The organism is Advenella sp. EE-W14 (assembly GCF_012923605.1).
GTDB lineage: Bacteria > Pseudomonadota > Gammaproteobacteria > Burkholderiales > Burkholderiaceae_B > Advenella > Advenella alkanexedens.
This window is the reverse complement of sequence record NZ_JAAVNG010000008.1, coordinates 1-57,671: the sequence shown is the minus strand read 5'-3', so window position 1 is coordinate 57,671 and position 57,671 is coordinate 1. Positions and strand designations below refer to the sequence as shown.

Sequence of the window (57,671 nt, the reverse complement as noted above, 5' to 3'; positions counted from 1 at the left end):
TGCGATATAGGTTAAGTCCTTGATAGGATCGTAACGGGTTTGCTGCAAATAAGGCTGACGGAAAATACCCACCGGTGACAGGGCAAGACGATATCCGTCGGGCTTGGTGGTCACCATTTCATTGGCACCCATAGAACCTGCCGCCCCCGATTTGTTTTCAATAACGATGGTTTGTTTAAGCTGACGGGAAAGGCTGTCCGCCATTGCCCTGGCAATGAGGTCTGTCGTCCCGCCAGGCGCATAGGGAACAATAATGGTAATGGGTTTGGATGGATAGTTTTCTTGCGCAAAAGCCGGTGCTCCCAGCAAAAGGCCGGCCATTATCGCGGGCAACGTTACTCTCTTAATGCTTTGAAAACTGAACGTCATGTCTCACTTCCTTATTTTGTCATTTATGCCAATTAAAAATGATGACCTGTCATTTCCTTCATAAAAATGGCAAGCCATCCGCAGAAACATTCCATATTTAACTAAGGAGTTTCCACTATGCGGTTAATAATAATTGGATTTATTAGGACAATGCATCTATCATTAACCCTTAGAAATAAAATCATGTTCTACTATGCAGAATTAACACAGGAGGCTTTTTACAATGAAAAAACTGGTATTGGCAACGTTGGCTGCGGTAAGTCCGCTCATGTTTTCACAAAGTGCCATGGCACAGGATAAATGGCCATCCAAGCCCATTACGGTGATTGTGCCCTATACCCCCGGTGGTTCCACCGATACTGTCTCGCGGGTGGTTATGCAAAAACTGTCCGACCGTCTGGGACAAACCATTGTGGTTGAAAACAAACCCGGCGCCAACAGCACGATTGGCACCGCACAGGTTGCCCGGGCCAAACCCGATGGCTATACATTCGTAACGGTCTTGGCCGCTTACTCCGCGAATCCGCATTTGTATAAGCTGAATTACTCCAATGAAGATTTCACACCGGTTTCACATATTGCCGATTTGCCGCTGTTCTTGTTTACCAGCAAGAAGCTGCCGGTTAATTCACTGCAAGAGCTGGTTGAGTATGGCAAGAAAAATCCATTGAATTACGCCTCTAGCGGAATTGGTTCAAGTGCGCATTTAACAGGTGCGCATTTTGCGAAAATTGCGGGTCTTGAGATGAATCATATCCCGTATAAAGGCAGCGCCCCTATTCTGGCTGATTTGTTAAGCGGTCAGGTTTCCATGGTATTTGACCCCATCCTGGTACCCATGCCTTATGTGAAAGAAGGCAAGCTGAATGTGCTGGGTGTAACCTCTGCAGAAAAGTATGAAGGTGAAGAATCGGTGCCCACGCTGGATGAGTCAGGGTTCAAGGACTTCAAGATGAACTCATGGGTAGCCCTGATGGCCCCGGCCGGTACATCACCAGAGATTGTGGAACGTGTTTCAAAAGAAATCGCCGAGGTGGTTAAAGATCCTGAGGTGATTGAAAAGTTCAAGAATGCGGGTTTCGTGCCGGTTGGCAGCACACCGGCTGAATTGGGTGAGTTGATCAAACGCGATTCCGAGTTGTATGGCAATATCGTGAAGGAATCAAATATCAAGGTGCAATAAAACTTAATATTTTATTACGTGCACCACCAGCTCCCACGCAGGAGCATGGGAGCGAGTTGCATCTGAGGTTACTTTACTCTTGCCCGCTACTCGTTACTCGTTCCCATGCTCTGCGTGGGAACGCCCCCGCCCCCCCGTCAAACTTCACACAGCCTGCGGGCGCCCTCTTCCAACGTTTCATCATCCTTGGAAAACGTTAACCGTATCACTGCCTGATCGGTCCCATCCGAATAAAATGCCGACAACGGCAGTGTGGCCACGCCATGGTCAACAATAAGTTTCCTGACCATATCCACATCCGACAAATCACTAAAATGCCCAAAACCGGCCAGCATGAAATAGCCGCCCTTGCTGGGTAACAGCTCAAACCGGGATGACTTCAGGCCATGCGCCAGTAAATCCCTTTTTTCCTGGTAAATGGTTGATAATGTCATGTAATGATTGGGTTGCTCCATAATCGCAGCCAGCGCATACTGCATGGGTGTATCCGCCGGGAACATGACATATTGCTGGACCTGGCGGATTTCCCGGGTAAGAATGGCAGGTGCCACGCAATAGGCCACATGCCAGCCGCTTACCTTAAACACCTTGCTAAACGAAGTCACCACAATAGAACGGGCCGCCAGATCCGGATAAGCGGACATGGAACGATGCTCATCGCCATCAAAAACCAGGTGCTCATACACTTCATCGGACAGGATAATAACAGGACTGTCTTTCACCAAATCCCGCAACGCCTGAACATCAGCCTCAGACAATACCGAGGCCGTAGGGTTATGGGGCGAGTTGATAATAATCATGCGGGTTCTGGCATTGATCCTGGCCCTTACCTGATTCCAGTCTGGCGTAAAATGCGGTGCTTCCAGCCTGATGGCCACCGGTGTTGCCCCCTGTAAACTAATCATGGCCGCATAGCTGTCAACGGAGGGTTCAAAATAAATCACCTCATCACCCGCATGCACCACTGCCGCGATACTGGCGAACACCGCCTCTTTGGCACTGGGCATCACCGTCACTTCCGTGTCGGGATGGTAGCTATGGGTATAAAGAAATGATATCTTGTCGGCAATTTTTTCACGCAAGGCCATTAACCCCGCCCAGGGAGCCTGCTGGCTGCCTTCGGCCTGCATCGCTTCATGGGCATTCTCGATGAGCTCCTGGGAGAATGGGAAATCGGGGGTACCATGCGCCAGGTTGATGGCATCATATTGCGTTAATAAATCATCAGTAACACTAAAAATACCGCTACCGCTAGAGGAAAACTTGGATTTTATCTGCATAATGACATCCTGGCGTTAAAGGTGGCTGATTACTTCGCCACCCAGTTGGCATTGAAATACTTTTCTGACAGTTTGCCTATAGTCCCGTCATTTTTCAACTCCTGAATGGCGGCATCAAGATGTTGCCTAAGTTCGGTATCTTTTTTTCGCAAGCCAAAAGCAATACCTTCGCCAAAAATCCCGGCATCATGCAAAATGGGCTCAACCAGCTCATACCCTTCACCCTCAGGGCGATTCAGAAAACTGTCCAGGGCGCTGGGACTGTTTTGCACGGCACCTTGAATACGGCCATTGGCCAAATCCTGGTAAATTTGATCTTGCGAGGCATAAGAAACAATCTTCACCCCCTGTTTGCCCCAATGCTTGCGCACAAAGGCTTCCTGCGAAGAGCCCTGCAATACCCCAATCGACAAACCCTGAAGGCTCTCAACAGTGGGCTGCAGGCCAGACCCTTTTTTAACCAGCAACTGGCTGGGCACGATATATACCGGCTGGGTAAAATCAATCACTTTCTGACGGGCCGCCGTGATATCCATGGCTGAATTGATAAAGTCAAACTTGCGTGCATTCAGGGCGGGAATCAGGCCATCAAAACTGGTTTCCACCCATTCGCATTTGACGTTCATTTTGGCACAAACGGCCTCACCCAATTCAATATCAAAGCCCACCAAGGTGCCATCGGGCGCTTTGCTTTCGAAAGGTGGGTACAAGGCTTCCACACCGATTTCAAGAGTTTCATTGGCTTGTGCCACGCCCGTCAGGGAAGCCAGGGCCAGCATGCCCGCCATAACCAGAGTTTTTTATTTTCATTGGATTTTCCTGCAAAAAAACCTCTGTTTTCACAGAGGTTGATCGTTTTATAACCTGTGTTAATACAAGTCTGCGCCGCCTGCCAAGGCAAGCAAACACACACCTGAAACACTCGCGAATAACAACAAGGCTACACGCAATTATTGGATTGTTCAACCGGTTTATGGAAGGCAAGTCCATCTTGCTGCGATGAGCTATTTAATGCAGGTAACTGAATGATAACCGCATAAAAACTTGTTGCAGGCACTATTTTCTGCTTCATTGATCCGAAACAAAAAGTTATATATAAAAATATTATATTATTTTATATAATATTTAGCTGTAAAGCATTCTGCCTCTTTCAACAGAAAGGAATATCTGCCATGAACCAAAAAACCATTCAAACTGATGTCGCCATTATTGGCGCGGGCACGGCTGGCCTTTATGCGCTTAGGGAAGTGCGTCGCGCCAATAAACAATTTGTGCTTATCGACAAAGGCCCTTTGGGCACCACCTGCGCACGGGTGGGCTGCATGCCATCAAAACTGGCCTTGCATGAAGGTGCCATACAAAAACTGCAACAAAACACTGAAAACAAAACCAACACTTTTAACGCAGACAAACTGAAAAAAACCTGGGCACAACTGCAAGAACAAAGGGATTTTTTTGCCAACCGGGCCAGCAATATGGCCATTTCAGCCGCCCAAGAGCATCTTTTAACCGGCACTGCCCGCTTTCTTGACCCGACCACCCTGGAAGTCAGCCACAACGGCCAAACCACCCTGGTGCATGCCAAAAAAGTCATTATTGCCAACGGCTCACGCCCCGCCGTGCCTGGCTGGCTTGATCCGGTTCTGGAATATACCGTCAGCACCGATGAACTGTTTGAGCTTAAAGAACTGCCTTCCAGCATTGGCATTTTAGGCCTGGGTGCCATCGGCATGGAAATGGGCCTGGCCCTGTCCCGTCTGGGCATCAAGGTGGTGGGGGCTGATTTGTCACCGGCCATTGCGGGCATTACCGACCCGCACATCAATGAACAGGCCATTGCCCGTTTCAGCCAGGAAATGGAACTGTGGCTTGGCCAGCCAACCGCGGTCAGCCTGGCTGAAAACGGGGTGATTTTGCAATCGGGCAACCACCAGGCCAGGGTAGACCTGTTACTGGCGGCACTGGGCCGACGCCCCAACCTGGATTCCCTGAATCTGCAAGCAGCCGGGTTCCCGCTGAATGAAAAAGGCATCCCCGCCTTCAACCCGCATACCATGCAGGTCACAGGCCTGCCCGTATTTCTGGCCGGTGACTGCACCGGCAGCAAAACCTTAATGCATGAAGCCAGCGCCGAAGGCAGTATTGCCGGTTTCAATGCCGTGCAAGACAGTCCCGTCTGCTTCAAACGCATGGTGTCAGTGGGCATTGCCTTTTCAGACCCGGATGTTTTCAGTGTGGGTGAAACGATTGGCAACCTTACAGAACGCAACATTATTATCGGCAAGGCACAGGGCACCGGCAATGGCCGGGCCCGGGTTTTGCATGAAGAAAACAGCCTGTTGCATATTTATGCCGATGCCGAAAGCGGCACCTTACTGGGCGCTGCCGGCATGACTGCCCGTGGCGAACATTTGGCACACTTGCTGGCATGGGCCATTCAACGCAAAGAAACCGCAGCCTCATTGCTGCAAATGCCTTTTTATCATCCTGTCCTTGAGGAAATGGTCCAGTCTGCGCTGCAGGATATTGTCCGCCAAATGCCTGCGCAATCACCCTATCCCTTTGGCCTGTCTGTCTTGAATTGTCATTAACCCGAGATATTTTAAACATGAATCACTCCATTTCCGGCACCCTTCCCGCTCAACAAAACAGTCGCCTTGCCTATTTTCCGGTTGCCCTGTTCTCTTCCGTCATGGGTATGGCCGGCTTGGCCATTGCCTGGCTGAAAGCCGCACAGGCCTTTGGTCTGCCGCTTGACCCCGGTATTGGCATCCGCTGGCTGGTCACCCTGCTGTATGCATTTCTGCTTATTGTTTACACCAGCAAGCTGTTTCGCTTTCCCGAAGAAGTGAAAAAAGAATGGTGTCACCCCGTAAAAATCAATTTCATGGCTGCCATCACCATTGGCTTGCTGCTGGTTTCCATTTCATGGCTATCGGTACCCGGCGTTTCAAAATGGATGTGGGCAGTGGCCACCCTTGGGCACTTTCTGCTTACCATTGCCGTGATTAACAGCTGGCTGAACAAAAGCCATTACCAAATCACCCATGCCAACCCGGCCTGGTTCATTCCGGTAGTGGGCAACATCCTGATCCCCATTGCCGGCGTGCACCATGCCCCGATGGACATTAGCTGGTTCTTTTTCAGTATTGGCCTGGTGTTCTGGATAGTGTTAATGACAATTGTTTTTTATCGTATCTTTTTTCATGAACCACTACCGGCCAAATTAACGCCCACCCTGTTCATTCTGATTGCACCGCCATCAGTGGCCTTTATTTCCTACCTGGCCCTTAATAACCACCAGTTGGATGGCTTTGCCAGAGTATTGTATTTCTTTGCCCTATTCCTTACCTTGCTGTTGGCCAGCAATGCCCTGCGGTTTTTCAGGCTGCCGTTTGCCCTTTCAGCCTGGGCTTATTCTTTCCCACTGGCCGCCATTACCATTGCCACCTTTGAAATGGCCCACCTTAACCCAGGCATTTTCTACCCCATACTGGCGGGTATATTGCTGCTGGTATTGAACGTGATTATTTTGCTGCTGGCTTACCGTACCCTGCTTGCCGTTAAAAACAGGCAAATCTGCCAGCCCGAACCCTAAGCAATGTTTCAATTAGCGGGTATTCACTCCCACGCGGGAGCGAGCACACGATCTTGACGGACTAAACGGGGATCTTCAAGGTGGTTTTTTACTCGTTCCCACGCTCCCGCGTGGTAACGCACTTACCGCTTAAAACGCATAGCTGACCTTGACACTGGCGCCCACACCCTGGCGTTTGCCTGCGTAGCCATTGGCTTTCAAAGACAGTGACAGGTTATTCGTTCCTACGCTCCCGCGTGGTAACGGAAAAGTCTACAGGCAAAAAAAACAGGCTCCCACGCGGGAGCGTGGGAGCCTGTAGTCTATCTATTTATTCGGTCTCACGCGCTGCGTGGGAACGAGCTGGCGAGTGGCGCGAGAGTGCGCAACCCGCAAACTAAAATCAGTTTTTGGTTTGGTCAACCAGTTTGTTGGCAGCAATCCAGGGCATCATGGCGCGCAGTTGTGCACCAACCTGCTCGATAGGATGCTCGGCATTCAGACGGCGGCGTGAACGCAGTGTAGGTGCGCCTGCCTGGTTTTCCAGGATGAAGCTTTTTGCGTATTCACCGGTCTGAATGTCTTTCAGGGTTTCGCGCATGGCTTGCTTGGTTTCTTCAGTCACAACACGTGGGCCGGTGACATATTCACCGTATTCAGCGTTGTTGGAGATAGAGTAGTTCATGTTGGCAATACCACCTTCGTAGATCAGGTCCACGATCAGTTTCAATTCATGCAAACATTCGAAGTAAGCCATTTCAGGTGCATAACCGGCTTCAACCAGGGTTTCAAAACCCGCTTTGATCAGCTCGACAGCACCGCCGCACAGAACGGCCTGCTCACCGAACAGGTCGGTTTCGGTTTCTTCACGGAAGTTGGTTTCGATGATACCGGCACGGCCGCTACCAATGGCTGAAGCGTAAGACAGGGCGATGTCGCGAGCGGCACCGGAGTTGTCCTGATGAACGGCAACCAGCGCAGGAACACCACCACCTTGTGAGTAAGTACCACGTACAGTGTGACCAGGTGCTTTCGGTGCAATCATGATCACGTCTACGTCGGCACGAGGTACAACCTGGCCGTAGTGAACGTTGAAGCCATGAGCGAATGCCAGTGCTGCACCGGGTTTCAGGTTGTCAGCGATCTGGCTGTTATAGACTTCAGCAATGTTTTCATCGGGCAGAAGAATCATAACCAGGTCGGCAGACTTAACGGCTTCAGCCACTTCAGCCACTTTCAGGCCAGCATTAACCGCTTTGTTCCAGCTTGCGCCACTTTTACGCAGACCAACAGTCACGTTAACACCTGACTCGTGCAGGTTCAATGCGTGCGCATGGCCTTGAGAACCATAACCGATAATGGCCACGTTTTTGCCTTTGATTAAAGACAGGTCACAATCTTTGTCGTAAAAAACTTTCATTTAAAGCCCCAAAATATATTTTTATAAATCAAAAAAATGGTTTGAACTGCATCAGTGGAATCATACCTGATTTCTCAACAATTACAGCTTCAAAATCCTTTCACCGCGCCCGATACCGGACACGCCTGTGCGAACGGTCTCAAGAATGGAACTGCGATCCATGGCATCAATGAATGCCTGGGTTTTTTCCTGAGTACCGGTGAGTTCTATCGTGTAGGACTTATCGGTTACATCAACGATATGTCCACGGAAGATATCCGCCATGCGTTTGACTTCTTCGCGTTCCTTGCCCACGGCACGAACCTTGATCAGCATGAGTTCACGCTCTATGTGGGCACCTTCGGTAAGGTCCACCACCTTGACCACATCCACCAGACGGTTCAAATGCTTGGTGATTTGTTCAATCACATCGTCAGAACCGGTCGTCATGATGGTCAGGCGAGACAAGGTGGCATCTTCGGTTGGTGCTACCGTTAAGGTCTCGATATTATAGCCCCGCGCGGAAAACAGCCCCACAACCCGGGACAGTGCACCGGGTTCGTTTTCTAGCAAGATGGAAATTACGTGTTTCATGTTGGCTCCTTACAGATCTTCTGAACCCAGCAGCATTTCGGTAAGACCCTTGCCCGCCTTGACCATAGGCCAGACGTTTTCAGCAGGATCGGTAATGAAATCAATAAAGACCAGACGATCTTTATATTTACCGTATGCTTCTTTCAGTGCAGGTTCCACATCTGCAGGTTTATCGATACGCATGCCAACATGACCGTAACTTTCCACCAGCTTGACAAAATCGGGCAGCGACTCCATATAGGATTCGGAATAACGGCCACCGTAATCAAGTTCCTGCCATTGACGCACCATGCCCAGATAACGGTTGTTAAGACATAATACTTTAGGCGTGAAATGATACTGCTTGCAGGTACCCAGTTCCTGGATGTTCATCTGAATGGAACCATCACCCGTGATAACCGCAATTTGCGCATCGGGATTGGCCATTTGCACACCCATGGCGTAAGGCAGACCCACGCCCATGGTACCCAAGCCGCCAGAATTCACCCAGCGGCGTGGCTCGTTGAAACGGTAATACTGGGCCGCCCACATTTGATGCTGGCCAACGTCTGAAGTAACAAACGCATTGCCACCGGTAACCTCCCAGAGTTTCTCAACCACAAACTGGGGCCGGATAAGCTCGTTGGAAGGCTCATACTTGAGGCACTGCCTATCTTGCCAGACCTTGATCTGTTCCCACCAGGCCTTCAGGCTTTTTTCATTCTTCTTGCGAACGTCACCCGCTTCACGCACCAGTTCGTTCAGGTCAAGCAGCACGTCTTTCACATTACCCACAATGGGGATATCTACCTTGACCCGTTTGGAAATGGAAGAAGGATCGACGTCGATATGAATGATTTTGCGGTTTACCTGGGCAAAATGCCTGGGATTGCCAATGACCCGGTCATCGAACCGCGCGCCAATGGCAATGAGCACATCACAGTTCTGCATGGCCATATTGGCTTCATACGTACCGTGCATGCCAGGCATGCCAAGATATTGGTCTGAGTCGGCATTAAGCGACCCCAGGCCCATTAAGGTATTGGTGCACGGCGCACCGGTTAACTGAACCAGTTCACGCAATTCAGGCGCTGCATTGGACAGCACCACGCCACCACCCGTATAAATCATGGGACGGCTTGCATTGAGCAGCAGCTGGGCCGCTTTCTTGATTTGCCCGTGATGCCCCTTGACGACCGGTGCGTAAGAACGCATTTTCACTTCGCCCTTGGGGGGTGAGTACTTGCAGGTATCCATGGAAACGTCTTTGGGGATATCCACCAGCACCGGACCGGGACGACCTGTTTTGGCAATGTAGAAAGCCTTGCGCATGGTATCGGCAAGATCCTTGACATCGCGAACCAGGAAGTTGTGTTTGACACAGGGGCGAGTAATACCCACCGTATCGCATTCCTGGAAGGCGTCTTCACCAATGGCTTTGGTACTGACCTGGCCACTGATGATCACCATGGGGATGGAGTCCATATACGCTGTCGCGATACCGGTAACCGCGTTGGTCAGGCCGGGACCGCTGGTAACCAGACAGACACCCACTTTTTGCGAGGTACGTGAATAGGCATCGGCCGCATGAACGGCAGCCTGTTCGTGACGAACCAGGATATGCTGAAAATCTTTTTGTTTATAGATTGCGTCGTAGATGTAGAGCACCGCGCCACCTGGATAACCGAAAATGTGTTGAACACCTTCTTCGGCAAGGCAACGCACGACGATATCGGCGCCATTGAGTTCCATGTTATTTCCTTTCATAACCGGCTGGGTTGCATTGACTGGCACTTAAACCGCATACATGAACCACTTTTTCGTCATCGACGGCGCTTCATTTCTCACGGAGAAAATCCACCCGGGGACGCCGAAAAACCAGCGCATGCATGATCAACCAACTTTCGCTCACGCGTTAAAAAACGCAAAAAAGTTCGAAATGGATGCTTAGGCAACACACGCTTGTGGCGCGGCCAAGAGCTGTATTCTATTTACTTCGGGGCGCAAAAAAATCATGCGGATAGCATGATAACTATGCAAACCACTTATTTTGCTTAAGGTTTTGCAAAATAAACAAGCCCTAAATGTACCGCATTGCAGCACGGAAAGCAAACAACAATTGCAATTTTACCTAAACGGATGTGGCAAGCGGGTCACAAATTTGCAGCCCGGCCCGGGGCATTCAGGAACAATTCATATTAAGATGGTTAAATGATTAACATCCATCACTTCATCATAGACAACGAATTAGCCCCCAATGGATTTACGCGCTGAAAACATTACCAAATTTCTTTACAGTCCCAGTCTTTTCTATGCCGTGCGCAAGGCAATTGGCGTCCTGTTGCCGGTTGTCATATTCCTGGGTGTCTTCCAGAAACACAATGAAGGCATGGCGTTTGCGGCCGGTGCTCTTTGCATTGCGCTAATCGATCAGCCCGGTGGCACCAAAAAATCCCGCTTCAATGAAATGCTGGCCGGACTCATCATGGGCAACCTGGCCGCCTTGATTACCGGCCTGATCAACCCATACCCGCCACTGGTGCTTATTGTCATTTGCGCCCAGGTGTTTTTCTTTTCCATGTTGTCAGTGTATGGGGTCAGGGGTGGCTTCATCGGCTTTAGCTGCATGCTCATCATGATGCTGACACTCAGCACCCCGCTGACCTCCGAACAGGCCCTGAGTCATATCCAATACACCCTCCTGGGTAGTGTCAGCTATTTCCTGTTCAGCATTATCAGCAGCTATATTTTCCGTTTTCGTGAAGAGCGGCAAACCCTGGCAGATGCCCTGTATGCCACGGCCGACTACATGAAGGCCCGTGCCGACCTGTACGACACGGCCAAAGATCTGGATGACTGCTATCGGCAGCTCACGCCCAAAATGGTATCCATGACCAACCGTCACCAAACCGCCCGCGACGTCGTGCTCAGGAACCTGCCCGAGGGCAAGTATCGCCATGACCGGCAGCGCATTATTTTGTGGAATATTTTCATTGACATGATTGCCCTGCTGGACACCCTGGTGGCCACCCAAACCGACTATGTCCGGCTTCGCGAACGCTTCAGGGACCACGACATTCTGCTCTTCATGCGCGACACCCTGTTCAAACAAAGCCGCACCCTGAACCGCACGGCTCTTAGCCTGTCCCGTAACCGACCGGTTGATTACCGCAACAGTGTCAAGGCGGAATTGCGGGCCATTGAGTTTGAAATCGAACAGTTGCGCAACAACGGCCTGCCAAAAGAAGACCCGGAAACCTATGCACTGGCGGTGCAAATTTTGCGACGCATGCGTAATGCCAACCGTTTCATCAACCGTATTGCCGACAACCTGCGTGAAAACACCCAAATCGAGCCTTTGAATACGCTTCGTCGCGACCATTCGCTGATCCAGTTTCAAACCAGCCAGGAAATCCGCCTGGATAAACTCCGTCGCAACCTCAACATGGAATCAGCCATTTTCCGTTATGCCCTGCGCGTCACGCTGGCGGTTTTCCTGGTACTGCTGACCATTAACCTGGCCCCGCTACTGTATTCAGATTCAGCCACCATACGGGCCCTGACCAACCATAGTTACTGGATCGTGATCACGATTCTGATTATTATGCGCCCCGGTTTTGCCTTAACCCGCCAACGCACCGAAAAACGGTTAACCGGTACCATTCTGGGCTGTGCCATTACCCTGCTGCTGTTTTTGCTCACCGACAATGCCGCGATATTGTTTATTATCATGCTACTGGCCATGGTTTTAGGTAACGCTTTTGTCGCCACCAACTACCGCCTGGGCTCTACCTACATTACCATTTACGTGCTAATCGGTTTTTATTTCCTGACGCCCAGCGTGCTGTTTATTATTGGCGAACGGGCACTGGATACCGCCCTTGCCTGCCTGATCGCCTTTGGCTGCAGTTTTGTCTTCCCCTGGTGGGAAAAGCAGCAAATCCTGAAACTGGCCCGCAAAACCATTCAGGCCAATCACGATTACCTGCAAAACGCCATGCTGTATGCACAATCCAGCCAACAACAGGGGAACCGGGAAAAAGATCCGTCCCCGGCTGATAATATTTTCTTTTTCAGCACCCAGCTGGCCCGAAAAAACCTGCATAATGCCTACAGCGAATTTGCCGACAGTGTGTCACGCATGCTGAATGAGCCCAAATCCAAACAAATTCACATTCGGCCACTTAACAAGCTGCTGGTGCAAAACGATACTGTTGGCAGTGAAATCAATTCACTGATTCCTTACCTGGCCAGCCTGCCCGAAACACCCCCTAAAATGCAGCAATCGCTGGATTATATTGAAGCCATGCTGGATGAAAACCGTACCGAAGTACCCGATCCGCCCAGCCAGATTGAAACCGACGGTGAATATAGCAACCTGGCCTTCCCGCTAAAACAAATGCAAAAAGCGGTGGAAAACATCCGCAAACAGGCCGTGGAACTGGGTTTGATGCCGGCGATTGAAAAAAGCCAAAACAAGGAAGCAGATTCACCCGTCCCCACGCAAGAGCATGGGGACAAGCCGGATATTTCCCTTACCACGCAGGAGCATGGGAACGAGGCCGTGAAGCAGACGCTCTAGCTCCCATGCTCCTGCGTGGGAGCGCACCGCGCCGACTCAGGCAAACTCAGCCGCCTCTACCTTCAGTGCCGACGGCCAGAAATACCACAGTGCCGCCAGCAATTGCAGGCCCAGCATAATTCCCCAGGCCGTGATATGTGCCTGGGCCGGATATACGCCATCTTGCTGCGGCCAAACATCCAGAATATAGCCAATCCCCATTTGCATGGCAAAAATGCACACAAAATACACCATATTAAAAGCCGTAGTCACACGCCCCATCACCTGTTGCGGAAACACCTCCAGCATCACGGAATAAGCCAGAATATTACAGGAGGCAGAAATCCCGTAAGCACTCCATAACAGCGCATGCGGTATTGGCCACTGCATGATTATCCCCAGCTGAATAAACAGGAAAGTCAACAGTCCCAAGCCAGCAAAGCGGAACACATTCAAACCAAGACGCTCCAGTTTACGGGCCAGCAAACCGCTTACCAATGTGCCGGCTACCAGCGATATACCCAACAGGGAAACCAGGCGGTCCGCCTGTTCGGGCAACATCCCCTGTGCCTGAATCATATAGGGCCGTACCCATAATGACTGGGCAGCATAAAAAGCACCACCGCAAACCGAAGGTAAAGAAACCAATTGCCAGAATACCCGATGGGAAAGAATACGTTTGGTCCCTTCCAACTGCTTGCTAAAAGACATTTTGGGGCTGGCCTGCTGCGCCTTGGGTTCTATCACACCAAACCAGATTAGGGCAACAACCAGCACGGTACACCCTGCCATACCAATACTAATGGTTTGCCATGAATAAAGCTGAAGCAAGGAAGCCAGGGGCGTACCCACGACCACACCGCCCATACCACCCAGTGCGACCATCATGCCATTAAGCATGGGCAGGCGGGAGACGGGAAAACTTTTTGCCAGTGCCATAAACGCCGCCCCCAAACACACCGCCACCCCAATCCCAATTAAAAACCGGCCCACAATCAGACCCATCATGCCGCTGGACATACCGTAAATCACCGTCCCCAAAGCGGCCACCAACAACAGGCAGGCTTCGGTTTTACGGGCACCGTAAGTATCCAGCGCCAGGCCCGCCGGCAACTGGGCCAGGGCAAAACTGGCAAAATAAACACTGGTTAACAAACCCAGATCGCCGGCCGACAACCCCAACTCGGCCGTCAAAAAAGGGGCAAACCCAATGTTTAAGCCCCTATATATATACGACAGAAAATACCCTGTCGCAAAAATCAAAAAAATGCGCAATCCTGTTTTTGCATTCATGGTTTCCTTCTGAAAACAAGCTTGTCCGGGCTGGATACCTCGGGGTCAAACCTGTAATCCTCCTTGTCAAATAACGTCAGGTCTTCGGGGGTTTGTGCTTTTGTTTCTATGGCAAAACGCGCCATCAGCCCTCGTGCCCGCTTGGCATTGAAGCTGATGATTTTGTAAACGCCATTTTTATAATCCTGGAATACGCACTGTACCACACGTGCATCCAATACTTTAAGGTCAACCGATTTGAAATACTCTTCAGAAGCCAGGTTAATCACCACCCTGGAATCCCGCTTTTGCAAACGTGCATTGAGGTAGGCCGCAATCTGGCTGCCCCAGAACGCATACAGGTTTTTTCCCTTGGCATTTTCCAGCCGGGTGCCCATTTCAAGGCGGTAAGGCTGCATTAAATCCAGCGGACGCAACACCCCGTACAGCCCGCTTAAAATGGCAATATGTTCCTGGGCCCAATCCACCTGGCTTTCATTCAGGGTTTGCGCATCAAGCCCTTCGTATACATCGCCATTAAAGGCAAACAGGGCCTGGCGTGAATTATGCTGATCGAAGGTTGTTGTCCAGGCAGCATAACGGTTTACGTTCAGCTCGGACAAGGCCGGGCTTAAACTCATTAAGGCTGAAATTTCTTCGGCCGACTTGGTTTTAAGAATGTTAATAAGTTCGGCGGCCTGCGGAACAAAAAAGGGCTGGGTATGTTTTTGAATAGCCAGCGGTGTGTCGTAATCCAGTTTTTTGGCGGGAGATAAAACAAATAACATAAATTCAATCTACTTTTGTGAAAAATGCCACCCGGCAGGTTTTGCACCCGGGCCGGCCATTAAATTTGAACACGGAAAAATACCTGACAATGTCTTTATATTTAAACCAAACATAAGGCCTTGTCCAATTGAAAACAGACAAGGCCTTGATATGCAAAACTTATTCCGCTCTTACATGCCTTTTCATCATCAACGTTAACCAAGGATATTACAGTCCCATTCCCACGCGGAGCATTTTACGTTCCCGTTCCCACGTGGAGTCTTCCCGTTCCCACGCAGGAGCATGGGAACGAGCAGGGGCAGGATTTTCCCGTTCCCACGCGGGAGCATGGGAACGAGGGCAGCATGGACGAGCAGCAACATTACGTTTCTCGTCCCCATGCTCCTGCGTGGGGACGCACCTTTAAGGCTGAAGCAACTTGATACCGCCCATATAAGGCTGCAATACTTCAGGCACCACAATGCTGCCATCGGCCTGCTGATAGTTTTCCAGCACAGCCACCAAGGCACGGCCCACGGCCAGGCCGGAACCATTCAGGGTGTGGGCATATTCTGTCTTGCCCTGCTCGTTACGGAAACGCGCCTGCATGCGACGGGCCTGGAACGCCTCGCAGTTGGACACTGAAGAAATCTCGCGCCAGGTATCCTGGGAAGGAATCCAGACTTCAAGGTCATAGGTTTTGCTTGCACCAAAACCCATATCGCCTGCACACAACAGCACAACACGGTATGGCAAGCCCAACCGCTGCAAGACCTTTTCAGCATGACCCACCATTTCTTCAAGGGCATCGTAAGACTTCTCGGGGTGCACCACCTGCACCATTTCAACCTTGTCAAACTGGTGCTGGCGAATCATGCCACGGGTATCACGGCCACCACTGCCTGCTTCGGAACGAAAACAGGGCGTATGTGCAGTCAGCTTGATAGGCAAGCTGGCACCGGGCACGATTTCGTCGGCCACCGTGCTGGTCAGCGTGATTTCCGAGGTTGAAATAAGATACAGCTCTTCTTTGGCCACCGGATTACCCTGCTCGTCCACCTGGGGTTCATCATCGCCCCCTTTGGTCACCCAGAACATGTCTTCCTTGAACTTGGGCAACTGTCCTGTGCCAAACAGGGTGGAACTGTTCACAATATAAGGGGTATAGCATTCGGTATAACCATGTTCAGCCGTATGCAGGTCTAGCATGAACTGCGACAGGGCACGGTGCAGGCGTGCCATTTGGCCACGCATGAACACAAAGCGTGAACCCGACAGCTTGGCCGCCGTATCAAACTCCATACCCAGTTTTTCACCCAGCGCCACGTGATCGGCCACTTCAAAGCCCAGCGCGGCCGGCATCTCGTCTTTCACATATTCCTTGCCGGGCAACCAGCGACGCACTTCGACGTTCTCATCGCTGTCTTTGCCATCGGGCACGGCATCATGGGGCAGGTTGGGAATGGACATTAACCATGCATCCAGCTCTTGCCTGATATCGTTCAACTGCCCTTCAAGCTCTTTAAGCTTGCCGGGAATGGCCTGCGATTCAGCCATCACGGCACTGGCATCCTGCCCTTGCGACTTGAGTTTGCCAATTTGCTTGGCCAGTGCATTACGCTGGGCCTGCAGGGTTTCGGTTTCTACCTGAACCGCCTTGCGACGGGCTTCAAGGGCATTGAAGCGCTCTTCGTCAAATTCGACGCCACGGCGTTTTAACGCCGCAACCACCCGGGGTAAATCTTTGCGCAGTAAAACAGGATCTAACATAATCTTCTTTTTAAACAGGGTTCAAGTATGTTGGGGTTCCCGGCAGAAAGCCGGAAAACTTTGCATCACGCCTGATTGCTGCGTGAGCAGTAAGGACTAACATTATAAACGGCATTCTGCCTGCCCGCAGGCGTTCCCGTGAAGAAGAAAAATTCCCCTCTGTAAAGGGGTGGAAGTGCAATACCAAACTGTTCGCATTACCGTGACTCAGAATTCCCCTCTGTGGAGGGGTGGCAGGCGAAGCCTGACGGGGTGGTTAACGAATACCTCTAAATGCAGACTACAGGCGTTACCACGCGGGAGCGTGGGAACGAGTGGTTGGTCGTCACTTCTTACGCGCCTCGTCATCCAGCCCCTTCAAAAACGCCATTTTTTCAGCGATTTTACTTTCCAGTCCCCTGGGCACGGGCCGGTACCAGCCGGGTTTGCGCATACCTTCGGGGAAGTAGTTTTCGCCAGCGGCATAGCCATGCGGTTCGTCGTGAGCGTAGCGGTAAGCGTGGCCATGACCCAGTTCTTTCATTAATTTAGTCGGTGCATTGCGCAAATGAGGCGGCACTTCGCGGCTTTTGTCCTGCCTTACAAACGCACGGGCCTGGTTGTAGGCCATATAACCGGCGTTGCTTTTGGCTGCCACCGCCAGGTAAATAACCGCCTGCGCCAAAGCCAGTTCCCCTTCGGGCGAACCCAGCCGCTCGTAGGTACTGGCTGCGTCATTGGCAATCTGCATGGCACGCGGGTCGGCCAGGCCGATGTCTTCCCAGGCCATGCGCACAATGCGGCGCGACAGATATTTGGCATCGGCACCGCCATCGAGCATGCGGGTAAACCAATACAGGGCGGCATCGGGATCGGAACCACGGACCGATTTATGCAAGGCGGAAATCTGATCGTAGAAGGCATCGCCCCCCTTGTCGAAACGGCGCAGGTTTTGTGACAGGGCCACTTCCAGCCAGGCACTGTCCACCCGATCGCGGCCCGAAGCAATGGCCGAATCCAGCACCACCTCTACCGCATTAATCAGGCGACGGGCATCACCATCGGCCCAGGCAGCCAGCTGCGTGCGAGCCTCTTCATCCATATTCACCGGATGCTCGGGACGGTCGCTGTTCACCAGTTCCACCGCCCGGTTCACCAGTTCCAGCAATTCTTCCTGCCCCAACGATTGAAGCACATACACCCGCGCCCGGGACAGCAGGGCCGAATTCATTTCAAAAGAAGGGTTCTCGGTGGTGGCGCCAATAAAGGTAAACAGGCCGCTTTCGACATACGGCAAAAAGGCGTCTTGCTGGGCCTTGTTAAAACGATGGACTTCGTCGACAAACAAAATGGTTTTGCGGCCCTGGCCCTGCGCCACCTGCGCAGCGGTAACAGCCTCACGAATATCTTTCACTCCACCCAACACGGCGGAAATGGCAATAAACCGGGCATCAAAGCCATCGGTCATGAGTCGCGCCAGCGTGGTTTTACCCACCCCCGGCGGCCCCCAGAAAATCATGGAATGCGGCCGGCCAGACTCAAAAGCCACCCGCAAAGGCTTGCCCGGTGCCAGCAAATGCGACTGCCCCACCACCTGATCCAGCGTTCGCGGACGCAAACGCTCGGCCAGCGGCGCTGAACTTAATGCCTGGGATTGAAATAAATCATTGTCATTCATTGAATTCACAATACTGTATTTACATACAGCCTATCATAAAGGAGATTCACACCTACTTAAACAAAAAAAAGGGTCCAAAGACCCTTTTTTATACCAGATTACCGTCCATGGAATTACATTCTAACCGTGTCCACCCCGGCCGGTGCCTTGAACTGGAACTGGCTGGCCGGAATTTTGGCATTGGCCTTGAAATTGCGCATCTTGATACTGGTGGTTTGTCCGAAAGAATCCAGAATCACCAACTCGGCGGGCAAGTTGTTGGCAAACGCAATATCCACATGCGACAAACCGGCATCAGGCACTTTGGGAATAGCACGCAACCACACCAGACCACTTTGCGCCGGCAACACGGTTACGTTAAAGCTTTCATCCAGCGAACCCGAGCCAAACAAAATAGCAGCCGGTGAAGCGCCCACTGCCTGGTTGACCGGGCGCTGCGTAACCTGCATTAAATCAGGGTCATACTGGTACACGGTTTTGCCGTCAGAAATAACCTGCTGCTCGTAAGGCGTAGCGACATTCCAGTAAAACTTGCCAGGCCGCTCGAAGCCGAATGAACCCGTTTGGGCAGCCGAACCCGTGGTTTGCTGGGCAAACTGGCCACTGGCCGATTTCACATTACGCACAAAATCTTTCAATTGCTGGCTGGCATCGGCCTTCACCGTATTGTTAACCGCTGGAATTTCCTCAAACTTCAAATTCCGCAAATCGGTATTCAGACTGGCATCGGGCAGCTGAAAAGAAGGTGATACCGTAATGGATTGCGCCTGAACACCCCAGCCGGTAACGGCCAATGTCAGGGAAATGGTGGCAAGCAACGCTTTTTTCTTCATTCAATATTCTCCGGAAAACCCCGCCACTATTGGCAGTGCAACCTAGATGTGTTTTTGTCAATTCCCGCGGAGGCGGGATTTACTGGGTGGGGTTGAATGCTTTACACAACCACCCCGCCTGGCTTTGCCTGCCCCCCCCACAGGAGGGGTGGCGCAAAGCGCCGGAGTGGTTTCACGCAACCTACGCCCTGTTTTTAACAGAATTATCCCCACCACACTGTTACATAAGCGTAAATACAATTACGGCCTTGAAATAATCACCCCTCGTCCTGCCCCGCAGGTACCAGAATTTCCCGGTTGCCGTTGGACTGCATGGCAGACACCACGCCCGCCTGTTCCATTTGTTCCAGCAAGCGGGCGGCGCGGTTGTAGCCAATGCGCAAGTGACGCTGCACTGAAGAGATGGAGGCCCGGCGGTTTTTCAGCACAATCGCCACGGCCTGGTCATATAGGGGATCTGATTCAGGGTCGGCAAAACCGGTCACGCTCCCCAGGCCATCACCGGTTTCACCGGGTGCACCGCCTTCCAGAATGCCGTCAATATAATCGGCTTCGCCCTGCTCTTTCAGGCACTCGACCACGCGATGCACCTCGTCATCGGCCACAAAAGCGCCATGCACCCGACGCGGCAGGCCGGTGCCCGGTGGCAGGAACAGCATATCGCCCTGACCCAGCAGGGTTTCCGCACCCATCTGGTCCAAAATGGTGCGTGAATCAATTTTGGAAGACACCTGAAAGGCAATACGGGTGGGAATATTAGCCTTGATCAAGCCGGTAATCACATCCACACTGGGCCGCTGGGTTGCCAGCACCAGATGAATACCCGAGGCCCGGGCTTTTTGCGCCAGACGGGCAATGAGTTCTTCAATTTTCTTGCCCACCACCATCATCAAATCGGCCAGCTCGTCGATAACCACCACAATAAAGGGTAGCGTGGTTAACGGCTCGGGCGCTTCGGGCGTCAAGGAAAACGGGTTCGGAATGGTTTCACCTTTTTTGGCGGCTTCGCGAATTTTGGCGTTATAACCACCCAAATTACGCACACCCATTTTACTCATCAGCTTGTAGCGCTTCTCCATTTCACCCACACACCAATTCAAGGCGTTGGCGGCCTGGCGCATATCGGTCACCACCGGTGCCAGCAAATGCGGAATACCCTCGTAAATGCTCATTTCCAGCATTTTCGGGTCAATCAGAATAAGGCGAACCTGCGAGGCATCGGCCTTGTACAGCAAAGACAGAATCATGGCATTAATACCCACCGACTTGCCCGAACCGGTCGTACCGGCCACCAGCAAGTGGGGCATTTTGGCCAGGTCGGCCACCACCGGATTACCCGCAATATCCTTACCCAGCACCATGGTTAGGGCTGAAGGGTTGTCGTGATAGGTTTTGGAGCCAATAATCTCAGACAGGCGCACCATTTGACGGCGCGGATTGGGCAACTCAAGCCCCATCAAATTCTTGCCGGGAATGGTTTCCACCACCCGAATGCTAATTAAGCTAAGCGCCCGGGCCAGGTCTTTGGACAGGTTAACAATCTGACTGCCCTTAACCCCCGTTGCGGGTTCTATTTCATAGCGGGTAATCACCGGCCCGGCCTGGGCGGCCACCACCGTCACCTCCACCCCAAAATCACGCAATTTCTTTTCAATAAGGCGGGACGTATATTCAATGGTTTCCGGAGAAACGGTTTCTACGTTGTCCTGGGCCGGATCAAGCAAATCCAGGGCCGGCAACGTGCCTTCGGACTCCTGGCGCACGACCGGTGACAAGGCTGGCTGCTTTTCCTGTTTTTCCTGCCTGTCTTTAATCACCCGTTCCGCCTTCGGAATACTGGTAATGGCCGGCTCTATTCGCACCGGTTGCTCATGAGTCAGTTTGACTTTTTGTTCAACCAGATGTTCCTGGCGCACCGCTTTGGCGGCCTCACCAGCCTTGCGGTCTTTGCGGGCACTGAAAAATTCGCCAATACCGCCAAAAATACGCTGAATGGCAAAACCGATTTTTTCCGCCACCGCCAGCCATGAAAAACCAAAAAAGAAACTGAAGCCCAAGGCCAGCAACAGAAACAATGCAATGCCCGAACCACTGGGACCAATCAACATATACAGGTTCTTGGCAAAAAGCTGCCCCAATACCCCGCCCGCGCCCCCCGGGAGCTGTTCACCCAGATTCTGTAGCTGACTGGCTTCAAAACCCATTGAACCCAGAAACAGCATGACAAAGCCAATGCCCTGCTCCCAATGCACGCGGGGTAAATCCATATCAGGATCGAGCACGATTCGGTTCATTAAGCGGCGATAGCCCACCCACATTCTTCGTATGAAACAAACCACCAGCCACCAGGCGGAAAGTCCCACCAGGTAATACAGAATATCCGAGACGTACGCCCCCACAATACCCAGCCTGTTGTGCACCTGGTGGGAAGAAGAAGTACTGACCCAGCCGGGATCGGTGGGATGCCAGGTAAACAGCGTGAACGCCAAAGCCGCGGCCAATGCCGCATACAGCACCCATTTGGCTTCACCAAACAGGGAAACCACGCGATCGGTTGCCGGGGAAGAGCCGCTTTTCTGGTTGCGTTTGTTACGACCAGCTGAGCGATTTGAAAGTGTATTAGAAGAACGTGCCATAAGTCATATTATAATTGTGGATTACCATTATAGGATGAATATAAATGAGCGATGTTAAACATTCCAAGGTTTTGATTCTGGGCTCGGGCCCGGCTGGCTATTCTGCGGCGGTTTATGCAGCCCGCGCCAACCTGAATCCGGTACTGGTTACCGGCATGGCGCAAGGCGGTCAGCTCATGACCACCACCGATGTCGACAACTGGCCGGCCGACCCTGAAGGCGTGCAAGGTCCCGACCTGATGCAACGCTTTTTGCAACATGCCGAACGTTTCAACACCGAAATCATTCTAGACCAGATAGAACGCGTGGACCTGTCCAAACGACCTTTCACCCTGTACTCCGAAATGGGTAATGTTTATACCTGCGACAGCCTGATTATTGCCACCGGTGCCAGCGCCAAATACCTGGGCCTGCCTTCCGAAGAAGCCTTCATGGGCAAAGGCGTGTCCGCCTGTGCCACCTGCGACGGCTTTTTCTATCGCAACCAGGACGTGGTCGTGGTGGGCGGTGGCAACACAGCCGTTGAAGAAGCCCTGTACCTGTCCAACATCTGCCGCAAAGTCACGGTTATTCACCGCCGCGACAAATTCCGTGCCGAACCCATCCTGATTGACAAAATGATGGAAAAGGTGAAAAACGGCAATATGGAACTGCAGCTGTTTCACACCCTGGAAGAGGTCCTGGGTGATGACAGTGGCGTAACCGGTGTACGTATTCGCAACACGCAAGATAATACCACACAGGAACTGGCCGTAACCGGCGCTTTCATTGCCATTGGACACCAGCCCAATACCGGCATTTTCGAAGGCCAGCTGGACATGGAGCACGGTGGTTACATTAAAACCCAGGGCGGCCAGCAAGGCTTTGCCACCATGACGTCCGTACCCGGTGTTTTTGCCGCCGGCGACGTGCAAGACCACATTTACCGCCAGGCCATTACCAGTGCAGGTACCGGATGCATGGCAGCTCTTGATGCACAGCGTTGGTTGGAAAATGAAGGTAATTAAAGGCAGCCTTGAAGACCTGAAGCGCATGCAGAAAAAGTACAGCGCAGAACAGGCCAAGGCAGAAAAACAGGCCAAAGAACAGGCACGGCAAAAACAATTCACTTCAGGCAGTGCCGCTACGGCGGCTCTTTCCAGCGAAGACGCCGCCCTGTTCCGGCAATCGGTAAGGGGGGTGACCCCTTTGCTCGGCAGCAATCGCATTCCACATGTGGCCACCCCGAAAGCACCCAGTGCCCTGGTACTGGCCAGACGGGCGCAGGCCGAGGGCAAGGCGGTTGCCGCGCTTAACCCGGCTCCCGGTGCCCGGCAAGACACCCGTCCCGTGCAAGTGGACAAAAACCCGCCCACCGACGATACCTCTTACGTCCAGCATGCCCACAGTAAAGATCTGCTGAAAAAGCTGGCCCGCGGCACCTGGCCCGTTTCCGCCACCCTGGACCTTCACGGTACCACGGCCGAACAGGCCGCCGAACGGTTCGACCGCTTCATCCAGTCTTGCCTGCAGCATCAGGTGCGTTGCGTTTGCATTATTCACGGCAAAGGCTACGGCTCCAAAGATGGGCAGTCGGTACTGAAAGATATGGTGAAAGCGTGGTTACGGCAACTGGAAGCCACCCAGGCATTCATCCAGGCCCCGGAAAGCATGGGCGGAACCGGTGCGCTGCTGGTGTTGTTAAATACTAAAACTTAAGTGATGTGTTGTCATGCGGGAGTGAACACAAGAGGTTCCCACGCGGGAGCGTGGGAACCAGAAAACAGGTTTTCGTCAACCACCCCGTCAGGCTTCGCCTGACACCCCTCCGCAGAGGGGAATTTGCGTACTCGTTCCCATGCTCCGCGTGGGAACGCATAAACCGTGCTGAAATTAATAAGGGCGATTAATGCTTGTGACATTAATCGCCCTTTCTTGTATTTATTTTGGAACCGCTTACTGCTTATGAGCCGTTACCAGCAAGTTGCCCGGTCTTTGCCTGGCATTTTGTCTCCTCACCTGCATGAAATGAATTATGCACCAGAATATGACAATTCACACTTAGGGTATGCACTAGTTTCTACCTTTTTTCAACACAAAAAACAACTATTTGCTCTTTTGTTGATCAAGCTCATGCGCCATTTGACGGGATTTTTCTTTTTGTGCCAGTTTTTCTTCCCGGCGCTTGCGAATTTGCTCATCCATTTTTGCACCAATATGGCCCTCGTGGCGCTGCTCAGCCAAGTCCACCTGACGCTGCCTTTCCCGAAAACGCGCGCGTTGCTCTTCAGTAATCTTATCCCAGCAATGCGGGCAGCTTTCACCGCGCACATAATGAACAGAAGCACGATCCTCCTCCGTTAAAGGATGACGGCAGGCGCGGCACTGAACATACTGCCCCGGCACCAACCCATGACCCACCGACACCCGCTCATCAAACACAAAGCACTCGCCTTCCCACAGGCTCTGTGGCTGGGGAATGGTTTCCAGATACTTAAGAATACCGCCCTCTAAATGATAGACCTCATCGTAGCCCAGGGATTTCATATAAGCGGTTGATTTCTCACAGCGAATGCCACCGGTACAAAACATGGCCACTTTCTTTTTCCTGTTTTTATCCAGCAAACCACCCTCCCGGGCCTGCTCTTGCACCCATTGCGGAAACTCACGGAAAGTAACCGTTTCAGGATTAACCGCCCCCTTGAAGGTGCCAATATCCACTTCGTAATCATTACGGGTATCAATCAGAACCACATCAGGATCGGAAATAAGGTCATTCCAGTCTTCAGGTTTCACATACGTACCCGCATTTTGTCCATTCACATTCGGCTGCCCCATGGTAACGATTTCTTTTTTCAGGCGCACCCGCATACGGTGAAACGGCTCGCGGTCTTCCGACCAGGATTCTTTATGCTCCAGCGTAGCCAAGCGCGGGTCATTGCGCAAATAAGCCAACACCGCATCAATCCCCTCGCGTGGGCCGGCAATCGTGCCATTAATGCCTTCCAGCGCCAGCAACAAAGTGCCCTTTACATTATGCTGCTCGCAAAAAGCCTGCAAGGGTTCACGCATTGCCTCGTAATCGGACAATTCTACAAATTTATATAAAGCGGCAATGGTAAAGTTGGACATAAAGTAATCGGCAACCGATGAAAAGTAAGATATTTGAAAATGCAGTAGACAATCGCGCTTTTGTTCCCAAGCAGGAGCATGGAAACAAGCAATATACGGTGTTGAAAACACAGTACGCAATTTTGTCACAAATACAAAGAAAGGAATTTGCGAAGAACATAGCATCTACTTCTACGAATTATAAAGCAAAGATTAACTTTTTCTTCTTCCCATGCTCCCGCACAGGAATGCATACCCTCATTTGCCATAACAAAATAATTTTAAGTTATGTAAAATCTGCTAGTCTACGGATTAACAATCCTTTGTTCCCACGCGGGAGCATGGGAACCAGAAGAAATCTGCTAGTCTACGGATTAACAATCCTTTGTTCCCACGCAGGAGCGAGGGAACCAGAACGAACGAAACACAACGGGCTCCCACGCTAGAGCATGGGAACCAGAATTTGGAACCACTCTCGTTCCCACGCTCCTGCGTGGGAACGCATATTTTGCAATTTTTATCCCCCGGAGGAAGCATGAAGTTAGAGACACTGGCGATTCACGCCGGCTATAAACCCGAACCCACCACCAAAGCCGTGGCAGTACCCATTTACCAAACCACTTCCTACGCGTTTGACAACACCCAGCACGGGGCTGATTTGTTTGACCTGAAAGTGGCTGGCAATATTTACACCCGCATCATGAACCCCACCAATGCGGTGCTTGAAGAGCGCGTGGCGGCACTGGAAGGCGGGATTGGCGCGCTGGTGGTTGCCTCGGGCATGGCGGCCATTACCTACGCCATTCAAACCATAGCCGGTGCCGGTGACAACATTGTTTCAGTCAGCACCCTGTACGGGGGCACCTACAACCTGTTCGCCCATTCATTCCCGCGCCAGGGCATTGAAGTGCGCATGGCCCCCCATAACGACATTGCCGCCCTGGAAGCCTTGATTGACGACAACACCAAGGCAGTCTTCTGCGAATCCATTGGCAACCCGGCCGGCAATATTATTGACATCCAGGCCCTGGCCGATGCCGCCCACCGCCATGGCGTACCGCTGATTGTTGACAACACCGTGGCCTCGCCCGCGCTGTGCCGCCCCTTTGAACACGGTGCCGATATTGTGGTGCATTCGCTCACCAAATACATTGGCGGCCATGGCACCACCATTGCCGGTGCCGTGGTGGATTCAGGCAAATTCCCCTGGGCCGAACACAAAGAACGCTTTGCCATTCTGAATGAACCCGACCCGGCTTACCACGGCGTGGTCTACACCGACGCTTTTGGCCCCGCCGCATTTATTGGCCGCTGCCGTGTTGGCCCGCTGCGCAACACCGGTGCCGTCCTGGCCCCATTAAGCGCTTTTTTGATTATCCAAGGCATTGAAACCCTTTCCCTGCGCATGGAGCGCCACTGCGAAAACACGCTTAAAGTGGCCGAACACCTAAACAACCACCCTCAAGTGGCATGGGTAAAATACGCCGGCCTGCCTAGCCACCCCGAACACGCGCTGGCACAAAAATACATGGGCGGCAAACCTTCAGGCATTTTAACCTTTGGCATTAAAGGCGGCAGCGAAAGTGGCGCCCGCTTCATTGACGCCCTGCAACTTATTACCCGACTGGTGAACATTGGCGACGCCAAATCCCTGGCCTGCCACCCCGCCAGCACCACCCACCGCCAGCTGAATGAAAAAGAACTGGCCACTGCAGGCGTTAGCGCCGACATGATCCGCCTGTCTATTGGCATTGAACATATTGATGACATTATTGCCGACCTGGACCAGGCATTGGAAGCGAGCAAGGGTTAAAATAAATCAAGGCGGGAGTCATGACATACATGAATACCCGCCTTAATACCATAAAGCCCTGGAAAAAGCCGCTGCTTTTAATTGGCCGTCAAGGCCATATTTTTATATCCAGAACGGCTTTCACCTGCAGCTTTAGCCTTTGCATCAATTCTGGCTAAAATGCGTTTGGGTAAAGTAATATTGACCGCTCTATTTGATCGTCGAACAAATCAGGAACATCCCCCCCATACAGTCCTATCAACCGATTACCCCCCCTTCAACACCGATAAAATAAAAAAATTGCAATCATCGTGTTTTCTGTTTATAATTAACATTAACAACACCCCTCACGCTTCCCATTAGATCAGCGCACCCCGAGGGGTTACTCTTTTTAGCTTCCCAGATTTTTTCATAAAAATTGTAAAATCAAAAAGTGCCTCCCTCGGTCAAGATTCAGTTTAGCAAACCTCCTCGGTCATTCTCTGATCAAGTTCAAATACTACAGTCTCACGGAATAAGTATTCCAGACCCCAAAAAGCTGAATTCTATCTATCACAACTCAATTATTATCGGCTTGCCGCTTATTGCTTACCTTTTGAGCAAACTCATAGTAATCATCAGGTAAAGCCAGGCACATCGTTCGATGACATATTAAATTTATATATTTTTGACCGAGAACTAAGACTGCTTTTAATGGATGCTATTGAGCGCATTGAAGTCTCATTGAGAACGCAAATGGCTTACCATCTGAGTCACCGCCATAACACGTCGCACCCACATCTTGATCCAGCACTATTTCAAGATCAAGGCAAATACCAAGCTGGATTAACTAACTTGCAAAATGATGTGAAAAAAAGTAACGAAGACTTTATTCGACATTTCAAAGCCAAATACCAGGAAACACTACCCCCGATATGGGCTGTAGTCGAGCTAATGACCATGGGACAGCTTTCTAAATGGTTCTCCAACATAAAGACTCGGCAAGATCGCATGGCTATTTGCCAGATTTATAACCTTGATGAAAAGGTTATGACATCTTTTTGCGAACACCTTTCTTTAGTAAGAAATATAGCCGCTCACCACGCCAGATTATGGAACCGTGACATTTCGAAAAAAATGAAGATTCCAACTTATGGTCCTAATGATTTGCGAAGCACTTTATGGTTATTGCCTGACACAGACCGTCGTTTAAAAAAAATCTACAACACATTCACAATGACACAGTATCTCATGAATGTAATTTCCCCCGACAATCACTGGAAAGAACGGCTAAAAGCATTAATAACCACCCACGCCATAGACAGCACTAAAATGGGATTTCCCCCTGATTGGGCTAACCGACCGTTGTGGCAAAGTTAATGGCAGAATTTTAATAGCGGACTCTGAAACACCAACAGCGAAGACAATCCCCTCCAGAACCGTCTTCGCCCATTACCCAATACCAATACCCTCCAAACAATCAAATCTTGATTTCCGCCCCCAGCGCTTTAACGAACTGGCTTAACCACGCAGGGTGGGCGGGCCAGGCGGGGGCGGTTATCAGGTTACCGTCGGTCACGGCGGCATCTATGGCGATATCGGCATATTTGCCCCCCGCCAGTTCCACCTCTGGCGCGCAGGCCGGGTAGGCCGAGCAGGTGCGGTCTTTTAAAATACCGGCAGCTGCCAGAATTTGCGCGCCATGGCACACCGCAGCAATCGGCTTGCCGGCCGTATTGAACTCACGCACAATATCCAGCACCCGCCGGTTCAGGCGCAAATATTCAGGACCGCGACCACCGGGTATTAACAAACCCACATAATCATTGGTATTGACCTGATCAAAATCATAATTCAAGGCAAAATTATGGCCACGCTTTTCGCTGTAAGTCTGGTCTCCCTCAAAATCGTGAATCGCCGTGGCTACATGCTCACCGGCTTTCTTATTGGGGCACACCGCATGTACGGCATACCCCAAACCCAGCAAAAACTGGTACGGCACCATGGTTTCGTAATCTTCGGTGAAATCACCCGCAATCATTAGAATCGCTTTACTCATGACACGTCTCCTAAGTTGAAAAATACCCTATTACCCTTTTGGCAATAAAGGTTTACTATTCACTATATTGTTGTTTTGTATCATTTTAATGGCAAACAGGCTGTTTTAGCAGATGGCCGGAAAATATTTACCTTAACCAAATCCAAGCCATTAACCGCAGCGCTTATTCCTTCATATCCTTACAGATAAACCAAAAAAACCAAACCCACCTACTGCAGCACCCACCTAAAAAGGAATCATCATGAAACCTCTTTACCTGCCACTAGCCATTCCCGCCCTTTTGTTATCCAGCGGCAGTGGATTCAATACGCTATGAAGGGGGGCCGCAGGCCGGGTGCAAATAAACCCGACACGCCATAGGCAATAGCCCATAAAAAAGGATGGCCACTACCATCCTTTTGCCTGAATTCAACAATTACAAACAAAACGCTTAAATCTTGCAGGCATCACCGCAGTCATTATCCGCTTCGGGCACGCTATCATCCATTTCCTGAATGCGCTCGGCGTTTTTCTTTTCGATTTCATCAAAATCAATGTTTTCAAACGCGGTATCAAAATCAAGATCAGTATCGTTACTCATGGCATGTCTTCCAGAATGGTTGGGCAATGTTTGATTTTAACGCCAAAACCGGTTTTGTTCCCATGCTCCCGCGTGGTAACGCCTATCTTTCTGCATGAACCAGATACTAACAATAGACAAATTTACCGCTTACGACCACAGGGCTTTCGCAATTGGCATAGAGTGGGTTCAATACACACATACAGTTAAAAACTGCATGCCACTTCAATTGAATCTAGCAACGATACACGATACAATCTATGATATTAGGATTCCGGCATAAAGGACTTGAGGCGTTCTATAAAACCAGCTCGACAAAAGGCATACAAGCCGTCCATGCAGCAAAACCAAGACGCGTTATTTTTCGCTTTGCCGGTATACATATTGAGCTGATTGACTATCTGGACTATCACTAAAAGAGACACAAAATGATGAAAAACCCTCCCCATCCAGGCGAGTTGCTTCGTGAAGATGTCATTATTGAGCTGGGGCTGTCTGTCACTGAAACGGCAGAACGGCTTGGCATGTCGCGTGTTGCCCTGTCACGCGTGCTAAATGGTAAAGCGGGCATCAGTGCCGATTTGGCGATCAGGCTTGAACAAGCCGGCGTCAGTACCGCCAAGGCATGGTTGGCAATGCAAACCAATTATGACCTGGCTCAGGCCCTTAAACGCCCCCAACCTACTGTCCGCGCTTTAGTGGTCGAACATACCTGAGATATGGTTCCCACGCAGCGATGAATTTGCAATTCCTGCGAGTACCGCCGGCAAACCATTTAGAGTTATTGAAATTAGCATAAAGCAAGATGGCGTCCCCACCAGGAATCGAACCTGGATCTGATTCTTAGGAGGAACCTGTTCTATCCATTGAACTACAGGGACACGCAATCAGCCCGTTAATATAGCATTAGAATAAACTTCAAACAAGCAACAAGCACTTTATCACTGTTAATTTATCTTCGTTCCCGCACTCTTGCGCTTGCCTGGCACCTCACTTTACGCCAACCCTTTTCCATAATTCATGACCCAACAATTAGAAACAGTTATCAAGCCCCAAAGAATTGCTACACTACCCCTAAGCAAACAACAACAGCTACCTTATGAGACAACCCAAACACTTAACCCCAGACGCCCCCAGCCCAGACCCTGCACAGCCAGCCTGCGACACTGCCGGTTTTCCATGGTATGTGGCCTACACCAAGCCCCGCCAGGAAGAATGTGCCTTAACGAATCTTCTACAGCAGGATTTCAACGTCTACCTGCCCCGCTACAAAAAACTTAAAAAACCGGCCAAAAATGCCATCTGCCAAGAAATGCAGGTCGTGCATGAACCCATGTTTCCGCGCTATATCTTCTTGCAAAGAACCCGCCCCGAACAGGCCATTAGTAAAGCCCAGCACACCCGGGGCATTGTTACGCTGGTGCGTTTTGGCGTGGAACTGGCCATCATGCCCGCCGAGCTCATTGCCGCCATACAGGAATATGAACAGCACCGTAACCAGGCCGGCTTTGAAGAGATCAGCCCCCTTAAGCCCGGTACCCGCGTAAAACTGAACCATAACACCCCCCTGCAAGGGCTGGAAGGACTGGTACAAACCGCCTCCGCCAAACGGGTGATCGTATTGCTGGAAATACTGGGCAGACCCAAAACCATCAAGCTTGAACCAAATCAGCTTGACATTACCTGAAACCACATTTCAAATTAAAAATTCTTATACATAATCATGTGTTTTCATTAGCTATTTCAGTATTATTAAAATCAACCCCCACTCCTTAATGTTGCAAAAAAAGAACAAAGAAATCAAAAAATTATAAAAAAAATAATAATTTGGCTTGTTTATGAATAAGAACATGTAATAAAACAACAAAAACTTAAAATAAAACATAAATCATGACAATTATTAACTTTTTTCCCCTAAACTTACCTCCGTCTTATACATGGCACAGGGTTTGTCCTTTATTGCCCAGCAACATCAAAAACAGAATTCACACCAATGTTTTCATGAAAACGAATGAAAACATTGCGGTAGCCTGCCTGCCAGCTATGTAATCGCCCAAACTGGCGCATAAAAAGCCTATAATTTCGCTTCATGTTCAATTTGGCACCCCACTACAATAAAAGCAAAATGCCAAAATAACACCAACACCCATTAACACATAAAACTGACCCATGCGTATAAAAACACCCTTACTTTTAGCCGTTACTACCGTTGCCCTTTCAGCCTGCGCCATGGCCCCTGGCATGTACATGGGTGGCCCCGGTTCAGTACAAAACGAACTGAACAACAACGAACAGCTAAAAGACGGTGAAGCACCCGCCGGTGCCTTAATAACCATAGATGCAGCCCTTATTAAACAACAAACCCTTAACCAGCCCGTCATTACCAACGTCAACCACCTGTTTGGCAACCCCACCGCCTACACCGTAGGCCCTGGCGACATTCTTAACATTATTGTGTGGGATCACCCAGAACTGTCATTGGCCGGCGCCACTGCCGCCGCCAGCGTTGAAGGCGGCAACGTAGGCACCGGCTATAACGTTAGTGCCGATGGCCGCATCCAGTTTCCGTTTGCCGGTGCCGTTAAGGTTTCCGGCCTGACCGAACTGCAAATTCGCGACAAGCTCACCAAAACCCTGTCCACTTACATTACAGACCCGCAGCTTACCGTACAAATCCGTTCCTACCGCAACAGTCGCGTTTATCTGGATGGTGAAGTCAACAGACCCGGCCTGCAAAACCTGAACGACATCCCCATGACCCTGCCCGAAGCCCTTAACCGTGCAGGCGGCTTAACCGAGAAAGCAGACCGTTCTTCCATTGTGCTTATTCGCAATGGCAAAGAAACCGTCATTAACCTGGCAAAATTAACGGAACAAGGCATTAACCCCAACCGCATCATGCTTAAGAATGACGACATGCTGCGCGTAAACAACCGCGACCGCGCCAAAGTGTTCATGATGGGTGAAGTGTTAAAACCACAAGCCTTGGTCATGAACGACGGCCAGCTTACCCTGGCCCAGGCCTTGGGTGAAGCGGGCGGTACCTCTATTGCCAGTAACCCCGGCCAGGTTTACGTGATTCGCAAAGGCAAACAGGAACAGGCTGAAATTTACCACCTGGACGCCAACTCGCCCACCGCCCTTATCCTTGCCAGTGGCTTCCAGCTACAACCGCAAGACATGGTGTATGTAGACCCTGCCCGCGTTGTACGCTGGAACCGTGTCATCAGCAACATTCTGCCTAGCTACGGTGCCGTTGTTTCCACGGTAAACGCCACCAACTAAACCCGGCAGTAATGAACAATATACTAACCGTTTGTATTGGCAACATCTGCCGCAGCCCGGTGGCTGAAGCACTGCTAAAGGCCGCCCTGCCCGAAAAAAACATCTGGTCGGCCGGCCTGGCCGCCCTAAGCGGGCACGCGGCCGACAAAACCGCCCAGGAAATTGCCCTGGAGCACGGGCTGGACATTTCGGCCCACCGTGCCCAGCAAATCAGCAGCTACATGTGCACCCAGGCCGACCTGATTCTGGTCATGGAAACCGCACACAAGCAAGAGCTGGAACAAAAATACCCCTTCACCCGTGGCAAAGTACACTGCCTGGGCCACACCGGCCCCGGCCAAAAAACCGAAATTGCCGACCCCTACCGAAAAGACCGTGCCGCGTTTGAAACCTCGCACCAGCTGATTGCCCAAGGCGTCAGCCACTGGGCAAACCTGATCAAAAAAATCAGCTAGGCAGGGTTTTCCACCACTCCTGTTTCACCCTTACACTTATCTAAACCAAGCATTTCATGACCGTACCACAGCAAAACCCTTCTTCGTCTTTAAACCCACAAAAAGATAACGACGAAATAGATTTACTGGCCATTCTTGACACCATTTTAGATGCCAAATGGCTGATTGTTGCCATTACCTGCGTTTGCACCCTGCTGGCCATTGCCTACGCCATGTTCAGCACCCCCATCTACCAGGCCAACACCCTGATTCAGGTAGAACAAAACCAGGGCAACACCAACCCCGCCATGGGCGAACTGGCCCTACTGTTTGATGCTGGTTCCCCCGTAGCCGCTGAAATTGAAATACTGCGTTCACGCATGGTGGTGGGTGAAACCGTAGACCGATTGCAACTGAACAACAGCGCCACCCCCGATTACATTCCCATTATTGGCCAATGGCTGGCCAAACGGGCCACAGAACTTTCAAACCCCGGCATTTTTGGTTTTGGGGGGTATGTATCGGGTACCGAAAGCATTCGCTTAAGCCAACTGGACGTACCCAATGAACTGCTGGGTACAGAATTGAAACTGGTGGCCACTGAAACCGGCTACGACCTGTACACCGAAAACAATGATTTACTGGTCAGCGGCCCAACCGACCAAACCCACGAATTCCTATACAACGGCGAACCCGGCCGCGTTAACATTGCCAGCCTGCAAGCCAAACCCGGTGCCCGCTTTACAATAGTCAGCACCTCTCGCCAGGCAAAAATAGCAGAATTACAAAGAGAGCTTCAAGTAAGTGAAAAAGGCAAACAGTCTGGCATGCTGGAAGTTTCCCTGGAAGGCCCAGACCGCCGTTTGATTACCGAAATCCTGAACACCCTGGGCAACGTATATGTAAAACAAAACATAGACCGCAAAGCCGCAGAAGCCGACAAATCCTTAAGCTTTCTGGATGCCTTCCTGCCCGAACTGCGCCAGCAAATGCAGGAATCGGAAAGCCAGTACACCGAGTTTCGCGACAAAAAAGGCACTTTTGACCTGGGAGCCGAAGGCAAGGCCTCTTTAGACACCAGCGTTAACCTGCAATTAAAACTGCTGGAACTGCAACAAAAACGTCGTGAACTAACCCCCCAATTTACCGCCGCCCACCCCAGCATTAAAGCCATCGACCAGCAAATTGCCGCCCTTAACAAGGAAATTGCAAAAGTAACCAGCAGCGTTAAAAAAATGCCCGAGCTGGAACAGCAACTGCTTACTCTTACCCGCAACGTAAAGGTAAACAGTGAAATGTACGTAAACCTGCTAAACAGCGCCCAGCAACTGCGCCTGGTTAAGGAAGGCAAGGTAGGCAATGTACGGGTGATAGATGAAGCCGTAGTACCCGGCCAACCCGTTAAACCCAAAAAAGTACTGGTACTGGCACTGGGTGTATTGCTTGGTTTAATGTTAGGTACAGGCGTTGCCATTGCACGCAGCCTGCTGCACCCCGGCATTAAAGAAGCCAATGAAATTGAACAAAACCTGGGCATGCATGTATTTGCCACCGTACCACGCTCAGTACAGCAAACCACACAATACATGGAAGCTACCAGTAAAAAACCCGGCAACCACGTATTAGCCTACGTGGCCCCGCAAGATCCTGCCATTGAAAGCCTGCGAAGCCTGCGCACCGCCCTGCAATTTGCCATGCTGGAAACCAGCAACAACATCGTGCTCATTACAGGCCCTACCCCCAGTATTGGTAAATCCTTCATTAGCGTAAACTTTGCAGCGGTCCTGGGTGCTGCCAATAAAAAAGTATTGCTAATAGATGCTGACCTGCGCAAAGGCTACCTTAACCAGTATTTTGGCAAACCCCGCCACAATGGTGCCAGTGAATTCATTAGCGGCACCATTACTGCAGAACAGGCCATTCATAAAAACGTGCTACCCAATGTAGACTTCTTAAGTACCGGTGTATTACCGCCAAACCCTTCAGAACTGCTGCTATCCGCTCACGCGATTGAAAAACTGAACCAATTGGCCAAACAATATGACCTGGTGCTGCTTGACAGTGCTCCGATACTGGCTGTTTCTGACGCCATGGCCCTGGCACCGCATGCAGGCGCCACCTTCCTGCTGGCACGTGCCAACCAAACCACCCTGGGTGAAATAGATGAATCTGCCAAGCGTATACGACAAGCGGGTGGAAATGTTAAGGGAGTGATCTTTAACGATATGGTAGCTAAGAATCGCAGGTATGGTTCCAAGTATGGATATTACCGGTATGCGAATTATGAGTACGGCTCTTCCAACTAAAGAATAACCAAGACACTTAAATTTTAATCTTATTAAAACACAGGACTAACAATGAAAAAATTCGCATTAATGGGGGCTGCCGGTTATATTGCCCCACGGCATATGAAAGCCATCAAAGATACCGGCAATGACTTAGTTGCCGCTTTGGATATTAACGATTCCGTTGGTATTATTGACAGCCACTTCCCCAATGCCGAGTTTTTTACTGAATACGAGCGTTTTGACCGCCACATTGACAAATTGCGCAGGGCAAACCACAGCAAACAGGTAGATTATATTTCCATCTGCTCACCAAACTACCTGCACGATTCACACATGCGATTTGCGCTCCGCTCCGGTGCCGATGCCATTTGCGAGAAACCGCTGGTATTGAACCCCTGGAATATTGACGGCCTGATTGATATAGAAAAAGACACCGGCCATAAAGTAAATACCATTTTACAATTACGTGTTCACCCTGCCATTATTGCCTTGCGTGACAAAGTCCTCGCACAGAAAAAAGACACCAAGCATGAAGTTGATTTAACCTATATCACCTCCCGCGGGCACTGGTACTTGCAATCCTGGAAAGGCGACCTGAAAAAATCTGGTGGTATTGCCACTAATATTGGCGTCCATTTCTTTGACATGCTGCACTTTATTTTTGGTGATTTGCAAAACAACATTGTTCATTTATCTACCGACACCAAAGCTGCCGGTTATCTGGAATATGAAAATGCCCGTGTTCGCTGGTTCCTGTCAGTTGATTACAACGATGTGCCAGAAAAACAAAAAGAAATTGGCCAACGCACTTTCCGCTCTATTACCGTAGACGGCGAAGAAATAGAATTTTCAGGCGGTTTTACCGACCTGCATACCCGCAGCTATGAAGAGATCCTGGCAGGCCGCGGCTTTGGCTTAGAAGAAAACCGCACTGCGATTACGACCGTTGCCAACATTCGCAATGCCGTCATTGCCCCCTTAACCGGCGACTATCATCCATTCCTGAAAAAATGAGTTTTTATCAACATGAAAGCGCTATCGTAGATGATGGCGCAGTAATTGGTGAAGGTTCCCGTGTTTGGCACTTTGTGCACGTATGTGCAGGTGCCCGCATTGGCAAGGGCGTATCACTGGGCCAAAACGTTTTCGTAGGCAATCAAGTCAACATTGGTGATTATTGCAAAATCCAAAACAATGTGTCTGTTTACGATAACGTCACCTTAGAAGAAGGCGTATTCTGCGGGCCCAGCATGGTGTTTACCAATGTGTATAACCCACGCTCATTAATAGAGCGCAAAGATGAATACCGGGATACCTTAGTCAAAAAAGGAGCCACCCTTGGGGCAAACTGTACTATTGTGTGCGGTGTCACCATTGGCGAATATGCCTTTGTTGGCGCTGGTGCAGTGGTTAATAAAAACGTGAAGCCCTACGCATTAATGGTGGGCGTGCCTGCCCGGCAAATAGGCTGGATGAGCGAATTTGGCGAGCAACTGGATCTGCCCCTGCTTGGCAATGCAGAAGCCATATGCTCGCATACCCAGGCAAAATATATATTGACTGACGGCTACTTAAGCAAAGAAAAAAAGGATTCCTAATGCAGTTTATTGATTTGGCGGCGCAGCAAGCCCGTATCAAAGAGCAGATTGACGCCAACATCCAGAAAGTGCTGGCCCATGGCAAATATATTTTAGGCCCAGAAGTGGCCGAACTTGAAGAGAAGTTGGCCGATTACAGCGGTGCCAAATACTGTATTTCTTGCGCCAATGGTACGGATGCCTTACAAATTGCCTTAATGGCGCTTGGCGTTGGGCCAGGTGATGAAGTAATTACCCCCGGTTTTACTTACATTGCAACGGCAGAAACCGCTGCCGTACTGGGTGCCAAACCCGTGTATGTAGACATTGACGAACGCACTTACAACCTGAACCCCGCTTTATTAGAAGCAAAAATCACCCCCAAAACCAAAGCAATTATTGGCGTATCACTGTACGGCCAATGTGCAGATTTTGATACTATCAACCAAATAGCTGCCAAACATAACATCCCCGTTATTGAAGACGCGGCACAAAGTTTTGGTGCAACGTATAAAGGCATAAAATCTGGCAATTTAACCACTATTGCATGTACCAGCTTTTTCCCCAGCAAGCCCTTGGGCTGCTATGGCGATGGTGGCGCCATTTTTACCAGCGATGAGGAACTGGCCAAAGTCATCCGCCAAGTTGCACGCCATGGCCAAGACCGCCGTTACCACCATATACGCGTAGGGGTTAATAGCCGTCTGGATACATTGCAAGCGGCCATTTTATTGCCGAAACTTGCCATCCTGGATGAAGAAATTGCATTAAGACAACAAGTCGCAGACCAATACAACCAGCATTTACATGTAAAAGGAATTGAAACCACGCCATTTATTGAAGATTTCAATACATCGGTTTATGCCCAATACACGATTCGGGTAAAAAATAGAGACCAAGTAATTAAAACTTTAAATGAAAAAGGTATTCCAACGGCTGTTCATTACCCTATACCGTTAAATAAACAACCCGCTGTGGCGAGTAATGATAAGCTGCCTGTGGGTGACCAAGTAGCTCAAGAAGTGTTAAGTTTACCGATGCATCCGTATCTATTAAGTACAGAGCAAGAAGAAATCGTTAACGCCATCAACTTATAAGTTTTCAATTAATAAAATTTAACCAGATAATATTTATATCAGAATTTTCTCTGGTTAATAATATAATACTTTAATACAAAGAAGGGCTAATTTTGAAAGCACTCATTCAAGAGAAAATCTTGAAAAATCCTTTTGTACGCCGTGTTAGTGTTCTTGTTGGCGGAACAGCTTTAGGACAGCTTATTACAATTTTAGCACTTCCTATCCTTACTCGTTTATACGGGCCAGAAGCATTTTCTGTTTTGGCGGTATATAGTTCTGTTTTATCATTAATTACTGTTATTGCTTGCCTACGCCTGGAAATTGCAATTCCACTACCCAAGTCAGACCGTATGGCAGCAGCACTTTGTGTTTTAGCGATAACAAGTGTTATATTTTTTACTTTATTAACCACTGTTTTTATTGCCATCTTCCCAGATATATTTAATACATTAACAGACAATAAAATCAGCCATTTCTTATGGCTCCTTCCTATTGGTGTATTAGCTATTGGGCTGTATAACACCCTTCAGTATTGGAGCACAAGAAGAAAAAAATTCCACCTAATTGCCAAAACTCGTATAACACAATCTCTTAGTGGCACAATAATTAAATTAATCGTCGGCATTATAAATAGCAGCTGGACAGCCGGCTTAATTATTGGCCAAGTAATTTCTCAAGGAACAGGATTCATTAGTCTTAGTCGCTCTTTATTGAAAAATGACTGGCAGCTTTTTAAAAAAATAAAGCCTGCTTATCTAAAAGCAACATTAAAAAAATACAAAAATTTTCCAAAATACTCTACGTTGGAAGCATTTGCTAATGTAGGCGGCATCCAAATACCAATAATACTTATTGCCTATTATTCAGCAGATGCCGAAGCAGGCTATTTAATGGTTGCCATGCAATTGCTTTCTGCCCCTATGAGTTTAATTGGAAATTCAGTGGCTCAAGTTTATCTATCAGAAGGTGCCGAGCGGCATCATCGTAATGAACTAAAACAATTCACCATTAAAACAATAATCAATCTTGCTAAAATAGCTTTTATACCTTTACTTTTAATTGCACTCCTTGCTCCATTTTTAATGCCTTATTTTTTGGGGGAAGATTGGCAACGAACGGGTAAACTTATAAGCTGGATGGCACCTTGGTTTTTTATGCAGTTTATAACTTCACCTGTTTCTATGTCTTTGCATATCACAGGAAACCAGAAAATTGCTTTTATACTGCAATTTACCGGATTGCTGTTACGGGTTGGAAGCCTTTTAATTACAATCCAATTTCATGAAAAATATCTTGTTGAGTCTTATGCCATATCTGGATTTGTTTTTTATTTAGTTTATCTTTTAGTAATATTAAGAGAGATTTCTATTTATAAAAAAGATTCTCAATTTAAATTAAATAAAGAAATATAGTAATTATTATAGTTTCAAAAAACCTTTAACTCTTACAAAACCTAGTAAAGAAAATAAAAAAATAATATTTCATGAAGATCAATCAACATAAAAATAGTTAAAAATAAAATATTATCAATATGAAAATCACATATAAACAAAGTGCACAATTATTAATAGTTATCTATTTACCAATTATGTTTTTAATGTGGCACCATCTTGTCTATGGAGGAACCAATTTAATTGGAGCCACTACGCTCATGTCAATTATTGGAATACTATTTTTTTTCTTATTCATAAAAAAACAAAAAATAGATAAAAACACTCTACCTGTCTATTTATTTTTTATTTACTGCCTCTTATATATTCATATACATTTAATCATAGTAGGTAATAAAACTGATATGTTTGATAGAGACCTATACTCCTATCACTTAACGATATCTATTTATTACTTAATATCTTACACGGTAGGACAACATATTACAAAAACAAACAATAAAATATTATTATTATTTTATCTTTTAATATCAATAAAAATATTTAGCAATATTGATGGCAGCACTTTTAGTATTAACTTGAGTGATATTGATAATGAAAAGCGAGGAGTCTATTTGGTTTTAGCTGATATATTCTCATTATTTTCTTTTATCATTATATCCTCAACATCTTCATTTCATAAAAAAATTATATTATTTACAGTAAGCACAATTATATTGTTTTATTTAAATTCAAGAGCTACACTTTATATTTTTATTTTTGTAAATATAATTTATTTTATATTTTTCTTTAAAACTAAAAAAATAATATCTCTTATTTTTATTGCAATACCATTTTTTTTATATTTTAGCGACTTCTTTAATTACTTAATAGACATCAATGAAAGAATGTTATTTATTTTCTCCTCCCCAATGGAGGATGCCTCTCATATTGCAAGGGTTTCACTTTCAAAAACTGGCTTTGCAAGAATTTATGAATCTCCCATTATTGGTGATTATGGTGGTGTAATAGAAACAAACAATCATCTAGGAACCTATATACATAATATATTTTCATATTGGCAAACATATGGCTTCATTGCACTCATATGCTCTTTATATTTTTTCATATATCAACCAATATATACCATATCAAAAATTATCAAAACAAAAAAAACAAGGGATAATAATTTCCCTTCATTAATTTTTTGTTTATCACTATATTTGCCATTAATGATTATTTTAGCCAAATCATATACTTGGCATTACGCATGGTTCTGTCTTGGCGCCATACACAAATATCTTTCCGAAAATAAAATCAACATTAAATCAAACAAATGAATAATAATATAAATTATTGTTTCATCACACTTTTTCGTGCTGATAAATCGGCAAGTGGCTTGGCATTTAGAATGCCACTTTTATGGAAATCACTATCTGAGAAACATGATAACATCTATTTAATAATCAATAAAAGTTTGTATAAAAAAACTCTAAGCAACTTAAATCAAAAAGAAAAGAATAATATTTATATTATTCCAGAATTTATGGGATTTAAAGCCACTTCATTTTTATACACTCCCTTATTAATCATATTCTTACTTTTCTTCAAAAAAATAAATAAATTTCACTTATCTGTTGGAGGAGCCTATTTTATTAATTTCCTAGAAAAAATAAGAAAATTAACAAATAAAAAAATCCTAATTCATACCTCAATAGGATCAAAAAATCTTGAAATGATTACCGGCGGAAATAAAAAAAGCCGTTATTACAAGCTACATAAGAATCTATTAAGTAAAGCCGACAAAATTGATTGCCTATACTCACCCAATGGTTTTCCTGAACATAGAAAAAAATGCATTCAATCTCCCGGAAGTTTTAGTTGGAAATATTCTAGTGAGAAAATAAAAAAAATTAATTTACCATTAAAAAAAACAAATAACATCTTATTTTCAGGAAGCCTAATAAAACAAAAAAACTACGATTTAGCAATAAACTCCTATATTCTATTCTGCAATAAACAAACAAAATCCTTTGATTTAACACCCAAACTAATAATCTCAGCTCCTTTTATCCATCAAGAATTAAAAACAGAAGTTGACGAATTTAACAAAAAAAAGAAGGGAGAAATTATTTTTACTAATTACAATGAAATAGACTCCCTACTTAAATCATCTTTTGTTTTTTTAAGTCTACAGGATTTTGATAATTACCCCTCACAATCTTTAATCGAAGCCATGGCAAATGGATGCACTATTATTGCTACAAATACTGGGGAAACAAAAAAAATCGTCAAAGAAAAAATTGGTAATTATATAATAGAAAAAGACATTAACATGCTAGCCGCAACATTAATTAAAATATTTAACAATACAAACAATTTAAGCAATTTTGAAAATAGAAATTTTATTTTAAAAAACCATACCATTGAAAATTACAGCCAACATTTTTTCAATAACTTTATAAAAAACGGATAACCTATTCAATCTCAAAAAATATTATTAAGTAATTTTATTTAATAATCCAATTATAATTTGGACTAAATATTTTAATATGAATATTCTATGTTTTACAGGCAGTTATCTCCCTGGTTACAAAGGTGGAGGTCCTATAAAAACAATAAAAAACCTATTTGATCAAACAGGTGATGAAATAAACTTTAAGCTTATAACCAGCGATAGAGATCTAGGTGATACTTTTCCATATACTTCTATAACCAGTGGGGATTGGAATCAAGTAGGCAAAGCTTCTGTTTTCTATATTAAACCGGGTAAAAGTGGTTACACACAAACTGCACGGATTTTACGTAATAAAGATTACGATATTGTTTACCTTAATAGTTTCTTCTCCTTCCGTTTTTCTTTTTTCCCTTTACTAATTTCCAAAACACTAAATAAAAAAATCGTACTTGGTCCCAGGGGAGAGTTTTCAGAGGGTGCGTTATCTCTAAAATCTTCTAAAAAACGAATTTTCATATTCTTGTTTAAATTATTGAGGTTACACAAAGGTATCATCTTTCAGGCATCAAGTAATTATGAAGCAAACGATATTCGTCGTGTACTTGGCCATAACGTTGACATTCATATAGCCGAAGATATTGGAACACAAGAGTTTGCAAAAGATATTAATACAACTTCAAACTCATTAAATACTGTTTTTATATCTCGCATTTCTCCTAAAAAGAATCTTCTCTTCGCACTTGAAATACTGAAAAAAGTTCAACAACCACTTACATATGATATTTATGGACCTATTGAGGATGTGGATTATTGGCAGCAATGTGAAACAGCCATTAAAACTTTACCTCCTCATATCCAAGTTAATTACAAGGGTAATCTAACCCCTGACAATGTAATCAATACACTTAGAAATTATGATTTATTTTTCTTTCCTACCAAAGGAGAAAATTACGGTCATGTCATTGCAGAGGCACTCTGTGCTGGGTTGCCGATTTTAATCGCAAATACTACGCCTTGGCGAAATCTTCAAGAGCTCGGCATCGGCTGGGATTTACCGTTAACCAACCCTGATGCCTTCAGTGATGTGCTCAATAATCTGGCTACCATGTCACCAGAAGAGCACCTCGCTATGCGCCAAAATGTATTAGCTTGGGCAAAAAACAAATTCTCACAGCGCGATGCCATAGAAGCCAATATCGCGCTATTTAAATACGCTTATCATAAAAAGTAAGGATCAATTAAATGCTCTTCAAGCATAAGACTTTGTTAATCACTGGCGGAACCGGCTCTTTTGGCAACGCTGTTTTGAAACGCTTCCTGAATACCGATCTGGCAGAAATCCGTATATTCAGTCGTGATGAAAAAAAACAGGATGACATGCGCAAGCGTTATGCCAGTTCTAAACTCAAGTTTTATATCGGTGATGTACGTGATTACCAAAGCGTACTTAATGCTACTCGTGGCGTAGATTATATATTTCATGCCGCCGCATTAAAACAGGTACCGTCTTGCGAATTTCATCCCATGGAAGCTGTAAAAACTAATATCGTGGGTACTGAAAATGTGTTGGAAGCTGCTATCCAGAACCAAGTGAAACGTGTAGTCTGCCTAAGCACAGACAAAGCCGTATACCCTATCAATGCCATGGGCATTTCAAAAGCGATGATGGAAAAGGTAATGGTAGCCAAATCTCGGCATGCCGAAGATGACAAGACGGTTATCTGTGGTACCCGTTACGGTAACGTCATGGCCTCCCGCGGTTCTGTAATCCCCCTGTTTATTGATCAGATCAGGGCTGGTAAGGCATTAACGCTGACCGACCCAGACATGACCCGCTTCATGATGACTCTATCTGATGCTGTTGACTTGGTTCTGCATGCTTTTGAACACGGCAACAATGGGGATATTTTCATTCAAAAAGCACCCGCTGCCACCATTGAAACACTTGCCAAAGCACTAACCGGTTTACTGGGTAAACCGGAGCATCCCATTGAAGTAATTGGTACCCGCCACGGGGAAAAGCTGTACGAAGCGCTTTTAAGCAGAGAAGAAATGGCGGCTGCAGAAGATATGGGCCAATACTACCGGGTACCACCCGATTTACGCGATCTTAACTATACAAAATATGTGGAACAGGGTGAAGAAAAGATCACCCATAGTGAAGACTATAACTCACACAACACTGAGCGCCTGGATGTGGAAGGAATGCAAAAGCTCTTGTTGAAACTGGAATTCATGCAAGCGATACAACGCGGCGAACACGTCGTACCAGAGGAGTAAGTAATGCGAGTCTTAATAACGGGTTCAAATGGTTTTGTAGGACGTAACCTGCAAGTTCATCTTGCAGAACGTAAAGATATAGAGGTCATCTTATTTACCCGCGATCAATCGGTGAATCAACTGCCAGAGTTGGTTTCACAGGTGGATTTCATCTTTCATCTTGCGGGCGTGAATCGCCCCACTGATCCGCAGGAATTCATCAGCGGCAATACTGACCTGACTCAGGCATTATGCAGTGCTATTGTGAACTCTGGCAAAAAAATACCAGTAATTTATACCTCATCCATTCAGGCTGAGCGCGACAACTCCTATGGCAGCAGCAAAAAAGCGGCTGAGCAAGCGTTACTTGAACTGGCAAATAACGGTTTTCCAGTACATATATTCCGTTTACCCAATGTTTTTGGTAAGTGGGCAAAACCGAATTACAACTCTGCCGTAGCCACCTTCTGCCACAACATTGTGCGCGGCCTGCCCATTCAAATCAACGACACTAATGCTGTAATTAATCTGGTATATATTGACAATGTACTTGAACACTTCATGGCGCTGATGGATGGAAAAGTTGAGGGTCAGCAGTTCATGGAAGTTGCGCCTGTTTATGATATTACAGTAGGCGAACTGGCTGCTCAGCTTGAGCGTTTCCGCGACAGTCGCGAAACCCTGACTACCGAAGCAGTAGGCACCGGATTAACTCGGGCGCTCTACTCTACTTATTTAAGCTACATGCCTCCAGAAAGTTTTACTTATTCAGTCCCCAAACATGGTGATCAGCGGGGAGTGTTTGTAGAAATGCTTAAGACTCAAGACTCTGGACAGTTTTCTTTCTTTACTGCACACCCTGGCATTACCCGTGGCGGTCATTATCACCACTCAAAAACAGAGAAATTTTTGGTTATCAAGGGGAAAGCCTGCTTTCGCTTCCGCCACATTGTTACTGGTGAGTTTTATGAGTTGTTTACTTCTGGCGATGAACCGGAAATTGTTGAAACAGTACCAGGCTGGACACATGACATTACCAATGTGGGCAATGATGAAATGGTCGTCATGCTATGGGCCAATGAAATTTTTGATAGAGAGAAGCCTGATACCTATGCCATGGCAGTGGGTACAGCAGCTTGAGTTGCACAAAGGTTTGAAATGAAAAAATTAAAAGTAGTAACCGTGGTGGGTACTCGTCCGGAAATTATTCGTCTTTCCCGAGTAATGGCAAAACTGGATGAACATTGCAATCATATATTGGTACATACAGGCCAGAATTATGATTACGAACTCAATGAAATTTTCTTCCAGGATCTGGGCATTCGTAAGCCGGATTATTTCCTGAATGCAGCCGGAGCCACCGGTGCAGAAACCATTGGTAATGTGATTATTACTGTTGACCGGGTTTTGGCTGAAGTACAACCAGAGGCCCTGCTTGTTCTGGGTGATACCAATAGCTGTATGGCAGTCATACCTGCAAAACGTCGTAAAATCCCAACTTTCCACATGGAGGCAGGAAACCGCTGCTTTGACATGCGAGTACCTGAAGAAATCAATCGCCGTATTGTAGATCATACGGCAGATATCAATCTTACCTACAGCACCATTGCCCGGGACTATCTGTTACGTGAAGGTTTGCCTCCAGATATGGTTATTAAAACTGGCAGCCCCATGTTTGAAGTATTGAATCATTATCGAGATGGTATTGAACAATCAAATGTGCTGGAGCGACTAGGGCTTGAACCTGCTAAGTTTTTTGTAGTGAGTGCACACCGGGAAGAAAACATTGATTCGGAAAAGAATTTCTTTAAGTTAGTAGATTGCCTGAATGCAGTAGCCGAGCAGTATGACTACCCTGTAATCGTATCCACGCACCCGCGCACCCAAAAACGAGTTGATACGCTGAACGCTAAGTTCCATAAAAATATACAGTTGTTAAAACCATTAGGTTTCAAAGACTACAACAAACTTCAACTCAGCGCAAAGGCAGTACTGTCAGACAGCGGTACGATAAATGAAGAATCTTCCATCCTGAACTTTCCCGCACTGAATATACGCGAAGCGCATGAACGTCCAGAAGGTATGGAAGAAGCAGCGGCCATGATGGTTGGGCTTGAAAAGGAACGTATTTTGCAAGGGCTACAGATTCTGGAAAGCCAGAGCCGGGGAACTGAACGCAGCTTGCGTTTGGTGGCAGACTACAGCATGCCTAACGTGTCTGATAAGGTAGTACGCATTATCCATAGTTATCGGGACTATGTGATGCGAACTGTTTGGAAACAATATTAAAATATAACAATTATGGGCAAAAAAAAGACTGATATTGCAATAGTAAATCGCAGCTTCTGGCCTAAAAGCCAGGTTATTGGTGAAGGGCTTTTACAATTTGCTGAACAGGCTGCACAACACCATTCAGTATGTGTTATTACTCAAGCTGAAAATGATCTTGCTGCCTTATTAGCAAAAGAAGGTCGGGGTGAAGGGATTCAGATTCGGGCATGTAAAGCCTATACAACTTCAGCCAGTAGCTTGGTAAAACGGATTGCAGAAGCTGTTTTTTTCATGTTGTGGACTTTCATTAGCCTTGTGCGTGCCAAACCTGCAAGTGTGTACGTTTCTACTAATCCGCCTGTAGTGGTGCCATTTATTGTTGCACTATATTGCCGTTTATTTGGCGCACAATATATATACCACCTGCAAGATATCCACCCGGAAGCCGCTAATATCGTGGTGCCAGTTAACAAACTACTTTTTCGACTGCTCCAGGCAATAGATAACTATACCCTGCGCCATGCATCAGCGATTATCACTCTCACAGAGGATATGAAGGCTTATATCCAGCAAAGGAGTAATACCTCAAGTCCAATACACTTACTGGATAATCCTTCTTTTGAGGTAACTCCTGTACCTATGGCGCAGCGTACAAAGGACATCGTTTTCTGCGGAAATGCTGGCCGTTTACAGCGTATTCCTTTGCTGTTGACAGCGATTCAGGACTATTTGAAGCAAGGCGGTAAATTATGCTTTACATTTGCTGGCGGTGGGGTACATGCACCAGACATCCAAACACTTGCTAACAGTTATGAACAAGTGCAATACCATGGCTTTATACCCGCCACTGAAGCGGCAGATCTAGTTAACCAGCATAAATGGGCGCTATTACCCATTGACGACGAAGTAACAAAATACGCCTTTCCCAGTAAGTCTTCTGGATATGCGTTATCAGGAGCTGGGGTATTGGCTGTATGTGGACAAAATACCGCTGTAGCACGTTGGGTAAGGAAGCATGAAACGGGTATCGTCTGTGATGCAAACCATGCCGCTCTGGTAGATTGTTTTTTTTCTATTGAGAATAACATGAGCGCAAGCTATGCTGTAAGTCCCGAAATGAAAGACAAGCTTCAGATATCTTACTTTGCACAACAACTTTACCATCTTGTTTCTTCTGGTTTGCGATGATTACAGGATCTCAAAAAAACGGTCACTTAAAAAGTGGCCGCCCCTATAGAAGAATTGTTGTTACCCTCGCTTTTAAAGCGGAAAGATGATAAAAACTAACTAATTAAAAAAATAAATTTCACAGGTAAAATAATGAATGAATGGCATGCTTATCATAACCGTAAAACTCAAGGAAAATTTAGTAAAGAAAATTCTTATACCAATAAAAACATTAATATTATTAAGGGAGACAAGTTATATATCATTTCTGGACAACAAGGAAATCCAACAGAATATTATCTAGAAGGCATATTTGAAGTTATAGAAAAAAATACTGATGGCCCTTTTAAGCTACCAAACAGCGAAACCCAAAAAAACATAAAATTCATACTAAAAACCATAAAAACATCATCGACTGACATTATTCTTAACAATGAACCTTGGTTCAATAAAGATGAATTCAGGAGTCTATTTGCTAATGGCTTTGGAGTAACTAAATTCAATTCAAAATCTGAAAAACATAAAGAATATTTTGATTTTTTATTAGGCAGTTAGAATAAAAAAGTTTCTTGGCTCATAAAACCTATGTCATTACACTTAACTTGAATAATTCATTCTTGTTTCTAATATTTAATCAAAAAATAAAATGAAAATACCTGCTTTAGATGTTGAGAAATTAAAAGAAAATGCCCTTACATCAATTCGTCTTGGAATCGAAGACTTCCAGCGTAGTCAACTTACGATGGCACAAGGCGGTGATCCAGCTCGTACCTTATCCGCTATACGAAATTTATTTGCAGGAGTTTTACTTTTATTCAAATACAAAATCGCTATATCGGTCGATAACCCTGAGGATGCAGCAACGCTTATTTTTAATCCACCAGAAGTTTTGCCTAAATCAGATGGAAATGGTGGAATCAAGTGGCACCCCATGGGAAACTTCAAGCGTACAACTATTGACGTTAGTACTATCAAAAAACGCTTCGAAAGTTTTGACATAGACGTAGATTGGAAAACGATAGATACACTACAGGAGTGTCGCAACCATTTAGAACACTTACACCCAGCACATACGCTTGGGCAGGTTGCTGACTTCATCGCTGAGCTGTTTCCAATACTACATGATTTTGTAGAAAAACAACTCAATGAGAAACCTGCTGAACTGCTTGGAAAATCTTGGGAAATTATGCTTGAACATCATAATTTCTTTATAAGTACCAGAGCGGCTTGTAACACTGCTTGGGCTGAAGCAGACATACCTGAACTAATGCAAGACTACCTTGACAAGTGCCAATGCAAGGAATGTGGCTCATCACTACTACGTCCGCACCTTGAGGACATTGACAACGAAGCAAGTGTTCAAGAGCAAGACAAATTTTTTAGGTACGACTGTGTAGCATGTGGTCATAGTGACCTAATCGCCCCACTAATGATTAAAGAACTTAATAAAGAACATTATTACGACCCACGTGATGGTGGTGAACCTGATGTAGAAACATGTTTGACATGTAGACGAGATACATTCGTAGTCAGTGAACAACACTGCTTATGGTGTGAGGCAGAACTTGATTACACAAAATGCTCTATCTGTGAAGAACCTTTACGGCAAGATGATCAATTTAACAACGGTATGTGTGGGTATCACTCCCACGTATATGAAAAGCTAATGCATGATGATTGATATTCGGTATCCCTCCATACAATAAAAAGAACCAAGGAGTAAAGCAACTGTAAACTCCATGTCATTACAAACAGGCAAGGCCTTAATTAACAAATACCAAATACATTAAATTTTTCTTTCTACATTACCCAAAAATATACTTTATGATTAAACGAATATTTGATATTCTTGCCTCGGCTATTGCCCTGCTTCTGCTATCACCTATCATTGCCATAGTTGCATGGCAAATCAGACGCAAACTGGGCTCTCCTGTACTATTCCGTCAGGTTCGGCCTGGCTTGAACGGCAAGCCCTTTACCATGGTTAAATTTCGCACTATGCGCGATGCATATGATGCTCAAGGAGACCCCCTTCCAGATAGTGAACGATTGACCGATTTTGGTAGATTTCTACGCAAAACAAGCCTGGATGAACTCCCAGAGTTATGGAATATCCTTAAAGGAGATATGAGTATCGTAGGGCCACGACCGTTACTTACTAGATATATTCCTTATTACACAGAAGAAGAAAGTAAACGACATAATGTTCGGCCAGGGTTAACTGGTTTAGCTCAAATATCTGGACGAAATGCTATTACATGGGAAGAAAAGCTAGCATTAGACGTTGAGTATGTAAAAAAAATAAATTTTTTATTGGATATAAAAATAATATTCAAAACAATACAAAAAGTTTTTCAGGGTAGTGATGTCTTAGAAGCCGCTCCTCAAGGACCTTTAGATAAATACAGAGAAAAATTAAATGAAAAATAAAATTTACAAATTTGATGTTTTTTCATCTAACGATGTTGAGCAAAGAGTCGCAGCAATAAACTCTTATGATGTACTTTCAGGTATTTTTATTGAAGTTCCTGCAACGGTAAAAAAAACTGAAGCATGGGCCAATTCTATTTCCAACAATACGAATCGAAAAGACTTTGTTTTAAGAGAAAAAGATAAAGCAATTGCTTTTTCTGGTTTGGTTAATATCAATAACAAACATGGAAATGCGGAGCTCTATATTTTTGTTTCTGAGAATTTTTCTGCCAAGGGTATTGGCAGTTACCTATTAGAGTGCACCCTCAAATACGCAAAAGATGAGTTAAATTTGAGGAAAATCACTCTTTATGTTTCTGAAGGGAATGAAAAAGCATGTAAGTTTTACGAAAAATTTTCTTTTTTCAAAGAAGGTACTTTAAAAAAACACTCATGGCATCGTGGCAAATATTTAGATAGATACATTTATTCCCTATTCCTAGATAATTTTAAGTCTGATCTTAATATTTATAAAGCGATGCAATGAATATTTATTCATACAATAAAGTTGAAAAATTTTTAAAAGACATTAAAAAACCATGAATGTATTACTTACGTGTGCTGGCCGACGCCACTACCTTGCCTCCTATTTTCAAAATGTGCTTGCTGGCTATGGAAAAGTAGTGGGTACTGATATGGATTTATCTGCTCCAGCATTACAGGCATGTGATGTTAAAGCACAAGTACCCGGTGTTTTTGCTGATAACTATCTCAATAATCTGAAAGAGATTGTCATTAAAGAAAATATCAATATGATATTTTCTCTTAACGATCTTGAGGTAGGTCTGTTATCAGAGAACCGGGAAGAGTTTGAAAAAGAAACCGGTGCAACTTTATATGTACCACCAGTTAAAACACTAGAAATATGTGCTGATAAATGGCTTACATACCGCTTTGCCAAAGAAGCTGGTATTGATACACCTGCTACCTATCTAAACTTGGAGGATGCTAAAACAGCACTAGCCACAGGTGAAGTCACCTTCCCACTCATTGTTAAACCCCGTTGGGGAAGTGCTTCCATTGGGCTTTTTATAGTTGACTCTCCTGAAGAGCTCGTTGAAGGCTTTATCCAGTGTCAGCGAGCAGTAACAAAAAGCATACTTGCTGAACTCGGTTCAGAAAGCTCAGTGATTATTCAAGAGTTGATCCAAGGGCATGAATATGGTGTTGATTTGCTATATGGAAAAAAAGAGAATTTCATTGGATTTACAGCCAAAAAAAAATTGGCAATGCGTGCCGGTGAAACAGATAAAGCCGTGACTGTTGATCCAAAATTATTCGAGGCATTGGTAGCTAAAATCTCTGGTATGCTTTCTCATCGTGGCAATTTGGATTGTGATTTCCTGGAACGGGATGGCAAGTTTTATTTACTTGAGTTCAATCCACGTTTTGGTGGTGGTTATCCTTTCACTCATCTGGCTGGTGCTAACCACGTGCAGATGCTAATCAATGATTATCAAGATCTCCCCTTACCCTCTTACGAATATAAGATTGGACAAGGGTTTGCCAAGTGCGACACATTGGTTCAAGTACCAGTAAATTGAAGTCCCCATTTCTCCGCAGTTTAAAACTTCATTTCTAAATCAATTCTGAATTTTCATCATGCTAAACACCCCCTTTTCTCCCTGGCCCTCTTTCACCGTTGAAGAAGCCGATGCCGTTCGTGATGTTATTTTGTCCAACAAGGTTAATTACTGGACAGGCACGAAATGCCGGGATTTTGAAAAAGCCTTTGCCGCCTGGACTGATACCGCCCATGCAGTAGCCGTGGTAAACGGCACGCTGGCGCTGGACCTGGCTTTCAAGGCATTGGATATTGGCCCGGGTGATGAGGTTATCGTGACTTCCCGCACCTTCCTGGCTTCGGTGTCCAGCATTATCAATACCGGTGCCAAACCGGTGTTTGCCGATGTTAGCCGTGATTCGCAAAACATTACCGCGGAAACCATCAAGGCCGTATTAACGCCCAACACCAAAGCCATTGTATGCGTACACCTGGCAGGCTGGCCCTGCGATATGGACCCGATTATGGCCCTGGCCCGGGAGCATGGCCTGTATGTGGTGGAAGATTGCGCCCAGGCGCATGGGGCCATTTACAAAGGCCAACCAGTGGGCAGCATTGGGGATATTGGTGCCTGGTCTTTCTGCCAGGACAAAATCATGACCACCGGAGGTGAAGGTGGCATGGTTACCACCAATAACCGGGATTACTGGTTAAAAATGTGGGCCTATAAGGACCATGGCAAAAGCTGGGAAGCCGTGTACGAACGTGAACATGCACCCGGTTTTCGTTGGCTGCATGAGAGCTTTGGTACCAACTGGCGCATGACCGAAGTACAGGCCGTACTTGGCCTGATCCAGCTGGAACGCATGCAGGAATGGACGAGACTTCGCCAGCAAAACGCCAACCAGATATGGGAAACCGCCAAACAGCTGCCTGCCCTGCGGGTGCCGGAAGTGCCCGAAGGCAGCGAACATGCCGCCTACAAATGCTATGTGTTCGTGCAGCCAGAACAGTTAAAACCCGACTGGAACCGCGACCGTATTATTAATGAAATGGTGGCAGCAGGTGTGCCGGCCTTTTCCGGCTCCTGCTCTGAAGTGTATCTGGAAAAGGCGTTCGACAATACCAACCTGCGCCCGGCCCAGCGCCTGCCGGTAGCCATGGAACTGGGTGAAACGTCCTTGATGTTCCTGGTGCACCCCACCCTGACCCCGGCAGAAATAGATAAAACCTGCCAGGTTTTGCGCAATGTCATGGAACAGGCCAGCAGGAGTTAGGCAATGACGGTTTCCAAAAAGGATTCCAATCTGGAACAAAAACTGCGGAATCGTTTACTGCGGCTGGACCGCAACAACAAACGCCTGTTGCAGGTGGTGGCCGATGTGGCCATTATCTGGCTGTCTTTGTGGCTGGCCTTTTACCTGCGGTTGGGTACTACCGATTTTATCCAGCCATTTGGCGGCCATGCCTGGCTGTTTATTATGGCACCGCTGGTGTCTTTGCCTATTTTTGTGGTGAAAGGGTTTTACCGGGCGGTCATGCGTTACCTGGGTTCCCAGGCCAGCACCACCATTTTTGAAGGGGTAACCATTGCCACGATTTTACTGGGTATTGTTATTTATATCGGGCCCACTAGCCCGGTCGTACCACGTGGGGTGATTTTTATTTACTGGCTGCTCATGCTGCTAATGACAGGTGGCCTGCGGCTGTTAATGCGCCATTACTTCAGCAAGGATTCACCCGGTTTGTCGGTATTTATTCCTTTTTATAATGGCAAACCCAAAAATAAAAGCGACAAGCGTAAAAAAGTGCTTATTTACGGTGCTGGACGCGCGGGCAACCAGTTGCTAAATGGCATTAACATGGAAAGCAACATGAAAGTGGTGGGGTTCATAGACGATAACCCCACCCTGATCGGCCGTGTGATTGCCGGGGTAACGGTTTTTGACCCCCAACAATTGGGCGAGGTGATTGTCAACACCGAAACCGAAAAGGTGTTGCTGGCCATTCCTTCTGCCACCCGTGCGCGTCGCCTTGAAATTATTAATGCCCTGGCTCCTTACAAGGTACTGGTTCGCACCGTACCTGGCATGATGGATCTGGTCAGCGGTAAAATTAAAGTACAAGACCTGCGCGAAGTGGATATTGCCGACCTGCTGGGCCGCGACCCCGTAGCCCCCAATATGGCGCTGTTTGAGCAATGTGTAAAAAATCAGGTGGTCATGGTAACCGGTGCCGGTGGCTCGATTGGCTCGGAACTGTGCCGCCAGATTGTCCACCTGCAACCTAAAGTACTTATTTTATTTGAACATTCTGAATTCGCCCTTTACGATATTCACCGTGAAATAAGTATTTATGTGCGCAACAAGCAACTGGATTTAAAAGTGGTGCCCATACTGGGTTCCATTCGCAACCAAAGCCGCCTGTTTGACGTGATGAGCGGCTGGAAGGTGGATACGGTTTACCACGCGGCCGCTTACAAGCATGTGCCCATGGTGGAACACAATATTGCCGAAGGAGTACGAAACAATATTTTTGGCACCCTGTATACCGCACAGTCTGCCATTCGTGCCCATGTAAAGAATTTTGTGCTGATTTCCACCGACAAGGCCGTACGCCCCACCAATATCATGGGTAGTACCAAGCGCATGGCCGAACTAGTACTGCAGGCCTTAGCACGGGAATCTACCCCGGTGCTGTTTGGGGCAGAAGAATACGGGCACTTTTCCAACCAGACCCGTTTTACCATGGTGCGTTTTGGCAATGTGCTGGGTTCTTCCGGTTCAGTTATTCCGCTATTCCGCAAACAAATCACTAACGGTGGCCCTCTTACCGTGACCCACCCAGAAATTACCCGCTACTTCATGACCATCCCCGAAGCCGCCCAGCTGGTAATCCAGGCCGGCTCCATGGGCCAAGGCGGAGATGTGTTCGTGCTGGACATGGGTGAACCGGTAAAGATTGTGGATTTAGCTCAAAAAATGATCCAGCTTTCAGGCTTAACCTTAAAGTCTAAAGAAAACCCCGAGGGTGAAATGGAAATCAAATTCACCGGCCTGCGCCCCGGTGAAAAACTGTACGAAGAACTGCTCATTGGCAGCAACGTCAGTAAAACCGAACACCCCATGATCCAACGGGCCAATGAACTGCACACCGAATGGGAAGAACTCAAGTTTCATTTGGCGACTTTGGATGACTCCATTCGTGCGTATGACTACCAGAAAGTACGTGATGTGTTTCATTTACTGGTGGAAGGGTTCAAACCGGATGAGCATATTGTGGACTGGGTGCATAAGCAGCAGGAGCAACTGCGGGAGAATGTGCAGTTGCCGGAATATGTGCCTATGGCGATTTCACAAGATGTGAAAAAACGAGAAACGGATAAGCTTTCTGCTTGACGGGGAGTTGAGGCAGGACGGGTTCCCACGCTGGAGCATGGGAACCAGAAAGAAAGCACACACTCGCTCATACTCGTGCCCACGCTCCCGCGTGGGCACGCATACGGATACCAATGAAAATACTCGTTCCCACGCTCCGCGTGGAATGCATAAAGAATGTAATGACCCAGCAGTTTCTGCTCAAATTAGGCTGCTAATGCATAAGCTTCAGCAGGTGTTTTCATTTTCAACGCCTGATGTGGGCGCTGAGTGTTATAGAATAAAATCCAGTCAGCAATGATACGCCTGGCGTGTTGTACACTTTCAAAGCGATGGCGGTGTACGCATTGCTCTTTGAGCGTACGAATTAATCGCTCCACCATGCCATTTTGCTGTGGGCAATGGGGCGTAATGAACTCCTGACGTAACCCGTAGCTGCGCACTAACTGCGTATAACTACGGCTACTGAAGACTAAACCATTATCTGAACGCAATAAAAACGGTTCTGGAACTCGACCTAGTGTGCCAAATCTGGCGAGAAGTGCTTGCTCTAACGCAGAGGTGGCTGTGCTAGCTTTACCCGTCTTGGAGAGCTGCCAACCTAATAACTCTCGTGTATAGCAGTCAATAACTAAAGCCAAACTTAACCAACCATCACGGCCACCCCAAATGCGGCACAGATCCGTTGCCCAGTGCTCGTTGGGCGACCCAGCAACTGAAGCGAGGGCTTGTACGCGAGGTCGCATGCCAGTAGCTCGTTTACGCACCTGCCAGCCTTTAAGTTGAAAAATACGCTGCACTGTGTTTTTGTTCATGCTTAGCAGTCCTGCTACCGTTCGATAACCAAAAGAGGGGTTGTCTTCAATTAGCGCCTTAACTCGACTCACTAGCGCGGGTTGTAGCCTCGGCGCTGCCTTGACAGGCTGATAGTAAAAAGTGCGGCGTGATACCCCAAACCACCCACATAGCTTGCTGATGCTGACATCAATACCGTCCTCTTTCAGTCCCTGCCAGATTGAGCGTATCAGCTCTCGTCCTTGTCCAGCAGGGATTGCAACTTTTTTCGGGCACGCAACTCCAGCATGGCCTCACCGTAAGCTTCTTGTAGATCTTTGATCTGTCGCTCGTATTGCTCACGTACATCATCCGGCTTCGCTTTTAACGCATTCTCCATGCCTGCGGTGGCATTATCTATCCAGCCCCCTGTGTCAGACTAGTTGGAACCTCAACCGATGTTAGAATTTAACTCATCCTAAGATGGGGGCAAAGAAAAGGTTCCTATGAAATACTCACCCGAACGCCGAGAAGCGATACTGGCCAAATTAATGGCTCCCCATAACCGAACGGTTGCTGAATTAGCCCAGGAAGAAGGCATTTCCGAAGCGACGCTTTACAATTGGCGTAAACAGGCACGTGATCAAGGCCGGTTATTACCAAACCAAGCCAGCACACCGGAAGGTTGGAGCTCGGCAGAAAAATTCAATGCTGTCCTGGAAACCGCCGCCTTATCCGAAACTGAACGGGCCGAATATTGTCGCCGTCGTGGCCTGTATGTTGAGCAAATACGTCGGTGGCGCAGCAGTTGTGAACAAGCCAATGACGTCAGTGCCAAAGCATCCGCACAGCAAGCAGAAATCACTAAAGCAGAACGTAAACGCATCAAGGAACTGGAGCGCAAACTGCGTCGTAAAGATGCCGCCTTGGCTGAAACGGCGGCCATCCTGGCCTTGCGAAAAAAAGTCCAGGCGATCTGGGGGGACGAGGAAAAATGACCAATGCCACAGATCGCTGCCAAATTGTTGAATTGGTCAATGAAGCCCGGAAGGCGGGTGCCCGACTGCAACGCGTGTGCCAGGAACTGGGTATTGGCCTGAATACTTACCGTCGCTGGTCAACAGGCACTGAGGATCAACGCCCGCAGGCGGTGCATCCTTTACCTGCCCATGCGCTGACAGCAGAAGAGCGCCAGACCATTCTGGATACCTGTCACCGTCCCGAGTTTGCCAGTCTGCCACCTGCGCAGATCGTGACCCGGTTACTGGATGAAGAACAATGTTATCTGGCTTCAGAGTCCAGCTTCTACCGCGTCCTGCGTCAGGCGGGTGAACAGCATCGCCGTGGGCGCGCGGCGGCACCACGCCATAAAGGTCCGCCCCGTCGTCATTGTGCCGATGAACCCAATGCTTGCTGGAGTTGGGACGTGACTTATTTGCCAACCTCAATACGGGGCCTATCCTTTTATCTGTACCTGATTATGGATATTTACAGCCGCAAAATCGTTGGTCACGAAGTCTTCGAGGCAGAAAACATGAATAACAGCGCTACCCTGATTCAACGGGCCGTACTGCGTGAAAAATGTGCGCATAAGCTGCTGGTATTGCACGCGGACAATGGTTCTGCCATGAAAGGCTCCACCCTGTATGCCAAACTGGACAGTTTAGGTATTACGCCTTCGCATAGCCGCCCTCGTGTATCCAATGATAATGCGTATTCAGAATCGCTCTTCCGTACCTGCAAATATCATCCACGGTTTCCAACCAATGGCTTTAACCAGATTGAAGATGCCCGGCAATGGGTTCATCACTTTGTACGGTGGTATAACGAAGAACATCGTCATAGCCAAATCCGCTATGTCACACCGGCTCAGCGCCATGCTGGCCAGGATGAGGATATCCTACGGGCTCGCCACGAACTGTACCAACAGGCTCAACGTGCCAATCCCGCCCGCTGGTCAGGTCAGACACGTAACTGGCAACCGATTGGAGAAGTATGG

47 protein-coding genes, 1 tRNA gene and 3 pseudogenes (1 of these 51 running past the window's edge) are annotated in these 57,671 nt (G+C 47.4%); 32 read left to right on the top strand and 19 right to left on the bottom strand.

The features are described 5' to 3' along the window. Positions 1-369, bottom strand: partial view of a tripartite tricarboxylate transporter substrate binding protein gene (locus HCX92_RS05865; protein ID WP_169294010.1) — the 5' end (the start) only. 606 nt of this gene lie to the left of the window's left edge; the window shows 369 of its 975 coding nt (coding positions 1-369); its start codon is at positions 367-369; its stop codon lies off the left edge, out of view. Positions 370-592: 223 nt separating this feature from the next. Between HCX92_RS05865 and HCX92_RS05860 the strand changes: the two genes are divergently transcribed. Then, a complete protein-coding gene (locus HCX92_RS05860) occupies positions 593-1,552 on the top strand; it encodes a tripartite tricarboxylate transporter substrate binding protein (RefSeq protein ID WP_169294009.1) in 960 nt (319 codons plus the stop codon). Positions 1,553-1,689: 137 nt separating this feature from the next. Here the strand turns inward: HCX92_RS05860 and HCX92_RS05855 are convergent, their stop codons facing one another. Both HCX92_RS05855 and HCX92_RS05850 read right to left on the bottom strand, forming a co-directional pair. After that, a complete protein-coding gene (locus HCX92_RS05855; RefSeq protein WP_169294008.1) occupies positions 1,690-2,832 on the bottom strand; it encodes a methionine aminotransferase in 1,143 nt (380 codons plus the stop codon). 29 nt (positions 2,833-2,861) lie between these two features. Continuing rightward, a complete protein-coding gene (locus HCX92_RS05850; RefSeq protein ID WP_169294007.1) occupies positions 2,862-3,620 on the bottom strand; it encodes an ABC transporter substrate-binding protein in 759 nt (252 codons plus the stop codon). Positions 3,621-4,004: 384 nt separating this feature from the next. Here HCX92_RS05850 and HCX92_RS05845 point away from each other — a divergent pair, with 384 nt between their 5' ends. Together HCX92_RS05845 and HCX92_RS05840 are read left to right on the top strand one after the other, a co-directional pair. Next, complete coding sequence (locus HCX92_RS05845; protein ID WP_169294006.1) at positions 4,005-5,423, top strand: dihydrolipoyl dehydrogenase; 1,419 nt, start codon at positions 4,005-4,007, stop codon at positions 5,421-5,423. 17 nt (positions 5,424-5,440) lie between these two features. Beyond that, a complete protein-coding gene (locus HCX92_RS05840; RefSeq protein ID WP_169294005.1) occupies positions 5,441-6,430 on the top strand; it encodes an SLAC1 anion channel family protein in 990 nt (329 codons plus the stop codon). 382 nt (positions 6,431-6,812) lie between these two features. Here HCX92_RS05840 and ilvC read toward each other — a convergent pair whose 3' ends face one another. The 3 genes from ilvC to HCX92_RS05825 all read right to left on the bottom strand — a co-directional run bounded on the left by ilvC (position 6,813) and on the right by HCX92_RS05825 (position 10,133). Then, complete coding sequence (ilvC, locus tag HCX92_RS05835) at positions 6,813-7,829, bottom strand: ketol-acid reductoisomerase (protein ID WP_169294004.1); 1,017 nt, start codon at positions 7,827-7,829, stop codon at positions 6,813-6,815. Between the two features lie 81 nt (positions 7,830-7,910). After that, complete coding sequence (gene ilvN, locus HCX92_RS05830) at positions 7,911-8,402, bottom strand: acetolactate synthase small subunit (protein WP_169294003.1); 492 nt, start codon at positions 8,400-8,402, stop codon at positions 7,911-7,913. A gap of 9 nt (positions 8,403-8,411) precedes the next feature. Further along, the gene (locus tag HCX92_RS05825; RefSeq protein ID WP_169294002.1) at positions 8,412-10,133 is read right to left on the bottom strand and encodes an acetolactate synthase 3 catalytic subunit; all 1,722 of its coding nucleotides are present in this window, start codon (positions 10,131-10,133) and stop codon (positions 8,412-8,414) included. Between the two features lie 505 nt (positions 10,134-10,638). On the opposite strand from HCX92_RS05825, the gene HCX92_RS05820 reads away from it, so the two are divergent. Beyond that, positions 10,639-12,963 carry an FUSC family membrane protein gene (locus HCX92_RS05820; protein ID WP_169294001.1) on the top strand — a complete coding sequence of 775 codons (2,325 nt, stop codon included), beginning with the start codon at positions 10,639-10,641 and terminating at the stop codon, positions 12,961-12,963. A 36-nt stretch (positions 12,964-12,999) separates the two neighbouring features. On the opposite strand, the gene HCX92_RS05815 is transcribed toward HCX92_RS05820, so the two are convergent. The 6 genes from HCX92_RS05815 to HCX92_RS05790 form a co-directional block, all read right to left on the bottom strand. After that, a complete protein-coding gene (locus HCX92_RS05815; RefSeq protein WP_169294000.1) occupies positions 13,000-14,235 on the bottom strand; it encodes a nitrate/nitrite transporter in 1,236 nt (411 codons plus the stop codon). Continuing rightward, positions 14,232-15,002 (bottom strand): peroxide stress protein YaaA, encoded by a 771-nt coding sequence (gene yaaA / locus HCX92_RS05810; RefSeq protein ID WP_169293999.1) that lies wholly within the window; start codon positions 15,000-15,002, stop codon positions 14,232-14,234. Before yaaA ends, HCX92_RS05815 begins: the two co-directional genes overlap by 4 nt. A 403-nt stretch (positions 15,003-15,405) precedes the next feature. Beyond that, complete coding sequence (serS, locus tag HCX92_RS05805; RefSeq protein ID WP_169293998.1) at positions 15,406-16,752, bottom strand: serine--tRNA ligase; 1,347 nt, start codon at positions 16,750-16,752, stop codon at positions 15,406-15,408. Between the two features lie 325 nt (positions 16,753-17,077). Then, positions 17,078-18,409: a replication-associated recombination protein A gene (locus HCX92_RS05800; protein ID WP_169293997.1), complete on the bottom strand. Its 1,332-nt coding sequence runs from the start codon at positions 18,407-18,409 to the stop codon at positions 17,078-17,080. A 113-nt stretch (positions 18,410-18,522) separates the two neighbouring features. Further along, a complete protein-coding gene (lolA, locus tag HCX92_RS05795; protein ID WP_169293996.1) occupies positions 18,523-19,242 on the bottom strand; it encodes an outer membrane lipoprotein chaperone LolA in 720 nt (239 codons plus the stop codon). Between the two features lie 257 nt (positions 19,243-19,499). Beyond that, the gene (locus tag HCX92_RS05790; protein ID WP_169293995.1) at positions 19,500-21,878 is read right to left on the bottom strand and encodes a DNA translocase FtsK; all 2,379 of its coding nucleotides are present in this window, start codon (positions 21,876-21,878) and stop codon (positions 19,500-19,502) included. A gap of 44 nt (positions 21,879-21,922) precedes the next feature. Here HCX92_RS05790 and trxB point away from each other — a divergent pair, with 44 nt between their 5' ends. Both trxB and HCX92_RS05780 read left to right on the top strand, forming a co-directional pair. Further along, a complete protein-coding gene (trxB, locus tag HCX92_RS05785; protein ID WP_169293994.1) occupies positions 21,923-22,885 on the top strand; it encodes a thioredoxin-disulfide reductase in 963 nt (320 codons plus the stop codon). Further along, positions 22,872-23,576, top strand: a complete 705-nt coding sequence (locus HCX92_RS05780) for a Smr/MutS family protein (protein WP_169293993.1) — start codon at positions 22,872-22,874, stop codon at positions 23,574-23,576. Before trxB ends, HCX92_RS05780 begins: the two co-directional genes overlap by 14 nt. A 387-nt stretch (positions 23,577-23,963) precedes the next feature. Here the strand turns inward: HCX92_RS05780 and HCX92_RS05775 are convergent, their stop codons facing one another. Next, positions 23,964-24,989 carry a rhodanese-related sulfurtransferase gene (locus tag HCX92_RS05775; protein ID WP_169293992.1) on the bottom strand — a complete coding sequence of 342 codons (1,026 nt, stop codon included), beginning with the start codon at positions 24,987-24,989 and terminating at the stop codon, positions 23,964-23,966. A gap of 514 nt (positions 24,990-25,503) precedes the next feature. Here HCX92_RS05775 and HCX92_RS05770 point away from each other — a divergent pair. Beyond that, positions 25,504-26,781, top strand: coding sequence for a bifunctional O-acetylhomoserine aminocarboxypropyltransferase/cysteine synthase (locus tag HCX92_RS05770; protein ID WP_169293991.1), 1,278 nt, complete (start codon positions 25,504-25,506; stop codon positions 26,779-26,781). Positions 26,782-26,858: 77 nt separating this feature from the next. Here HCX92_RS05770 and HCX92_RS05765 read toward each other — a convergent pair whose 3' ends face one another. Then, positions 26,859-26,942, bottom strand: coding sequence for a hypothetical protein (locus tag HCX92_RS05765; RefSeq protein WP_371808400.1), 84 nt, complete (start codon positions 26,940-26,942; stop codon positions 26,859-26,861). Positions 26,943-27,318: 376 nt separating this feature from the next. Between HCX92_RS05765 and HCX92_RS05760 the strand changes: the two are divergent. Then, positions 27,319-28,119 (top strand): annotated as a pseudogene (locus tag HCX92_RS05760) (Abi family protein); the annotation flags it as partial. 100 nt (positions 28,120-28,219) lie between these two features. Here the strand turns inward: HCX92_RS05760 and HCX92_RS05755 are convergent. After that, the gene (locus HCX92_RS05755; RefSeq protein WP_169293990.1) at positions 28,220-28,798 is read right to left on the bottom strand and encodes a DJ-1/PfpI family protein; all 579 of its coding nucleotides are present in this window, start codon (positions 28,796-28,798) and stop codon (positions 28,220-28,222) included. Between the two features lie 430 nt (positions 28,799-29,228). After that, a complete protein-coding gene (locus HCX92_RS05750) occupies positions 29,229-29,378 on the bottom strand; it encodes a hypothetical protein (protein ID WP_169293989.1) in 150 nt (49 codons plus the stop codon). Between the two features lie 407 nt (positions 29,379-29,785). Here HCX92_RS05750 and HCX92_RS05745 point away from each other — a divergent pair, with 407 nt between their 5' ends. Beyond that, on the top strand, positions 29,786-30,073 hold the full coding sequence (locus tag HCX92_RS05745; RefSeq protein ID WP_169293988.1) for a HigA family addiction module antitoxin: 288 nt from the start codon (positions 29,786-29,788) through the stop codon (positions 30,071-30,073). 90 nt (positions 30,074-30,163) lie between these two features. Here the strand turns inward: HCX92_RS05745 and HCX92_RS05740 are convergent. Further along, positions 30,164-30,238 (bottom strand) — tRNA-Arg (locus tag HCX92_RS05740). 218 nt (positions 30,239-30,456) lie between these two features. Here HCX92_RS05740 and HCX92_RS05735 point away from each other — a divergent pair. The 22 genes from HCX92_RS05735 to HCX92_RS05630 all read left to right on the top strand — a co-directional run bounded on the left by HCX92_RS05735 (position 30,457) and on the right by HCX92_RS05630 (position 54,919). Continuing rightward, positions 30,457-31,044, top strand: coding sequence for a transcription termination/antitermination NusG family protein (locus HCX92_RS05735; protein ID WP_169293987.1), 588 nt, complete (start codon positions 30,457-30,459; stop codon positions 31,042-31,044). A gap of 482 nt (positions 31,045-31,526) precedes the next feature. Then, entirely contained in the window at positions 31,527-32,642 is a 1,116-nt protein-coding gene (locus tag HCX92_RS05730) for a polysaccharide biosynthesis/export family protein (protein WP_169293986.1), read from the top strand. 11 nt (positions 32,643-32,653) lie between these two features. After that, positions 32,654-33,097 (top strand): low molecular weight protein-tyrosine-phosphatase, encoded by a 444-nt coding sequence (locus HCX92_RS05725; protein WP_169293985.1) that lies wholly within the window; start codon positions 32,654-32,656, stop codon positions 33,095-33,097. 56 nt (positions 33,098-33,153) lie between these two features. Then, a complete protein-coding gene (locus tag HCX92_RS05720; RefSeq protein ID WP_169293984.1) occupies positions 33,154-35,382 on the top strand; it encodes a polysaccharide biosynthesis tyrosine autokinase in 2,229 nt (742 codons plus the stop codon). A 51-nt stretch (positions 35,383-35,433) separates the two neighbouring features. Continuing rightward, a complete protein-coding gene (locus HCX92_RS05715; RefSeq protein WP_169293983.1) occupies positions 35,434-36,378 on the top strand; it encodes a Gfo/Idh/MocA family protein in 945 nt (314 codons plus the stop codon). Beyond that, positions 36,375-36,962, top strand: a complete 588-nt coding sequence (wbpD, locus tag HCX92_RS05710) for a UDP-2-acetamido-3-amino-2,3-dideoxy-D-glucuronate N-acetyltransferase (protein ID WP_169293982.1) — start codon at positions 36,375-36,377, stop codon at positions 36,960-36,962. The genes HCX92_RS05715 and wbpD overlap by 4 nt, the downstream gene beginning before the upstream one ends. Further along, entirely contained in the window at positions 36,962-38,038 is a 1,077-nt protein-coding gene (locus HCX92_RS05705) for a DegT/DnrJ/EryC1/StrS aminotransferase family protein (RefSeq protein WP_169293981.1), read from the top strand. The genes wbpD and HCX92_RS05705 overlap by 1 nt, the downstream gene beginning before the upstream one ends. A 92-nt stretch (positions 38,039-38,130) precedes the next feature. Continuing rightward, positions 38,131-39,432 (top strand): lipopolysaccharide biosynthesis protein, encoded by a 1,302-nt coding sequence (locus HCX92_RS05700; RefSeq protein WP_211182292.1) that lies wholly within the window; start codon positions 38,131-38,133, stop codon positions 39,430-39,432. Positions 39,433-39,551: 119 nt separating this feature from the next. Beyond that, the gene (locus HCX92_RS05695; RefSeq protein WP_169293980.1) at positions 39,552-40,730 is read left to right on the top strand and encodes a hypothetical protein; all 1,179 of its coding nucleotides are present in this window, start codon (positions 39,552-39,554) and stop codon (positions 40,728-40,730) included. Then, positions 40,727-41,866 (top strand): glycosyltransferase, encoded by a 1,140-nt coding sequence (locus HCX92_RS05690; protein ID WP_169293979.1) that lies wholly within the window; start codon positions 40,727-40,729, stop codon positions 41,864-41,866. The genes HCX92_RS05695 and HCX92_RS05690 overlap by 4 nt, the downstream gene beginning before the upstream one ends. 76 nt (positions 41,867-41,942) lie before the next feature. Then, positions 41,943-43,079 (top strand): glycosyltransferase family 4 protein, encoded by a 1,137-nt coding sequence (locus HCX92_RS05685; RefSeq protein WP_169293978.1) that lies wholly within the window; start codon positions 41,943-41,945, stop codon positions 43,077-43,079. An 11-nt stretch (positions 43,080-43,090) separates the two neighbouring features. Beyond that, complete coding sequence (locus tag HCX92_RS05680; RefSeq protein WP_169293977.1) at positions 43,091-44,128, top strand: polysaccharide biosynthesis protein; 1,038 nt, start codon at positions 43,091-43,093, stop codon at positions 44,126-44,128. Between the two features lie 3 nt (positions 44,129-44,131). Continuing rightward, positions 44,132-45,247, top strand: coding sequence for a capsular polysaccharide biosynthesis protein CapF (locus tag HCX92_RS05675; RefSeq protein WP_169293976.1), 1,116 nt, complete (start codon positions 44,132-44,134; stop codon positions 45,245-45,247). A gap of 18 nt (positions 45,248-45,265) precedes the next feature. Beyond that, on the top strand, positions 45,266-46,396 hold the full coding sequence (gene wecB / locus HCX92_RS05670) for a non-hydrolyzing UDP-N-acetylglucosamine 2-epimerase (RefSeq protein WP_169293975.1): 1,131 nt from the start codon (positions 45,266-45,268) through the stop codon (positions 46,394-46,396). Between the two features lie 12 nt (positions 46,397-46,408). After that, positions 46,409-47,566, top strand: a complete 1,158-nt coding sequence (locus HCX92_RS05665) for a glycosyltransferase family 4 protein (protein WP_169293974.1) — start codon at positions 46,409-46,411, stop codon at positions 47,564-47,566. A gap of 132 nt (positions 47,567-47,698) precedes the next feature. Next, positions 47,699-48,100, top strand: coding sequence for a hypothetical protein (locus tag HCX92_RS05660; RefSeq protein ID WP_169293973.1), 402 nt, complete (start codon positions 47,699-47,701; stop codon positions 48,098-48,100). Positions 48,101-48,191: 91 nt separating this feature from the next. Next, positions 48,192-49,226 (top strand): hypothetical protein, encoded by a 1,035-nt coding sequence (locus tag HCX92_RS05655; RefSeq protein WP_169293972.1) that lies wholly within the window; start codon positions 48,192-48,194, stop codon positions 49,224-49,226. A 143-nt stretch (positions 49,227-49,369) separates the two neighbouring features. Further along, on the top strand, positions 49,370-49,975 hold the full coding sequence (locus HCX92_RS05650) for a sugar transferase (RefSeq protein WP_169293971.1): 606 nt from the start codon (positions 49,370-49,372) through the stop codon (positions 49,973-49,975). Further along, a complete protein-coding gene (locus HCX92_RS05645) occupies positions 49,965-50,504 on the top strand; it encodes a GNAT family N-acetyltransferase (protein WP_169293970.1) in 540 nt (179 codons plus the stop codon). Before HCX92_RS05650 ends, HCX92_RS05645 begins: the two co-directional genes overlap by 11 nt. A gap of 52 nt (positions 50,505-50,556) precedes the next feature. Then, positions 50,557-51,561, top strand: coding sequence for an ATP-grasp domain-containing protein (locus HCX92_RS05640; protein WP_169293969.1), 1,005 nt, complete (start codon positions 50,557-50,559; stop codon positions 51,559-51,561). 58 nt (positions 51,562-51,619) lie between these two features. Then, complete coding sequence (locus tag HCX92_RS05635; protein ID WP_169293968.1) at positions 51,620-52,798, top strand: DegT/DnrJ/EryC1/StrS aminotransferase family protein; 1,179 nt, start codon at positions 51,620-51,622, stop codon at positions 52,796-52,798. Positions 52,799-52,801: 3 nt separating this feature from the next. Next, a complete protein-coding gene (locus HCX92_RS05630) occupies positions 52,802-54,919 on the top strand; it encodes a nucleoside-diphosphate sugar epimerase/dehydratase (RefSeq protein ID WP_169293967.1) in 2,118 nt (705 codons plus the stop codon). A gap of 185 nt (positions 54,920-55,104) precedes the next feature. On the opposite strand, the gene HCX92_RS05625 is transcribed toward HCX92_RS05630, so the two are convergent. Together HCX92_RS05625 and HCX92_RS05620 are read right to left on the bottom strand one after the other, a co-directional pair. Then, a complete protein-coding gene (locus tag HCX92_RS05625; RefSeq protein WP_371808399.1) occupies positions 55,105-55,875 on the bottom strand; it encodes an IS3 family transposase in 771 nt (256 codons plus the stop codon). Between the two features lie 47 nt (positions 55,876-55,922). Further along, positions 55,923-56,081 (bottom strand): annotated as a pseudogene (locus HCX92_RS05620) (DUF1153 domain-containing protein); the annotation flags it as partial. A 97-nt stretch (positions 56,082-56,178) separates the two neighbouring features. On the opposite strand from HCX92_RS05620, the pseudogene HCX92_RS05615 reads away from it, so the two are divergent. After that, a pseudogene (locus HCX92_RS05615) lies at positions 56,179-57,671 on the top strand (IS3 family transposase); the annotation flags it as partial.

Coding starts and splice junctions, on each gene's coding strand:
- HCX92_RS05860 (WP_169294009.1), top strand. CDS start 593: ATGAAAAAACTGGTATTGGCAACGTTGGCTGCGGTAAGTCCGCTCATG.
- HCX92_RS05855 (WP_169294008.1), bottom strand. CDS start 2,832: ATGCAGATAAAATCCAAGTTTTCCTCTAGCGGTAGCGGTATTTTTAGT.
- HCX92_RS05850 (WP_169294007.1), bottom strand. CDS start 3,620: ATGGCGGGCATGCTGGCCCTGGCTTCCCTGACGGGCGTGGCACAAGCC.
- HCX92_RS05845 (WP_169294006.1), top strand. CDS start 4,005: ATGAACCAAAAAACCATTCAAACTGATGTCGCCATTATTGGCGCGGGC.
- HCX92_RS05840 (WP_169294005.1), top strand. CDS start 5,441: ATGAATCACTCCATTTCCGGCACCCTTCCCGCTCAACAAAACAGTCGC.
- ilvC (WP_169294004.1), bottom strand. CDS start 7,829: ATGAAAGTTTTTTACGACAAAGATTGTGACCTGTCTTTAATCAAAGGC.
- ilvN (WP_169294003.1), bottom strand. CDS start 8,402: ATGAAACACGTAATTTCCATCTTGCTAGAAAACGAACCCGGTGCACTG.
- HCX92_RS05825 (WP_169294002.1), bottom strand. CDS start 10,133: ATGGAACTCAATGGCGCCGATATCGTCGTGCGTTGCCTTGCCGAAGAA.
- HCX92_RS05820 (WP_169294001.1), top strand. CDS start 10,639: ATGGATTTACGCGCTGAAAACATTACCAAATTTCTTTACAGTCCCAGT.
- HCX92_RS05815 (WP_169294000.1), bottom strand. CDS start 14,235: ATGAATGCAAAAACAGGATTGCGCATTTTTTTGATTTTTGCGACAGGG.
- yaaA (WP_169293999.1), bottom strand. CDS start 15,002: ATGTTATTTGTTTTATCTCCCGCCAAAAAACTGGATTACGACACACCG.
- serS (WP_169293998.1), bottom strand. CDS start 16,752: ATGTTAGATCCTGTTTTACTGCGCAAAGATTTACCCCGGGTGGTTGCG.
- HCX92_RS05800 (WP_169293997.1), bottom strand. CDS start 18,409: ATGAATGACAATGATTTATTTCAATCCCAGGCATTAAGTTCAGCGCCG.
- lolA (WP_169293996.1), bottom strand. CDS start 19,242: ATGAAGAAAAAAGCGTTGCTTGCCACCATTTCCCTGACATTGGCCGTT.
- HCX92_RS05790 (WP_169293995.1), bottom strand. CDS start 21,878: ATGGCACGTTCTTCTAATACACTTTCAAATCGCTCAGCTGGTCGTAAC.
- trxB (WP_169293994.1), top strand. CDS start 21,923: ATGAGCGATGTTAAACATTCCAAGGTTTTGATTCTGGGCTCGGGCCCG.
- HCX92_RS05780 (WP_169293993.1), top strand. CDS start 22,872: ATGAAGGTAATTAAAGGCAGCCTTGAAGACCTGAAGCGCATGCAGAAA.
- HCX92_RS05775 (WP_169293992.1), bottom strand. CDS start 24,989: ATGTCCAACTTTACCATTGCCGCTTTATATAAATTTGTAGAATTGTCC.
- HCX92_RS05770 (WP_169293991.1), top strand. CDS start 25,504: ATGAAGTTAGAGACACTGGCGATTCACGCCGGCTATAAACCCGAACCC.
- HCX92_RS05755 (WP_169293990.1), bottom strand. CDS start 28,798: ATGAGTAAAGCGATTCTAATGATTGCGGGTGATTTCACCGAAGATTAC.
- HCX92_RS05750 (WP_169293989.1), bottom strand. CDS start 29,378: ATGAGTAACGATACTGATCTTGATTTTGATACCGCGTTTGAAAACATT.
- HCX92_RS05745 (WP_169293988.1), top strand. CDS start 29,786: ATGATGAAAAACCCTCCCCATCCAGGCGAGTTGCTTCGTGAAGATGTC.
- HCX92_RS05735 (WP_169293987.1), top strand. CDS start 30,457: ATGAGACAACCCAAACACTTAACCCCAGACGCCCCCAGCCCAGACCCT.
- HCX92_RS05730 (WP_169293986.1), top strand. CDS start 31,527: ATGCGTATAAAAACACCCTTACTTTTAGCCGTTACTACCGTTGCCCTT.
- HCX92_RS05725 (WP_169293985.1), top strand. CDS start 32,654: ATGAACAATATACTAACCGTTTGTATTGGCAACATCTGCCGCAGCCCG.
- HCX92_RS05720 (WP_169293984.1), top strand. CDS start 33,154: ATGACCGTACCACAGCAAAACCCTTCTTCGTCTTTAAACCCACAAAAA.
- HCX92_RS05715 (WP_169293983.1), top strand. CDS start 35,434: ATGAAAAAATTCGCATTAATGGGGGCTGCCGGTTATATTGCCCCACGG.
- wbpD (WP_169293982.1), top strand. CDS start 36,375: ATGAGTTTTTATCAACATGAAAGCGCTATCGTAGATGATGGCGCAGTA.
- HCX92_RS05705 (WP_169293981.1), top strand. CDS start 36,962: ATGCAGTTTATTGATTTGGCGGCGCAGCAAGCCCGTATCAAAGAGCAG.
- HCX92_RS05695 (WP_169293980.1), top strand. CDS start 39,552: ATGAAAATCACATATAAACAAAGTGCACAATTATTAATAGTTATCTAT.
- HCX92_RS05690 (WP_169293979.1), top strand. CDS start 40,727: ATGAATAATAATATAAATTATTGTTTCATCACACTTTTTCGTGCTGAT.
- HCX92_RS05685 (WP_169293978.1), top strand. CDS start 41,943: ATGAATATTCTATGTTTTACAGGCAGTTATCTCCCTGGTTACAAAGGT.
- HCX92_RS05680 (WP_169293977.1), top strand. CDS start 43,091: ATGCTCTTCAAGCATAAGACTTTGTTAATCACTGGCGGAACCGGCTCT.
- HCX92_RS05675 (WP_169293976.1), top strand. CDS start 44,132: ATGCGAGTCTTAATAACGGGTTCAAATGGTTTTGTAGGACGTAACCTG.
- wecB (WP_169293975.1), top strand. CDS start 45,266: ATGAAAAAATTAAAAGTAGTAACCGTGGTGGGTACTCGTCCGGAAATT.
- HCX92_RS05665 (WP_169293974.1), top strand. CDS start 46,409: ATGGGCAAAAAAAAGACTGATATTGCAATAGTAAATCGCAGCTTCTGG.
- HCX92_RS05660 (WP_169293973.1), top strand. CDS start 47,699: ATGAATGAATGGCATGCTTATCATAACCGTAAAACTCAAGGAAAATTT.
- HCX92_RS05655 (WP_169293972.1), top strand. CDS start 48,192: ATGAAAATACCTGCTTTAGATGTTGAGAAATTAAAAGAAAATGCCCTT.
- HCX92_RS05650 (WP_169293971.1), top strand. CDS start 49,370: ATGATTAAACGAATATTTGATATTCTTGCCTCGGCTATTGCCCTGCTT.
- HCX92_RS05645 (WP_169293970.1), top strand. CDS start 49,965: ATGAAAAATAAAATTTACAAATTTGATGTTTTTTCATCTAACGATGTT.
- HCX92_RS05640 (WP_169293969.1), top strand. CDS start 50,557: ATGAATGTATTACTTACGTGTGCTGGCCGACGCCACTACCTTGCCTCC.
- HCX92_RS05635 (WP_169293968.1), top strand. CDS start 51,620: ATGCTAAACACCCCCTTTTCTCCCTGGCCCTCTTTCACCGTTGAAGAA.
- HCX92_RS05630 (WP_169293967.1), top strand. CDS start 52,802: ATGACGGTTTCCAAAAAGGATTCCAATCTGGAACAAAAACTGCGGAAT.